We start from the raw sequence: 56,614 nt of genomic DNA on the forward strand, positions 1-56,614 counted from the left end.
GGACTATGCGCACCTGGCGCCCATCAAGCGCCAGTCGGCCTCGCTGTTCGTCGGACAGCCGGTGTCCCTGCAGTAAGCCCGAGCCTCCCCGGGGCGCGATCGACGCGCTCCGGAATTCTTCAATCCCTTTGCAAGCGGGATAGCCGATGAGCCCGAGCCCCCTGAACAGCACAGCGGTGAATCTGAGCGAAGTGGTGCTGCTGGCCGGAGCGATGAAGGCCGAGGGCTATGCTCCGGCGGACTTCGAGGTCATCGAAGATCGCGAGCCGGACCTCAGCGTGCTGCTGGGTTTGCCCGACCACCTGCTGACCCTGCGCCGCAAGTCCACCGGTCATGAGCGGCTGTACACCATCCGGCCGGGCGCACCCTGGCTGTTCAAGGCCTTTGCCGATCTCAGCGCGCGGCGTTTCGGGCCGCCCGTATCGCCCATCTTGCCCTGAGCGCCTGCCACCACCCGCGTGGCCGCGCCTGGCTCGCCGCCGTCATGACCGGAAGCGCGGCTCGCCTGCCGGAGCCGCAGCGGTCGATGCCCGCTCGATGATGCGAAAGCCGACGTCGATGATGCGCTGATCGACGGTCTCGCCGCGACAGCGGGCGATGATCAGTTCGGCCGCATGCTGGCCGATGGCCGCGCCGTCGATATGCACGGTGCTCAGTGAAGGCTCCAGATGGGCCGAGAACTCGGCACCGCCAAAACCGAACACGGCCAGGTCCTCCGGCACCCGTATCCCGCGCGAGTGCGCCTCGGTGAGCACGCCCTCGGCCAGGCCGTCCGAGCTACAGAAGACGGCCCGCAGCCCCGGGTCGAGCCGCAGCAGTTCGCTCAGGGCGCGCCGCCCATGCGGCACGCCGGTGGGCGGCTTGACGGTGGCGGTCGGCACGTCGCGCCCCAGGGTCGAGACGAAGCCCTCGCGCCGCAGGCCGGCGCGCTGGTCGTCGGCCGTGGCCAGGCCGACGCGCTGCCAGCCCTTGCTGAGGAAATAGCCGGCCACGGCGCTGCCGACCTTCATATGCGAGAAGCCGACCACCGAGTCGAGCGGCCGCTCGGTCATGTCCCAGGTCTCGACCACCGGGATGCCCAGGCGGCTCAGGCGCCGCGCCGCCTCGCCATGCTGCAGCAGGCCGGCCACCACGATGCCGTCGACGCGGCGGCCGATCATGGTGTTGAGCAGAGCCGCCTCGCGCCCATGGTCGTAGCCGGTCTGGCCGAGGATCAGCTGGTAGCCGGCCCGATCCAGGGCCTCGGTCAGGGTCTGGATGGTCGGCAGGAACTGCGGTACCGAGATCACCGGCACCAGGGCCGCCACGGTCATGCTGCGCTTGGACTTGAGTCCGCCGGCCAGCAGATTGGGGATGTAGCCGGTGCTCTCGATCGCCTGCATCACCTTGGCCAGCGTGGCCTCGGAGACCCGCTCGGGGCTGCTCAGCGCTCGCGAGGCCGTCATCGGGGAGACACCGGCGCTGCGGGCCACATCGTGGAGGGTGACGGACTTGGGGTGAGCGCTGGACATGGAGGAGGGCGAGGGTGGCAGTCGGGGAGCGGGGCGGCGCCAAGGTGCGGATGCCCCGGTGGCGATTGTCGGGCTTTACAAACACGGGTTTGACGACTCCGATTTGTTAACGTTAACATTTGCCAAACAAGGCCCGAGACAAGCACGCAACCAGGCATAGGTGATAACACCGATCTTGGTGGTGTCACAATGGTAGCGTTCACATGACCCAAGCCCACAGCTCCGGTGGCGATCGCATCGCCTGGATCCGCCTGTCTTCCTGCTACCTGCCGCTCGCCACGCCGATCAGCGACGCCAAGGTGCTGACCGGCCGGCAGAAGCCGATGACCGAGATCGCGATGCTGTTCGCCGAGATCCGCACGGCGGACGGGCATGAAGGCCTGGGCTTCAGCTATGCCAAGCGCGCCGGCGGGCCCGCTCAGTTTGCGCATGCCAGGGAGCTGGCACCGTCCCTGATCGGGGAAGACCCGAGCGACATCGCCAAGCTCTGGAACAAGCTGTGCTGGGCGGGCGCGTCGGTGGGCCGCAGCGGCCTGTCGACCCAGGCCATCGGGGCCTTCGACGTCGCGCTCTATGACCTGAAGGCCAAGCGGGCCGGGCTGTCGCTGGCCAAGCTGCTGGGCGCGCACCGCGACTCGGTGGCCTGCTACAACACCTCCGGCGGCTTTCTCCACACGCCGCTGGAGCAACTGCTGGTCAATGCCGCGGCCTCCGTCGAACGCGGCATCGGCGGCATCAAGCTGAAGGTGGGCCAGCCCGATGGCGCGCTCGACATCCGGCGCGTCGAGGCGGTGCGGCGCCATCTGGGCGACGGCGTGCCGCTGATGGTGGATGCCAACCAGCAATGGAGCCGCGCCTCGGCGCAGCGCATGTGCCGCGTGTTCGAGCAGTTCCAGCTGGTCTGGATCGAGGAGCCGCTCGACGCCTACGACCACGAGGGTCATGCCGCGCTGGCCGCCCAGTTCGACACGCCCATCGCCACCGGCGAGATGCTGACCAGCGCGCTGGAGCATGGCGAGCTGATCCGCCACCGCGCCGCGGATTACCTGATGCCGGACGCGCCGCGCGTCGGCGGCATCACGCCCTTCCTGAAGATCGCCGCGCAGGCCGAGCATGCGGGCCTGATGCTGGCACCGCACTTCGCGATGGAGCTGCATGTGCATCTGGGCGCCTGCTACCCGACCGAACCCTGGGTCGAGCATTTCGATTGGCTCGAACCCCTGTTCAACGAGCGCCTCGAGATCCGGGACGGCCGCATGCTGGTGCCGACGCGGCCCGGCCTGGGCGTCTCCTTGAGCGAGCAGGCTCGCACCTGGGTCCGCGAGCGGTGCGAGGTCGGCAAGCAGCCCTGACCCCGCCTCGAATCCGTCCACCCGCCCACCCGCCGTACAACAACACCCGGAGACAAGACATGCATCGAATCATCGCCACCCTGACCCTCGGACTCGCCACCGCGGCCGGCGCCTTCGCGCAGACCTGGCCCACCAAGCCCGTCACCCTGCTGGTGCCCTTCCCGCCGGGCGGCTCCACCGACATGATCGCCCGCACCCTGGGGCCGAAGCTGCAGGAGAAGCTCGGCGGCAGCTTCATCGTCGACAACAAGGCCGGCGCCGGCGGCACGGTCGGCGCCGCCACGGCCAAGCGCGCGGCGCCGGACGGCTACACGGTCTTCGTCTCGTCGCTCGGCCCCTTCGTGATCGGCCCGCACCTGATCAAGAACGCCGGCTACGACGCGCTGAAGGACTTCGACTACCTGACGGTGGCCGTGCAGGCCCCCAATGTGCTGGCGGTGCCGGCCAGCTCGCCCCACAAGACCTTCGCCGAACTGCTGGCCTTCATCAAGGCCAACCCGGACAAGATGACCTTCGCCTCGGCCGGCAACGGCACCTCCGACCATCTGACCGCCGAGCTGTTCTGGCAGGAGACCGGCACCCGCGCCACCCATATTCCCTACAAGGGCGGCGCGCCGGCCATGTCCGACCTGCTGGGCGGGCAGGTGGACGCCACCTTCATGAACATCAACACCGGGCTGCCCAATATCAGAGCCGGCAAGCTGCGCGCGCTGGCCATCACCAGCGCCAAGCGCTCGCCGCTGCTGCCCGAGGTACCGACGATGGAGGAACTCGGCCACAAGGGCGTGACGGTCTATTCCTGGCAGGCCTTCGCCGCGCCCAAGGGCCTGCCGGCCGATATCAAGACCAAGCTGCACGGCGCCCTGGTCGCCGGCCTGAACGACCCGCAGGTCAAGCCCAAGCTGCTGGAGCTGGGTTTCGAGATCGTCGGCAACACGCCCGAGCAGTTCACCGCCTTCCAGGCCGCCGAGTTCGCGCGCTGGAAGAAGGTGATCGAGGTGGGCAAGATCACCGCCGACTGAAAAGACCACCCCCTACGGCCTTCGGCCGCCCCCTCAAGGAGGCACGCCCGTAGGACCGGCGGAGCCGGATCCGCGGGCGTCGCTTGGGAATACAGCTGTTGAGAACACATCATGACTGCTAGTACGCCGCTCTATATCAAGATGCACGAGGCCGACAATGTCGCCATCGTCGCCAACGAGGGTGGGCTGGATGCCGGCAGCCGTTTCCCGGATGGGCTGACCCTGGTCGACCGCGTGCCGCAGGGCCACAAGGTCGCGCTGACGGACCTGGCCGCGGGCGCCGCGGTGCGGCGCTACAACGTCGTGATCGGCCGCGTGATCAAGCCCGTGCCGGCCGGCAGCTGGATCCACGAGCGCCTCTTGGAGATGCCCGAGGCGCGCGCACTGGACGGGCTGCCGATCGCCACGGTCCGGCGCGCGCCGCTCGAAGCCCTGGAGGGCTATACCTTCGAGGGCTACCGCAATGCCGATGGCACGGTGGGCACGCGCAACATCCTGGCGATCACGCAGACCGTGCAATGCGTGGCCGGCGTCGTGGACTTCGCGGTCCGGCGCATCAAGGCCGAGCTGCTGCCGAACTATCCGAACGTCGACGACGTGGTCGGGCTGGAGCATGGCTATGGTTGCGGGGTCGCGATCGACGCACCGGACGCGGTCATTCCGATCCGCACCTTGCGCAACATCACGCTGAACCCCAACTTCGGCAACGAGGTGATGGTGGTCAGCCTGGGCTGCGAGAAGCTGCAGCCCGAGCGCCTGCTGCCGCCGGGCAGCTTCGCGATCGCGCCGGACCAGGGCGAAGAGCCACAAGGGATCGGTGCCGACGTGGTGTGCCTGCAGGACGGCGCGCATGTCGGCTTCATGTCGATGATCGAATCGATCATGCGCACCGCCGAGCAGCACCTGCAGCGCCTGAATGCGCGCCGCCGCGAGACCGTGCCGGCCAGCGCGCTGGTGGTGGGCGTGCAATGCGGCGGCAGCGATGCCTTCAGCGGCGTGACCGCCAACCCGGCCGTGGGCTTCTGCACCGACCTGCTGGTGCGCGCCGGCGCCACCGTGATGTTCTCCGAGGTCACCGAGGTGCGCGACGGCATCGACCAGCTGACCGCGCGCGCCGCCAGCCCCGAGATCGCCGAGGCGATGATCCGCGAGATGGCCTGGTACGACGCCTACCTGAAGCGCGGCAGCGCCGACCGCAGCGCCAACACCACGCCCGGCAACAAGAAGGGCGGCCTGTCCAATATCGTCGAGAAGGCCATGGGCTCGATCGTCAAGAGCGGCAGCGCGCCGATCGGCGGCGTGCTCTCGCCCGGCGAGAAGCTCAGCGACCGCGGCATCCGCAGCGGCCTGGTCTACACCGCCACGCCGGCCAGCGACTTCATCTGCGGCACCCTGCAGCTGGCCGCCGGCATGAATCTGCATGTGTTCACCACCGGCCGCGGCACGCCCTATGGCCTGGCCGAGGTGCCGGTCATCAAGGTGGCGACCCGCAGCGAGCTGGCGCGCCGCTGGCATGACCTGATGGACATCAACGCCGGCCGCATCGCCGACGGCGAGGCCTCGATCGAGGAGCTCGGCTGGGAGATGTTCCGCTTGATGCTGGACGTGGCGAGCGGCCGCAGGAAGACCTGGGCCGAGCGGTGGCAGCTGCACAACGCCCTGGTGCTGTTCAATCCCGCGCCGATTACCTGAGCGCCGGTGCGCCTGCCCGGGCCGCCCGCGGCGGCCCGTTCTTCGCCAGCACCACAAGACCCGCATGACGAAGAGAATCCCGATCGCGGCCCGCCGCGGCTTCCTGAAGACGGCGGCCGGCAGCAGCCTGGCCGGCCTGCCGCCCGGCGCCTGGGCCCAGGCCTTCGATTTCAAGCCCAACCAGCGCCACCCCGACCCGGCGGTCCTGATCCTGGACCCGAGCTTCGCGAAGTACCGCATCTACACGGCGTGATGGTGTTCGGCCCGCAGGGCAAGCCGCTCGCCTTCATCCGCCTGCCGGAGCGCTGCGCGAACCTCTGCTTCGGTGGCCCGAAGAACAACCGGGTCTATATGGCCAGCTGCCATTCGCTGTACGCCATGTACTTCGAGACGCATGGCGCGGACAGAACCGGCCCGGGCCCACTTGCCGGCAGGCCCCTCATTCGGCCCTAACATGGCGGCATGAAGACCATCTATATCTTTGGCGCCATCCTGGCCTGCAGCGTCGTCGGCGCCCTGATCGGCAGCCGTTCCATGAAGACCGTGCTGCTGGTGGGCTCCGGCGGCCTCTCCCTCTACGGACTGTTGCGCCTGCTGGGCTGAACCGGCGGCCGCCACGGGCGACGCGCTTTTCTATACTGGAGCGACCGACCCAGCCTTCCAGAGGAACCGCCTTCCCATGCTTGCGCGCCTCCGCCGTGCCCTCCTCAGCCTGCCCGCCCGGATTGTTGCAGGGCTTTACCTGCTCTATCTGCTGCTGGGCTGGTTCGCCTTCGATCCGCTGCTGCGCTGGGGGCTGCCCAAGCTGGTGGGCGAGCGCAGCGGCTACCGCTTGACGATCGAGCGAGCGCGCTTCAATCCTTTCGGCCTGACGGTCGAGCTGCAGGGCGTGGCGCTGCAGGAGCCGCAGGGCAAGCCGCTGCTGGCGCTGCAGCGCCTGTTCGCCGACTTCGAACTGGCGAGCCTGCCGCGCCGCGCCTATGTCTTCGACCAGCTGCAACTCGAGCGCCCGGCGGTGCAACTGGAGCTGCTGGCCGACGGCAGGCTCAACTGGCTGAATTTTCTTGCGGCGCTGGCCGGCCCGTCTACCGAGCCGCCGCCGGCGGCCGAGCAAGACCTGACCCGCCTGGTGGTGCGCCATTTCGCGCTGGCGCAGGGTCGCGTCGACTTCGCCGACCGCCAGGTGGCCGGCGGCTTCGAGACCCGCCTCGATCCGCTCGACTTCGAACTGCACGAGCTGTCCACCCTGCCCGAGGACAAGGGCCAGCACACGCTGGCCGCCCGCCTGGGCGCGGACGCCGTGCTGCGCTGGAAGGGCGAGCTGGCACTGAACCCGTTGCGCGCCAACGGCGAGTTCGTGCTGAACAATCTGGGGCTGGAGCGCTTGTGGCCCTATCTGCGCGACCATCTGAACATGGCGCCGCCGCAGGGCAAGGCCTCGCTGAGCTTCGGCTACCGGGCCAGCTATGCGAACGAGCGCCTGGACCTGCAGCTGGATCGGCTGGAAGCGGGGCTGCAGGGCCTGGCGCTGCGTGGCAAGGACGATGCCGAGCCGGCCCTGCGCCTCGATGCGCTGACAATTGCCGGCGGCCAGCTGGATCTGGAGCAGCGCCGCCTGAGCTTGCAGAGCATTGCGCTGCGCGGCGGCCGCATCGCCGCGGCGCGTGGTGTCGATGGGCGCATCGACCTGCAGGACTGGTTGCGGCCGTCCGCGCCGGCCGCCGCCGCGCCACCCGCCCAGCCGGCGGCCGCGCGGCCCTGGGCCTTGGCCGTGCAGCAGGCCAGCGTCGACGGCCTGGCCCTGCGCTATCTGGACCGCGGCTTCAAGCAGCCGCTGACGGCCGAGGTCGGCGCGTTCAAGCTGGGGCTCAAGGTCGAGGGGCTGGTCGGCGGCCGCGAGGCGCCGGACCTGCGGCTGCAGGACCTGCGCGCCGAGGCCAGCGCGCTCAAACTGCGTTCCGGCAGCACGGCCCAGCCCTGGCTGGAACTCGGCTCGGCGCTGCTGGAGGAGGGCCAGCTGAAGCTGGCCGCGCGCGAGGCCAGCCTGGGCCGCGTGCTGCTGAGCGGCGGCACCCTGAACGCGCTGCGTGATGCGAGCGGCCAGCTGTCGCTGCCGGCGGCGCTGCAGGCGCAGGGCGCTGTCGGGGTTCCCGAGCCCGATAGTGCCAAGAATGCCAAGGAGCAGGCCTGGCGCTACCGTCTCGGCAAGTTCGAACTCAGCCAATGGCGGGTCGGGCTGCGCGACGAGAGCAGCCAGCCCGCCGCCACGCTGAACCTGCAGAACATCCAGGCCAGCGCCGAAGGGCTGAGCGAGGATGCCAAGGCCGCCGTGCCGCTGCGGCTGAGCCTGGACGTGCAGGAGGGCGGGCGGCTCGAGCTGAGCGGCAAGGCCGTGCCGGCCGCCCCATCGGCCGACCTGCGCCTGAAGCTGCAGGGCCTGGCGCTGGCGCCGGCCGGCCCGCAACTGGCGGCGGTCTCCGATCTCAAGCTGGCGCGCGGCCAGGCCGATCTGGACGGGCGCCTGCTCTATGCCAAGGGCGAGCCCAGCTTCGAGGGCAGCTTCGCGCTGCGCGATCTGCTGATCACCCAGAACCAGGAGCGTTTCCTGGCCTGGAAGCGCCTGTCCAGCCGCCGGCTGTCGGTCGACCTGCATGGTCTGAAGGCCGGCGTCGTGGAGCTGGACGGCCTGGGCGCCAAGCTGATCATCGCCAAGGACCGCACGCTCAATGTGGTCAAGGCCTTCCATCCGCGCGCGGGCGCGAGCGCCCCGGCGGCCAAGACCCCCGCGTCGGCCGGTGCGCCCCCCTACCGCGTCGACGTGGCGCGCGTGCGCTTCGACGGCGGCGAGATGGACTTTGCCGACCTCTCGCTGGCCTTGCCCTTCGGCACGCATATCCATCAGCTGAAGGGCTATATCGTCGGCCTGTCCACCCAGCCCGGCAACCAGGCCCGGGTGGAGCTGGGCGGACAGGTGGACGAGTACGGCCTGGCCAGCGCCGCCGGCACCCTGAACCCGGCCGATCCCACCGACGCGATGGACCTGAAGGTGCAGTTCAAGAATGTCGAGATGACCTCGCTGACGCCCTATTCGGCCACCTTCGCCGGGCGCCGCATCGACTCGGGCAAGCTCTCGCTGAATCTCGACTACAAGCTGCAGTCGCGCCAGCTCAAGGGCGAGAACCAGATCATCATGGACAAGCTCAAGCTGGGCGAGCGCGTGCCCGGCTCCGATGCGCCCAGCCTGCCGCTGGACCTGGCGGTGTCGCTGCTGGAGGACTCCGACGGCCGCATCGACCTGGGCCTGCCGGTGTCCGGCAGCCTGGACGATCCGCAGTTCAGCATCGGCGGCGTCGTCTGGAAGGCCTTCACCGGCCTGCTGACGAAGATCGTCACCGCGCCCTTCCGCGCCATCGGCGCCCTGCTGGGCGGTGGCGGCGACACGGACAAGCTGGCCGACATCCAGTTCGCCGCCGGCGACGAAGGCCTGCAGCCGCCCGAGCGCGAGAAGCTCGACCAGCTGGCCAAGGCCCTGGGCCAGCGGCCCGGTTTGGCCCTGGAGGTGGCGGGGGCCTACGACCCGGCGGCCGACAAGGCGGCGCTGCAGGACCTGAGCCTGCGGCGTGCCTATGCCAAGCAGCGTGGCCGCGAGGTCGGCGCGGAGCGCGACCCCGGTCCGGTCGGCACGCGCCAGCCCGAGGCACAGAAGGCGCTGGAAGCCCTGTTCGTGCAGCGTTTCGGCGCGGCGGCGCTGGAGCAGCTGCGCGTCCGCTACCGCCAGGCCAATCCCGATGTGAACAAGCCCGGTGTGGCCGCGGCGGCGCTGGACAAGGTCAAGACCCTGTTCAAGGCCGCTCCGCCACCGCTCAGCGAGGAAGAGGCGGCGCGCCTGCGTGGCGCCGATCTGCATGATCTGATCAAGCAGCGCCTGCAGGACAGCGAACCGGTCGCCGAGGCCCAGCTGCAGAGCCTGGCCCAGCAGCGCGCCCAGGGCATCCGGCAGCAGATGCTGACGCGCGGCGTGGCGACGGAGCGCGTGCGCATGCTGACGCCGGAGTCGCGTGCGGCCGAGGGGGCCGCGGTGCATGTCAGGCTCAAGCTGGGAGCGGCCGCCGCGATGCCGGCGGCGGCCGGCAAGCCCTGACCCCGGCGCTCAGTTCAGCAGCGCGTCGCCGCGGCGGTCGAGATACAGGCGCTGCACCCAGCGCGCCGATTGGGCCTGCGCCTCGTCATGGGGGCGGACCTCGTGGCGCAGACCGATCGCCACCCGGCCGGTCCACCAGACCAGCCGGCCCGAGCCGGCCAGCCAGTAGGGGCCGACATGGCCCGGCGGGATCTCCAGGCAGGCGTCCTGGGCATTGTGCTGGAGCCTGCGCGACAGGCCTTCCGCATGAGGGCTGTTCAACCGATTCACCATCATCAGCTCCCGGAGTTGCGTAACAACTGTGCCGCAAGCGCCGGTGCGAATGCTGTCCCCGACTTGGGGGAGCGGGATATTGGCCGGCCGGGCCGATTTCTGAGTCATGATGCGATGAGTCGCCCGCAACGCCCGACATGGCGCTGCCGGGCAAGGACAAAGGCCCGCCGGCAATCTGCCGGCGGGCCTTTCTTTTTGCTCGGGAGAGCGGGCTTGCTCAGCGGGTGCCGGCCAGCAGCTCGTTCGCCGACTGGTTCTGCTTCAGCACAGCCAGCTGGGGATAGTCGGAGTGGTCGCCGTTGCGCAATTGCAGCTCGCCGTTGGCGCGGGCCTGTTGCAGTTCCGCAAACACCTCGGCGCGGCTCTTGGTCGACGTGAAGGCGAGGCTGGGGCCGTAGCTTTCGCTGTCGACGCGCTCCAGTTCACCATTGGCGCGGGCCTGCTTCAGATCGGCCAGCACGGCGCTGCGGCTGGTCTGCGAGCCGCCGGCAGCGATGCCGCGGCCGAAGGCTTCGGGGTTCTCGCTCTGCCACTGGCTCAGCTCGCCGGTGCTGCGGGCACGCTGCAGCTCGGCCACGACCTGCTGGCGGCTCAGGCCATCGGCCATGACGGCACCGGCGGCGATCAGGGACAGGGCAATGACGGTCAGCTTCTTCATGATGATTTCCTTTGGGTTGCGTTGCCGGACCTCGCTTGGGGCTTGCTTGTTGCGCCTTGCGCTGCGTCCATGGGCTCTACTTTGGGCGCTGACCGAGCAAAGAAAAATGCGCTGGGGATCAATGCATCGTTGTGGATTTCGGCATGATCCGGCCCCCCATTCGGACCCTGACCGGACCTGATCCAGGCGCCGGTGACGGCGGGATCGGTGTTCATCGGCGGGTGCGGTCAGGGGCAACAAAGGATGTGGGCGCGAACCATCCAAACTTTCATTTGCTCACCGATGTTCCGGGGCGATACGGGGGCTTCATGGAGCTTTGCCGAGCTTCACCGCCCGGCGGTCGTCGGCGCGTCGGCGGCTGCCGTTGAACGGGGGCGGGGTGGCCGATGCGGCCGGCCGCCAACGGCCACCACAAGGAGTTGCAGCCATGAAGATCGACAGCTACAAGCGTTTCCTGCTCGCCGGGCTTGGCCTGGCGGGCGCCCTGTGCGCCGGCGCCGCCAGCGCCCGCGGCGGCGATGAGGACATCCGCTGGTCCGTCACCATCGGCAGCGACATGCCGGTCTACGGCCACCAGGCGCCGGTCTATCCCCGCTATGCGGCGCCGTATCCGCAGTACCAGCAGCCCACGCGCTGGGACCGCGACGGCGATGGCATCCCGAACCGGCGCGACCGCCTCTACAACCCGGTCTGGGACCGCGATGGCGACGGCGTGCCCAATCGCCATGACCGCTACGACCGCTACGACCGCTACGGCCGCCAGTACGGCCACCACCCCTACGACCACGAAGGCTGGCGCCGCTGATCGCCGCCTCCAGGCGGGGAGGCGCGCAGGTAGGGGTCGGGCCTAAACGAAGCAGCTGCAGCCCAGGGCGCCCCAGAAGGCGCCCGTCTCGGGCCCGCGGCTCTGCGCCGCGCTGGCAACCGCCAGATGGTCATGCCCATGCAGGCCACAGGCGCTGGCGCAGGCGCACATGGCCGCATAGTGGTAGCGCCGCTCCCGCTCGCTGGCGCCGACGGCCGCGCTCTTGCGCGCCTGGTAGCCGCCGTAGCGGCGTACCGGCGACCAGTCCGGTGCGGCCGGTGGCAGCGCCGGGGCCAGGGTCTCGTAGGCGCCGCTGCCATGCACCGGCTTGCCGGCGACGACGGTCAGCACCGATGTGATGTCCTGGATCTGGTCCTCGGCCACCGTCAGATAGTCGCGGTCCAGCACCGCCAGATCGCCGAAGGAGCCGGGCTTGAGCACGCCCTTCTTGCCGCTCTCGCGCGAGAACCAGGCGCCGTCGGCCGTCATCAGCTTCAGCGCGGCGATGCGGTCCAGGCGGCGCTCCTCCGGGTACAGCACCGCGCCACCGATGGTGCGGCCCGACACCAGCCAATAAAGCGCCTGCCAGGGGTTGTAGCTGTTGACGCGCGTCGCGTCGGTGCCCAGGGTCACGGGCAGGCCCATCTCCAGCATGCGCTTTACCGGCGGGGTCTCGGCCGTGGCCTTCAGGCCATAGCGGCGGATGAAGTACTCACCCTGCATCGACATGCGGTTCTGGATCGCGATGCCGCCGCCCAGCTTTTTGATGCGCTCAAGATTGGCCGGGCTGACCGTCTCGCAATGGTCGAAGAACCAGCCCAGCTTGTCGATCGGCAGCTCGCGATGCACCTTCTCGAACACGTCCAGCGCGCGCGACACGGTCTGGTCGTAGGTCGCATGCATGCGCCAGGGCCAGCCGTTGCCGGCCAGGAAGCGCACCACGCCCTCCAGATCGTTCTCCATCGCGGCCGGCATCTCGGGCCGGGGCATCAGGAAGTCCTCGAAGTCGGCGGCCGAGAAGGCCAGCATCTCGCCGGCGCCGTTGAGCTTGTAGAAGTCCGTGCCGTCGCCGGGCCGGCCCATCTTGGCCCAGCGCTGGAAATCGGCCAGCTCCTGCTTGGCCTTCTGCGGGAACAGGTTGTAGGCGATGCGCACCGTCAGCCGGCCTTCCTTGGCCAGCTTGTCGATGATGCCGTAGTCCTCGGGGTAGTTCTGGAAGCCGCCACCGGCATCTCCCACCGAGGTCACGCCCAGGCGGTTCTCCTCGCGCATGAAATGCAGGGTCGAGTTCAGCTGCTGCTCGGGATCCAGCTTGGGGCCGAAGTTCAGCGTGTTGTAGAGCACGAAGGCGTTCGGCTCGGCCAGCAGCAGGCCGGTCGGTTCGCCGGTCTTGGCGTCGCGCTCGATGATGGCCCCGGGCGGCTGCGGCGTGTCCTTGGTATAGCCCACCGCGCGCAGCGCCGCGCGGTTCAGGAAGGCCATGTTGTAGAGGTTCAGCACGAACACCGGCGTGTCAGGCGCGGCCGCGTTCAGCTCGGCCAGGGTGGGCATGCGGCGCTCCTCGAACTGGAACTCGTTCCAGCCGCCGACCACCCGCACCCATTGCGGAGACGGTGTGCGCCGGGCCTGCTCGCGCAGCATCTCCAGTGCCGCGCCGAGGCTGCGCACGCCGTCCCAGCGCAGCTCCAGGTTGTAGTTCAGGCCGCCGCGGATGATGTGCATGTGCGAGTCGGTCAGGCCCGGGATCACGCGGCGGCGGGCCAGGTCGACGATGCGCGTGCCGCCGCCGGCCAGCTTGGAGATCTCGGCGTCGCTGCCCACGGCCATCACCACGCCGGCCTTCAGAGCGATCGCCATGGCCTCGGGCCTGCCCGGGTCGAGCGTCGTGATGCGGCCGTTGCGCAGGATCAGCTCGGGCGCACCGCTGCCGGCGGTCTGGGCCAAGGCCGGACCGGCCAGCACCGTCAGGCCGAGGGCCGCGGCGGCTTCGAGGAAGTCACGACGCGGGGGGGTGTCGGGACCTTGGGTGAGCAATGGCTTGAGCATGATGGAGAACCTCGGCGGGCCGGGATGGCCGTTCACGGTTGATCTTGCCGCAGGGCCCCCAGCGCGCCCTACCGTGATCGGTGCAGAGGCGTCTCTCCCGATTGGGGGAGCTGGTGCAAGCCCGCGGGCCCTGGGTCGACACCGACCGCCCTGCGTATCGCCCCGGATGAGAGATTTGTCAATATGGCGTTCCACCGGATACAGGAAGGAGGGGCCTTCGCTGCATGCTCCACCTCAGGGCTCTGCCAAAGAAGGACGCACGGCTCGACCGTGGGGACGGCGCAGGGTTTCGCAGTTTCGCCAACAATGATCAGCGGATCAACGCCGCTGCGCTTATCGTGAAAACGCGTCTTAGCTCTCCTCGATGCCTGGTCTTGGCCCTGCTGCTCGTTGCGGCCCTCCCGGGCCGTGCAGAGGAGCCGGCGCCCTGGCGGCCGCAGACGGTGTTCGCGCAGCTGGGTGTGGCCGAGAGGGCGCAGAGCGTCACCGCCGGCCTGGTCTGGGACTGGGGCTGGCAGCGCGAGCTGGGCTGGGGCCATGTCAGCGGGCATTGGGAGTTGTCGCTGGGGCGTTGGCATAGCGAGGGTGCCCATGGCGGCAGCGCGTGGCTGTTTGACCTCGGGGTGACACCGGCGTTGCGCCTGCGTTCGCCCGGCGGGGCGCCCGGCTGGTTTGTCGAGGCCGGGATCGGCGCTCATCTTCACAGCAACTACTACCGCAACCGCGACAAGCAATTCAGCACCCGCTTCAACTTTGGCGACCACCTGGCCGTGGGCCATGAATGGGGGGCGGGCCGGCAGCAGGAGCTGGCGCTGCGCCTGCAGCATTTCTCCAATGCCGGCATCAGGCGGCCCAACCCGGGCGAGAACTTCCTGCAGCTGCGCTACTCGCGGCGGATCTGAGTCGGCGTGGCGGCCGCGCGCCAAGCTGGGGGCTGGAATCATCACGGGAGACGCCGATGCGCGATGTCCTCGACCTGCCCCTGTCGGGCGGCAATGCTGCGGCGCTCGCCGCGCTGGAGCAAGGCCTGCACGAGTTCCGCTGCTTTCGCGGCGATCCGGTCGCCAGCGTCGAGGCCGCGCTGGCCGCCGCGCCCGACTTGGTGATGGCCCATGTGCTGAAGGCCTGGCTGCTGCTGCTGAGCACCGAGGCGCCGGCGCTGGCGCCGGTGCGCGAGGCGCTGGCCCGGGCGCGCGCGCTGCCGCACAACGGGCGCGAGGCCGCGCATCTGGCGGCGCTCGAGGCGCTCGCCGCGGGGCGCTGGCAGCTCGCCGGCCTGCTGCTGGAGGACCTGAGCATTGCCTGGCCGCTGGACGTGCTGGCGCTGCAGGCCGGTCAGCAGATCGATTTCTTCACCGGCGATGCGCGCATGCTGCGCGACCGCATCGCGCGGGCGCTGCCGGCCTGGTCGGCCGGCATGCCAGGGCGTCATGCGGTGCTGGCCATGCAGGCCTTCGGGCTGGAGGAATGCGGCGACTATGCGCGCGCCGAGCGGCTCGGCCGCGAGGCGGTGGCGCTGGAGCCGCACGACGGCTGGGCCCAGCATGCGGTGGCCCATGTGCTGGAGATGCAGGGCCGGCGCGCCGAGGGCATTGCCTGGATGCGCGGCAACCCGGGCTGGCAGCAGGACAGTTTCCTGGCGGTGCACAACTGGTGGCATCTGGCGCTCTACCACCTGGCCGAGGGCGATGTCGACGCGGTGCTGGCGCTCTACGACGGCCCGATCAAGGGCGGCCGCTCCGAGCTGGTGCTGGAGCTGCTGGACGCCAGCGCCCTGCTGTGGCGCCTGCGGCTGCGTGGCGTGGAGGTCGGGGCGGCGCGCTGGACCGCGCTGGCCGAGCGTTGGGCGCCGCATGCCGGCAGCGCCAACTACGCCTTCAACGACATGCATGCGGCGATGGCCTTTGCCGGCGCCGGCCGTGCCGATCTGGTGCGCGAGCTGCGCGCCGCCCAGCAGCGCGGCCTGCGCGAGGACGGCGACAACGCGGCCTTTCTGCGCGAGGTCGGCCGGCCGGCCACCGAGGCGATGCTGGCCTATGCCGAGGGCCGCTACCGCGAGGCCGTGCAGCTGCTGCGGCCGATACGCAGCCATGCGCACCGCTTCGGCGGCAGCCATGCCCAGCGCGACCTGCTGGAGCAGACCCTGATCGCGGCCGCCGAGCGCGGTGGCGAGGCGGGCCTGGCGCAGGCCCTGCGGACGGAGCGGCGCCTGCTGGCCGAGCAGCGCGGACGGCCGCACTAGCGGCCGCGCCGGTGCCGTGTCAGCGCGGCAGGCCGATCACCGTGCCCTCGCGGCGGGCGTCGGCGGCGCCGTACTGCTTGCCGGTCTGGCGGTCGACGATCACCGCCTGCACCGAGCCGATCTCGGTGACGCCCACGGTGTAGCCCAAGCCGCGCAGGCCGTCGAGCGTGGCCTGCGGGAAGCCCGGCTCCACCGAGACCGCGCTGCCGGCCGCGGTGACCGAGAGGCGCGGCGCATCGATCGCGTCCTGGATGCTCATCTTGTGGTCGATCAGGTTCAGCGCGACATTGAACACCGAGTTGATGATGGTCGCCCCGCCGGGCGAGCCGAAGGCGATCAGCGGCCGGCCCTCGGGCGTGAAGATCATCGCCGGCGTCATGCTGCTGCGCGGGCGCTTGCCGGGCTGCACATCGTTGAAGCCGGGTGCGCCGGTGTAGGGGTTGGTGCTCGGCACGGTGTTGAAGTCGGTCAGCTCGTTGTTGAGCAGGAAGCCCAGGCTGCGGAAGCTGCCGTCGGCGCGGCGGTAGCCGGCGAACACGCCGATGCCATGCGAGGACTCGATCGTGTTGGTGTAGCTGACCATATTGCCCCACTTGTCCACCACCGAGAAATGGGTGGTGGTCTCGCCGGGGCCGGTGACCGGCTCGGCCACGGCCATCAGCCGGCCGGGCTCGGTGCCGGCCAGCTCGAAGGGCCGCGGGTCGCCGGGCGCCGGGTTGGGCGTGATGCGGTAGTTGGGCAGGATGGCTGCGCCGCGCTGGCCCACGTAGACGGGATGCAGCAGGCCCTTGGCCGGCACCGGCGCGAAGTCGGAGTCGCCCATCCAGACCGAGCGATCGGCGAAGGCCAGGCGCATCGCCTCGGCCATCACATTGGTGGTCTTCAGCGCGCCGAAGCCGTAGCCCTGGGCAGCGTCGCCGATCGGGAAGCGCTCCAGCATCTTCAGCATCTGGATCAGGGTCAGACCGCCGGAGGAGGGCGGCGACATGGCCTTGATCCGGTAGCCGCGGTACAGGCCCTCGATCGGCGCGCGCAGGGCCGGCTGGTAGGCGGCCAGGTCCGCGTAGTCCATGCTGCCGCCCTTGCCGCCGGGGGCCTGCGGGCGGTTGAACTGCTGGCCCTCGACGATGCCCTTGGCGATGTCGCAGCCCTTGTCGGGCATGTAGAGATAGAAGCAGTCCGGGCCGTGGCTGGCGATCAGGCGGAAGGTCTCGGCCAGCGGCTTGTTCTGCACCAGCGCGCCGACCGTCGGCGGCACGCCGCCGGGGCAGAAATAGTCGGCCGCCTCGGGCGAGTTGGTCGAGCGCGCATTGCAGCTCACGCTGGCATAGCGCGGCGTGGCGGCAAAGCCCTCGTCGGCCAGCCGGATGGCCGGCTGCAGCACCTGGCCCAAGGGCAGCTTGCCATACTGCTGCAGGGCCAGCGCGGTGCCGCGCACCATGCCGGGCACGCCGACGGCCACGCCCTGCAGCGAGGCATTGGGCACGCCGACGAACATGTCCGGCGTGGCGCCGGCCGGCGCCTTCTCGCGGGTGTCGATCGCGAAGGTCTGGCCGGTCCCGGCCAGGTGGATCAGCATGAAGCCGCCGCCGCCGACCCCGGCCGACTGCGGCTCGACCACATTGAGCGCATAGGCGATCGCCACGGCCGCATCGATGGCGTTGCCGCCGCGCTCCAGCATCTGCGCGCCGGCCTCTGCGCCATAGGGGTTGGCCACCGAGACCACGCCCTGGCGGAAGGCCTTGCCGGCCCAGCTGGGCGGCTTGCCCTGGGCCTGGGCGGGCAGCTTGACGCTGCTGGTGACGCCCAGCGTGGCGTCGCCCTCGTCGGCCTGGGCCCAGCCGCTCAGGCCGCAGGCCAGCAGCAGGGCCAGCCGCCGGCGCGATGCCGGTCCCAACGCAAAGCTTGACTTGGACATGCTCGGTCTCCTTGTGATGATGGCCGTCGCCATGGTTGCGCGGCGCGGCTATCGTCACCCGCAGGGCGGGCCGGCGCAAGGCGGGCGGGGCGAGCCGCGTCCGTGGACCTTAGGGATGTCCGCCCCTTGGGATTTGCGCTAATCGGCCAGCTTGACTAGCGGCACATAGGCCGCCTCGATCCGGGCCAGCACGCCCTGGGCGCGGATGCGCGCCAGGCCGGCATCGAACTCGTCGCGCAGGGCCGCGTCACGGAAGCCGACGCGGTAAGGGATCTTGTCGAACAGCGGGAACAGCTCGACCGCGAAGGGCTGTTCGCGGAAGCGGCGGCTGGCGCGCAGCTGGGCCAGCTGGTGCTCGTAGATATGGCGCTCGGCCACGATCGCGTCGGCCTGGCCGCCGAACAGCATGCGCAGCTGCGACAGCTGATCGGCCTCTTCCTTGTAGCGCGGGTTGGCGCGCGCCATCTTCGCGAAATCCGGCCCCAGATAGTCGACCGCCCGCTGGAATGCCACCAGGCGCAGCCGGCCCAGATCGGCGATCGCGGGCGCCTGCGCGAAGCGGCCCTTGGGGGCGATCAGGAAGTCCTGGTAATGGATGTAGACCTCGGAATAGGCGGCGGCGACGCCGGAGTCGGGCGTGATCGTCGCCGCGCCGTCGCACAGCCCGGCCTGCAGCGTCACCGGCACGCGCGCCTGGGGCACGAAGCTGATGCGCAGGCTGTGGCCGGCGGCCTGCAGTGCGGCGCGGATGATGTCGATCTCGATGCCGCGGCCGGTCTTCTCGTCGGCGAAGGGGGCCAGCGACTGGCCGAACACGATGTGCACCTCGGCCGCCCGCGCGCCGCCGCCGGCGGCCAGGAGGAGGACGCAGAAGAGCAGGCGGCACAGCCGGCGGGCATTCATGCCGGTGATTTTGCCTGGATGCCTGCCGCCCGTGGCGGCGCCTCGGCGCGCCGCAGCCAGGCGCCGGCCTCGGCCGGCAGCAGCGGCCTGGCGAACAGATAGCCCTGCAGCGACCGGCAGCCGGCCGCACGCGCGGCCTCGGCCTGGGCCTCGGTCTCGATGCCCTCGGCCACCACCTCCAGCCGCAGCGCCGCCGCGAGCTGGCAGATCGCCCGCACGACCGCGCTGGCGGCCTGCTGCGGCATCGGCTCGATCAGGCTGCGATCGATCTTGACCGCGTCCAGCGGCAGGCTGCGCAGCAGGTTCAGCGACGAGAAGCCGGTGCCGAAATCGTCCAGCGCCACCTTGATGCCCAGGGCCTTGAGCCGCGCCAGGCGCTCGCGCGCCTGCTCGGCGTCGCGCACCGCCGCGGTCTCGGTGATCTCCAGGGTCAGCAGCATCGGCGGCAGCGCGAAGCGCTCCAAGGTGCGCAGCACGAAGGTCGGGAAGCCCGGATCCTGCAGCTGCAGCGGCGAGACATTGACGGCCACCGGCAGCGCCCGGCCGCCCTGATCGCGCCATTCGGCCAGTTGCCGGCAGGCCTGCTCCAGCAGCAGGGCGCCCAGCGGCAGGATCAGGCCGGTGCGCTCGGCCGCCGGCACGAAGTCCGCCGGGCTGACGATGCCATGGCCGGGGCGGTGCCAGCGCACCAGGGCCTCGAAGCTCTGCAGCGCGCCGTCGGCGGCGGCCACCTTGGGCTGGTAGAGCAGCCGGAATTCCTCGTTGTTTAGGCCGGCGCGCATCGCCTGCTCGGCCAGCATGCTGGCGCTGATGCGATGGGCGCCGCTGGCCTGGGCCCAGCGTTCCGAGATGCCCGGATCCTGCTTGGCCTCATGCATAGCGGCGCTGGCCTCGCGCATCAGGCCATCGGCGTCGCGGGCCGCCGAGGGAAAGCGGGCCACGCCCATCGAGACGTCCACATAGATGGCGTGCCCGTCGACGGCCACCGGCCGCGTCAGGCGTCGGCGCAGGCGCTCGGTCAGGGCCTCCGGCGGCTCGGCCGTGCTGCCGTCGACGGCCAGCAGCACGAACTCGTCCTCGCCCAGATGCATGGCCTCGGCCCGCAGCGGCTCGAACTCCTCGCGCAGCAAGCCGGCCATCGCGCGCAGCAGCGCATCGCCGGTGGCATGGCCGTAGGCATCGTTGAGCAGGGTGAAGCGGTCCAGGTCCAGCCAGATCAGGCCGAAGGGCCGGTCGGCCGCGCACAGTTCGCGCAGCCGCCGCTGCAGCGCGCTGCGGTTGGGCAGACCGGTCAGCGGGTCGTGCGTGGCCTGGTGCAGCAGGGCCTGGGCGGCCTGGAAACGGTCGGTGTCGTCGCTGACGACGATGTGCTCGGCGGCACGGCCGCGCCAGCTGACCCGCCAGGACGAGAACACCAGGCGCATCATGCCGCCGTCGCTGCGCTGGCGCTCGCCCTCCCATCGGGCCTGCGGCAGGAGCCCGCCCAGCACCGCGCGGTGGCGCGCCGCGGTGCTACGCAGCAGTTCATCGGGCTGCTGCCGGAGCAGGAGCTCCAGGGCGCTGAGGTCCGGCACGCCATACAGGCGCAACAAGGCAGCATTGACATACAGCATGCGCTTGCCGCGCTTGATCGCGACGCCCTGGTGCGAGTTCTCGGTGAGGAAATGCAGCTGTTCGCGCAGCTGGCGCGATTCGACATTGGCGTGCCGCAGCGCCGCCAGCATCAGGCTGATGCCCAGCATCAGGCGCAGCGCGGCGCCGACGCTGGCCTGCAGCGGCAGCCATTCGGGGCCGCCCAGCGAATAGGGGAACTGGCTCAGGCCCAGCAGCAGCAGCAGCAGGCCGGCGCTGCGCTCGGCCCGGCCCTGGCTCCACAGCCAGCGCAGCGCCACCAGGCCCAGCCAGGTCTGCAGCCCGGCGCCGGCGGCCTGCGCGACCTCGATGCCCTGGGCGATCAGGGCCGCGAACAGGCCCAGCAGCGCCAGGCTCAGCCACAGGGTTTCGCGCCGCGCCAGCGGCCGGCCGATCAGCTCGCGCAGGCCCAGTACCAGCAGGGTCATCGCGGCCGCGCCCGCCGCGGCCATGCCGGCGCCGCCCAGCAGATGCGGCAGCGGCGCGGGTTTCAGCCATAGCAGATAGGCCGGCGTGGCCAGCACATGGACCAGGAAGCTGGCGCCCAGCAGGCGCGCAAAACCCTGATCGCGTTCGCGCACCCACACCAGCCAGAGCGCGAGGCCGATGACCAGGTTGACCAGCAGATTGAACGCGAGTGCGTAGATCAAGTGAGATGTCGAGAAGGGGCGAGGCGGACCTTGCGGGCCCGGGGATCTTAGGACCTGTAACAAGAGGCCCCGAGCGCCAACTGCGCATTACTGCCGCTTTGGCCTTGCGCGAGGGGGCCGGAGGGGGGCGAGCGCGAGCGCCAACGAAAAAAGGCGCCGGGCTTGCGCCGGCGCCCTTGCAGGGCTGGTGCCGCAGCGGCCCTCAGCCGGCCTGGATGCGCTGGGCCAGATGGGCCAGCGCTTCCTCCACCTGGTCGACCAGCACCAGGCACAGGTCACCCGGGGCCAGCCGTGCCAGCGCGCGGTCGATCGCGACGAACTCGCCGCGGATCTCTTCCACATGCGCGGTGCGGGTCGCACCCTCCAGGCCCTGGCGCAACAGGGCCAGCACCTCGCCGTCCTCGCGGCCGCGCTGGCAGGCGTCCTGGAACAGGATCACCTCGTCGAAGGCCTGGCCCAGGATCTGGGTCTGGGCGCGGATGTCCTCGTCGCGGCGGTCGCCGGCGCCGGAGATCACCACCGAGCGCTTCTGGGCCGGCAGGGCCTGGACGGCCGCCACCAGGGCGCGCATCGCGTCGGCGTTGTGGCCATAGTCGGCCACCACGGTGGCGCCGCGGTAGTCCATCACATTGAAGCGGCCCGGCACATTGTCGGCATCGTTGCTGAAGCTGGCCAGGCCGCGGCGGATCGTGTCCCAGTCGAGGCCGACGCCCCAGCCGGCCGCCACCGAGGCCATCGCGTTCTCGACCTGGAAGGGGATCGCCCCGCCGCGCGTGAAGGGGATGTCGCGCAGCGGGATGGTCTCGCGCCAGCTGCCCTGGGCGGCCACCAGCTGGTCGCCGTCGATATAGACGCAGCGCTTGCCCTGCGAGCGGTGCGCGGCCATCAGCGCATGGTGGCGGTCGGCGGCGAAGAAGATGATCTGGCCGGGGCAGACCGCGGCCATGCCCGCCACCACCGGGTCGGCGGCGTTCAGCACCGCATAGCCGGTGGGCGCCACGTTCTGCACGATCACGCGCTTGACCAGGGCCAGCTCCTCGACGGTGTTGAGGAAGTTCATGCCCAGGTGGTCGCCCTCGCCGAGATTCGTGACCACCGCGACCTGGCAGCGGTCGAAGCCCAGGCCCTCGCGCAGCACGCCGCCGCGCGCGGTCTCGAACACGGCCGCCTCGACGTCCGGGTGCATCAGCACATTGCGCGCGCTCTTCGGGCCGGAGCAGTCGCCGCTGTCGATCTGGCGGCCGTCGACATAGACGCCGTCGGTGTTGGTCATGCCGACCTTCAGGCCGCAGGTGGCGAACAGATGGGCGATCAGGCGCGTGGTCGTGGTCTTGCCATTGGTACCGGTGACGGCGACCACTGGAATGCGACCGTCCTCGCTCTTCTGGCCGGCGCCGTAGAGATGCGAGATGATGGCCTCGCCGACATTGCGGCCCTTGCCGTAGCTGGGGCTCAGGTGCATGCGCAGGCCCGGCGCGGCGTTGACCTCGACGACGCCGCCGCTCTGTTCCTCCAGCGAGCGCAGCACGCTCTCGGCCACCACGTCGACGCCGCAGACATGCAGGCCCACGACCTGGGCCGCGGCGATCGCGCGGGCCGCCACGTCGGGATGCACATCGTCGGTCACGTCGGTGGCCGTGCCGCCGGTGGAGAGGTTGGCGTTGTTGCGCAGGATCACGCGGCGGCCCTTCTCGGGCACCGACTCCGGCGTCAGGTCCTGCAGGGCCAGGCGCGCCACCGCGATCTCGTCGAAGCGGATCTTGGTCAGCGAGGTGGCATGGCCGTCGCCGCGCTTGGGGTCGGCATTGACCTTGTCGACCAGCTGCTTGACGGTCAGTTGGCCGTCGCCGATCACATGCGGCGGATCGCGGCGCGCGGCGGCCACCAGCTTGTCGCCCACCACCAGCAGGCGGTAGTCGCTGCCGGGCAGGAACTTCTCGACCATCACCTGGCCGATCTCGTCGGCGGCCTTGTAGGCGATCTCCATATGCTCGCGCGAGGCCACGTTGACCGTCACGCCCTTGCCCTGGTTGCCGTCCTGCGGTTTGACCACCACCGGCAGGCCGACCTCGAGCGCGGCGGCCCAGGCGTCGTCGATGCCGTCGACCGGGCGGCCGATCGGCACCGGCACGCCGGCCGATTGCAGCAGGCGCTTGGAGAGGTCCTTGTCCTGGGCGATCGATTCGGAGACCGCGCTGGTGGCATCCACCTCGGCGGCCCAGATGCGGCGCTGCTTGGCGCCCCAGCCGAACTGCACCAGGCTGCCCTGGGTCAGGCGGCGGTAGGGCACGCCGCGGGCTTGTGCCGCGTCGACGATGGAGCCGGTCGAGGGGCCGAGGCGCACGTCCTCGTCGAGCTCGCGCAAGCGGGCCAGCGTGGCGTCGATGTCGAAGCTGCCGCCGCGCTCCCCATTCTGCGCGGCCTGCAGCAGTTCCACCGCGGCATCGAAGGCCAGGCGGCCGACGTCTTCCTCGCTGTACTCCACGACCACCTGGTAGGTGCCGGCCTCGCCGGTCACATGGGTGTGGCTGAAGGTCACCGGGCAGCCGGCCTGGGCCTGCAGGGCCAGCGCGGCCTGCTCCAGCACATGGGCCAGCGAGATCGGCGTCTTCTGGCTGCTGGCCGGGCGCAGCGCACCGATGCTGGGGAAGAGGGCGCGCAGGCGGGCTTCGAAACCGGCCATGTCGGCGATCGACCGCTCGGCCTCGCTGCAGCTGACCACGGCTTCGATGGCCGTGTGGCGGCTCCACATATTGGGGCCGCGCAGGGCTCGGATGCGAGAGACTTCCATGGGCTTTTTGCTTTGTCTGTAGAGGCGGCTCAGATGGCGTCGGGCACGAAGGTGTCCAGGCCGGCGGAGATCAGTTCGGGCGGGATATTGAGGGCCCAGGCGGTGGCGACGGCCGCCAGCACGCTGGCGGGCGCGACCTTGCGGCCCGCCGCGGCGTAGCGCGCCAGCAGGGCCTCGACATTGGCGCCGGGCGTTTCCGAGGGGCCTTGCGCCAGCATCGCGGCGCCGCCCTGCAGGAAGACGGCACGCCCCCCCTGGGCGCGGTGCTCGGCCACATGGGCCGCGTCCGGCGCGTAGAGCAGCACCTCGCCGTCGGACAGCTCGGCCATCTCGAGCAGCTTGGGCTCGGCGGCGTTCAGCACGGCCACGCCGTCGGACAGCACCACGTCGACCTGGGTGCGCAGCACCTTGTAGAGCTGTTCCTCGGTCTTGATGTCCTGTTCGTCCAGCTGTCCCAGGCCGCCCATGTCCATCACCACGCCGACCTGACAGCGGTCATAGGCCAGGCCGTCGGCCAGGACGGAGGCGGCGCCGTTCTCGGCCACCACGGCGTCGACGCCGCGGTTCATCAGCAGGCGGTGCGCCGCATCCCAGCGCGCGCTGGGCTTGCTTTCGACCCGGCGGTTGCCCAGGAACAGGCCCTCGCCGCAGGCCAGGCCGACCTGTCGGCCGTTCAGGTGCAGCAGCCAGGCCACCAGGCGGGCCACCTGCTGGCTGCCGTCGGCGCCGGCGATGCCGACGATGGGAATGCGGCCGTTCTCGTCGGCGGCGAACAGATGGTCGATGACGGCCTGGCCCACCGGCTGGGGCATGCCCTCGGCCGGCTTCAGGTGCATCAAGAGGCCCGGGCCGGCATTCACCTCGACGATGGCGCCGCCGGTCTCGGCGAGCGGCTTGCCGATGTCCTCGGTCACCAGGTCGACGCCGGCGATGTCCAGGCCGATGGTGCGCGCGGCCAGGCTCACCGCATGGGCCACGTCGGGGTGGACCTGGGCCGTGCAGTCGATCGCCACATTGCCGTTGCGCTGGATCAGTACCTGGCGGCCGGCGGCCGGCACGGCGTCGGGGTCGAGGCCCTGGCGCTGCAGGTCCAGCAGCACCACCGCGTCTTCGCCCAGCGTGATGCGGTTGAGCGGGAATTCCTCGGTCAGGCCGCGGCGCGGGTCGGTGTTGATCTGGCTGTCGACCAGCTGGGTGACGCTCTGCGCGCCGTCGCCGGTGACCCAGGCCGCCTCGCCGCGCGCGGCCGCCACCACCTGGCCGCCGACCACCAGCACGCGGTGCTCGTTGCCGCGGATATAGCGCTCGACCAGCACCTCGGAGCCTTCCTCGTCGGCCAGCTTGAAGGCGGCCTCGACATCGGCCTGCTCGCGCAGGTCCAGCGTGACGCCGCGGCCATGATTGCCGTCCGAGGGCTTGATCACCACCGGCAGGCCGAGGTCCTGCGCGGCCTCCCAGGCGGCCTCGGCGCTCTTGACCGCCTGGCCCTCGGGCACCGGCACGCCCACGGCCTTCAGCAGGGTCTTGGTCAGGTCCTTGTCGCCGGCGATGCCTTCGGCGATCGCGCTGGTCATGTCGGTCTCGGCCGTCCAGATGCGGCGCTGGCGCGCGCCGTAGCCCAGCTGCACCAGATTGCCGTCATTCAGGCGGATATGCGGGATGCGGCGGTCGGTGGCGGCGGCCACGATGGCGGCGGTGGAGGGGCCGAGGTAGCAGTCGTCCACCTTGTCGCGCACGCGCGTCACGGCGGCGGCGACGTCGAACTCGTCCCCATTGATCGTGGCCATCAGCAGCGCGTGGCCCTCGGCCAGCGCGGTGCGGGCCACCTGCTCGTCGCGGGCGCGGAACACCATGCGGTAGACGCCCTGCCGGCTGGTCGAGCGGGTCTGGCCGAAACCGGTGGGCATGCCCGAGAGGTTCAGCAGCTCGATGACGATGTGCTCCAGCACATGGCCCATCCAGGTGCCCTCGGTCAGGCGCTGCAGGAAGCCGCCGCGCTCGCCGACGCCGCAATGGTGTTCGATCAGGGCCGGCAGGCGCGCGGTCAGGCGTTCGGTGAAGCCCGGCAGCAGATTGGAGGGGAAATCCTCCAGCTGGCCCAGGTCCAGCCAGGTTTCCAGCACGGGACGGTAGGTCCACATATTGGGACCGCGCAGGTAGTTGATGCGCAACAGCTTGATGTCTTCGTGTCTGCTCATGAGCTTGGAAAGAGGCGGGAATTTCGGCAACAAGGCGCCATTGTGCGCGTTCTGGAGACCGGCTTGTTAGTGCACGCTCCGCGCGTGCGGGGCCCGTATCGGCGAAAATCCCCGCCCAACAAGGCGCCTCGCGGGCGTAAAAGGCCGATCCAGGCCCTCATGACAGAACATCAAACAATGCAGCATCTCGATCCCGTAGTGGCGCCGGACCAGCATCCGGAAATGGCGTCGGCCCTGGCGCGCCTGGCGAAAGACGAGAACGTGCTGGGCAGCCTGGAGGTTGACCTGGACGCCGACCTGCGCTTCGCCCAGGGTCTGCTGGTGCTGACCAGCCGGCGCCTGCTGGCCTGGGAGCCGTCGACCGGGGCCTGGACCGAATGGGCGCTGCGGCCGGGCCTGCGTCTGAAGATCTCCGACCATGCCGGGGTCGGCAGCCTGGAGCTGGTGGACGAGGCCCGGCGCCTGGCGCTGTGGCGTTTCACCTTGCAGATCAATCTGCAGGCCCAGCGCTTCCAGGAACTGTTTGAAAAACGCGACGAACCGGCGCGCGCCGACGCCGAGGAGCTGGCCTTCTGCCCCAGCTGCAAGGCGCCGCTGCCACCGGACAGCGAGGAATGCCCGACCTGCGCGCGCGAACTGCACACGCCCCCCTCGACCTGGGTGCTGCTGCGCCTGTGGCGCTTCGCCCGGCCCTACCAGGGGCAGCTGCTGCTGGGTTTTCTGCTGATGCTGGGGGCCACCGGCGCCACCCTGGTGCCGCCCTACCTGACCCTGCCGCTGATGGACAAGGTGCTGATCCCGTTCCAGAACGGCCAGCGCATCGATCCCTGGCTGGTGGGCTTCTACCTGAGCGGCCTGCTGGGCGCGGCGCTGATGTCCTGGATCCTGGGCTGGGCCAAGACCTACATCCTGGCCCTGGTGTCGGAGCGCATCGCGGCCGACCTGCGCACCGCCACCTTCGAGCATCTGCTGAGCCTGTCGCTGGAATATTTCGGCAGCAAGCGCACCGGCGACCTGATGGCGCGCATCGGCAGCGAAACCGACCGCATCAGCGTGTTCCTGTCCCTGCATGCGCTGGACTTCATCACCGACGTGCTGATGCTGATGATGACCGCCATCATCCTGTTCTCGATCAACCCCTGGCTGGCACTGGCGACCCTGGTGCCCTTGCCCTTCATCGCCTGGATGATCCATCTGGTGCGCGACCGCCTGCGCACCGGCTTCGAGAAGATCGACCGGGTCTGGGGCGAGGTCACCAGCGTGCTGGCCGACACCATTCCCGGCATCCGCGTGGTCAAGGCCTTCGCGCAGGAGAAGCGCGAGGCCCAGCGTTTTCGCGAGGCGAATGCCCACAACCTGGCGGTCAACGACAAGCTGAACAAGACCTGGAGCCTGTTCACGCCGACCGTGGCGCTGCTGACCGAGATCGGCCTGCTCGTGGTCTGGGCCTTCGGCATCTATCTGGTGGCGGGGGGCGCGATCACGGTGGGCGTGTTGACCGCCTTCATCGCCTATATCGGCCGTTTCTACGGCCGCATGGACTCGATGAGCCGCATCGTCTCGGTGACCCAGAAGGCCGCGGCCGGCGCCAAGCGCATCTTCGACATCCTGGACCACCAGAGCAACGTGCCGGAACCCAGCAATCCGGTGCAGTTGGCGGGTGTGCGGGGCGGCATCCAGATCCAGGACATCGGCTTCCGCTACGGCAACCGTGCGGTGATCCGCGGCCTCTCGCTGGACATCAGGCCCGGCGAGATGATCGGCCTGGTGGGCCACAGCGGTTCGGGCAAGAGCACGCTGGTGAACCTGATCTGCCGCTTCTACGACGTCACCGAAGGCTCGATCCGCATCGACGGCACCGATCTGCGCCGCATCGGCGTGGCCGACTACCGCCGCCATATCGGCCTGGTGCTGCAGGAGCCCTTCCTGTTCTTCGGCACCATCGCCGAGAACATCGCCTACGGCAAGCCCGAGGCGACGCGCGAGGAGATCGTCGCGGCGGCGCGCGCCGCCCATGCGCACGAGTTCATCCTGCGCCTGCCGCATGGCTACGACTCGCTGGTGGGCGAGCGCGGCCAGGGCCTGTCGGGCGGCGAGCGCCAGCGCATCTCGATCGCGCGCGCGCTGCTGATCAACCCGCGCCTGCTGATCCTCGACGAGGCCACCTCGGCGGTGGACACCGAGACCGAGAAGGAGATCCAGAAGGCGCTGGACAATCTGGTCAAGGGCCGCACGACGATCGCGATCGCGCACCGCCTGTCCACCTTGCGCAAGGCGGATCGCCTGGTCGTGATGGACCGCGGCGAGGTCGTCGAAGTGGGCCCGCACGACGAGTTGATGGACAAGAAGGGCGCCTACTGGCGGCTCTACGAGGCGCAGGCGCGCCGCGTCGATGCCGAGGAGCAGATGGCGACCCTGCCGCCCAATCTGAACGCCCACACGGCGGTGAGCGCATGACGACGATGATGAACAGCAAGCCCTACCAAGAACTGTCGCGCAATGCCTTCGGCCGCCTGGTACTGGTCGATCTGCAGGGCCAGGCCCATGTGGGCATCACGCCGGTGCGCGCCCATCCGATCTCGGCGCCGGACGAGGGCGTATCCCTGGTCGGCGGCGACGGCCACGAACTGGCCTGGATCGAGCGCCTGTCGGCCCTGGGCGACGCGGACCGCGCGCTGCTGGAGGCCGAGTTCGCCGCGCGCGAATTCATGCCGACGATACTGGCGATCCGCGAGGTCTCGACCTTCTCGACCCCCAGCCAGTGGACCGTCGACACCGAGCGCGGCGCCACCCGCTTCATCCTGAAGACCGAGGAGGACATCCGCCGCCTCGGCGAGGGCCGGCTGATGGTCACCAGCAGCCACGGCCTGCAGTTCCTGGTGCCGGACCGCTTCGCGCTGGACCGGCCCTCGAAGCGGATCCTCGAGCGCTTTCTCTGAATTCCCGAGCGCGCGGCGGTAGCCGGCGCGAGACATCGCGCGGAGCCCGTGGATCCGGCTCTGCCGGGCCATCGGCTCGCCCCCTTGAGGGGGCGCGCGAAGCGCGTAGGGGGTGGGCCTTCAGACCGCCGAGGCCGGCAGGCCGAAGACGCGGTCGAAGGCCAGGTTGAAGGCGAAGGTGTAGACCAGGAAGAAGGCGATCAGGCCGAAGTCCAGCAGCAGCGCCCGCCACAGCGACACCTCCAGCCACCAGGCGAACAGCGGCACCAGCATTACGACCAGGCCGGCCTCGAAGCCGATGGCGTGGCCGATGCGGCGCAGCAGGCCGCGGCCGCGCGTTTGCTGGCGGGCCTCCCAGGCCTCGAACAAGGTGTTGTAGGCCAGGTTCCAGGCCAGCGCGATGGCCGACGAGGCCACGGCGGCCACGCCGGCATGGCCCAGCTCGCTGCCGGCCATCAGGGCCAGGCCGGCGCTGGTCAGGCCGACCGCGATCAGTTCGTAGAGGGAGACGTAGACCAGCTTGCGCTTGATGCCTTGCATGGCTGAAAAGTTCCGTGCTTGAGTGGTGATGCCGGCATGATGAATCTATGTTTCTGAAAACCAAAGTCGACAGTTTTCAGTTTTATTGACAAGATCGCGCATGGCTCTCAACAGCGACAACGTCCAGGTCTTCCTCGCCGTGCTCGACCATGGCTCCTTCTCCGCCGCCGCCCGGGCGCTGGGGCGGGTGCCCTCGGCCGTCAGCATGACCATTGCGCAGCTGGAGGCCGAGCTCGATCTGCAGCTGTTCGAGCGCAGCACCCGCGACGTCCGGCCCACCGAGGTGGCACGCGCGCTGGAGCCGGAGGCGCGCCAGCTGGCGGCCGGGCTGAGCCGGCTGCAGACCCACGCGCTGACCCTGCACCAGGGCCTGGAGCGGCGCCTGACCCTGGCGATCGCGCCGGAACTGCTGTCGGCGCCCTGGAGCGAGCCCCTGGCCCGGCTGGCGGACGAGTTTCCCGCGCTGGAGGTCGATGTGCTGTCGGCGCCGCAGGCCGCGGTGCTGGGCATGCTGCACGAGCGCGAAATCGACCTGGCGCTGATGTTCGAGCGGGTCGGCTGCGACGAGCGCGAGGCCTTTCAGGAGTTCGCCAGCGAGGTGCTGGTGGCGGTGCTGGCGCCGCAGCATCCGGTGGCGACGGCCGGGCGGGCCAGGCTGCGGCTGGACGAGCTGGGCGGGCTGCGCCAGATTGCCGTGGCCCGCCGCGACGCGCAGGGCGACGATCCGCGCGTGCTGCTGTCGCGCAAGCTGTGGCGCACCGACAGCCATCTGGCGACGCTGAGCCTGGTGCGGTCGGGCCTGGGCTGGGCCTTCCTGCCGCAGCGCATGGTGGCGCCGCTGCTGGCGGCCGGCAGCCTGCTGCAGATCGAATTCGAGAACGCCAGCAACCAGGTGCGGCTATGGGTGGACCTGGTCTGGCTGAAGGACCGGCCGCTGGGTCTGGGCGCGCGGCGTTTTATCGCGCTGATGCGCGAGAGCCGGCGGCCCGAGCCTGGCTGAGAACGCGCCGAGCCATGTCTCTGGAACTCTCCGGGGCGCGATTGATTGATTAAGCAATTTCACCGAATGTCGGGCAGGGGCGGCTTGCCCCTAGAATTGACGTTTACGTAAACGTAAATCAAATCCGACTCACCCGGTCGTACCATCGAGTGGCCTCGGCCCAGAACATTGGAGACACGCATGAACCTGCCCGGCCTGAATTTCCAACTCGGCGAGGACATCGACGCGCTGCGCGACGCGGTGCGCGCCTTTGCGGACGCTGAAGTAGCCCCGCGCGCTGCCGAGATCGACCGCAGCGACCAGTTCCCGATGGACCTGTGGCGCAAGATGGGCGAGCTGGGCATCCTGGGCGTGACCGTGCCGGAGGAATACGGCGGCGCGAACATGGGCTATCTGGCCCATATGGTCGCGATGGAGGAGATCAGCCGCGGCTCGGCCTCGGTGGGCCTGTCCTACGGCGCGCACAGCAATCTCTGCGTCAACCAGATCAACCGCAACGGCAATGCCGCGCAGAAGGCCAAGTACCTGCCCAAGCTGATCAGCGGCGAGCATGTCGGCGCGCTGGCGATGAGCGAGCCGGGTGCTGGCTCCGACGTGATCTCGATGAAGCTGAAGGCCGAAGACAAGGGCGGCTACTACCTGCTCAACGGCAACAAGATGTGGATCACCAACGGCCCCGACGCCGACACCCTGGTGGTCTATGCCAAGACCGAGCCCGAGCTGGGCGCGCGCGGCGTCACCGCCTTCCTGATCGAGAAGGGCATGAAGGGCTTCAGCATCGCGCAGAAGCTCGACAAGCTGGGCATGCGCGGCTCGCACACCGGCGAGCTGGTGTTCCAGAACGTCGAGGTACCGGCCGAGAACGTGCTGGGCGCGCTCAACAGCGGCGCCAAGGTGCTGATGTCGGGCCTGGACTACGAGCGCGCGGTGCTGACCGGCGGGCCGCTGGGCATCATGCAGAGCGTGATGGACCAGGTCGTGCCCTATATCCACGACCGCAAGCAGTTCGGCCAGAGCATCGGCGAGTTCCAGCTGATCCAGGGCAAGGTGGCCGATATGTACACCGTGCTGCAGGCCGCGCGCAGCTTCGCCTACACGGTGGCCAAGAATCTGGACATGCTGGGCAGCGAGCATGTGCGCCAGGTGCGCAAGGACTGCGCCTCGGTGATCCTGTGGACCGCCGAGAAGGCCACCTGGATGGCCGGCGAGGGCGTGCAGATCTTCGGCGGCAACGGCTATATCAACGAATACCCGCTGGGCCGCCTGTGGCGCGACGCCAAGCTCTACGAAATCGGGGCGGGCACCAGCGAGATCCGCCGCATGCTGATCGGTCGCGAGCTGTTCGCGGAAACCATGTAATTGCCAATGATGAAGCCGCTGCACCTCGACACCCCGCTGCTGCGCGCCGCGCCCGGCCAGTTCTCGCATCCCGAGGTCTGGCTGAAGATGGACGCGCTGCAGCCCAGCGGCAGCTTCAAGCTGCGCGGCGTGGGGCGGCTGGTGCGGCAGGCGGCGCGGGACGGCGCGAAGGAGATCGTCTGCGCCTCCGGCGGCAATGCCGGCTTCGCGGCCGCCTATGCCGGCCAGGCCCTGGGCCTGACGGTCACGATCGTGCTGCCCAAGACCAGCAGCGCCGCGGTGCAGACCCTGATCGAGGCGCGCGGTGCCACGGTGCTGCGCCATGGCGATGTCTGGGACGAAAGCCATGAGTTCGCCCAGGCGCTGGCGGCCGAGCGCGGCGCCGCCTATGTCCATCCCTTCGATCACCCGCTGCTGTGGGAGGGCCATGCCAGCCTGATCGACGAGGTGCTGGAGCAGGGGCTGCATTTCGACGCGGTGGTGACCGCCGTGGGCGGCGGCGGCCTGTTCGCCGGCATCGTCCAGGGCCTGCGCCGCCATGGCCTGAACGAGATCCCGGTCATCGCGGTCGAGACCGAGGGCGCGGCCAGTCTGCACGCCGTCCTGCAGGCCGGCCGGGCGGTGACCCTGCCGGCCATCCGTTCGGTCGCAACCTCGCTGGGCGCGCGCCGCGTGGCCGACGAAGCGCTGCGCCTGGCGCAGCTGCACCCGACGCACAGCGTGCTGGTCAGCGACGGCCAGGCCTGCAAGGCCGCGGTGCGCATGGCGGAGCAGATGCGCGTGATGGTCGAGCCGGCCTGCGGCGCGGCGCTGGCGGCGGTCGACGCCCATCCGGAGCTGTTCCGGCGCTTCAGGCGGCCGCTGGTCGAGGTCTGCGGCGGCGTGGGCGTGTCGCTCGCCCTGTTGCAGCAATGGGCGGCGGCATGAGGCGCTGCGGCGCCGGGTTTGACCGAGTGGTAGGGACTGCCTATGGCCTCGGGTCCGGCAGGTGTCAGTCCGGGCAGGGAGAATGAGGGCATGAGCAACACCGCCAACGAACTGCAAGACCTGCTGGACAACAACAAGCGCTGGGCCAGCGAGACCGAGGCCCGCGAGCCCGGCTTCTTCTCGAGCCTGCTGAAGCAGCAGACGCCGCAATACCTGTGGATCGGCTGCGCCGACAGCCGCGTGCCGGCCAACGAGCTGGTGGACCTGCTGCCGGGCGAGCTGTTCGTGCACCGCAACGTGGCCAATGTGGTCGTGCACTCCGACCTGAACTGCCTGTCGGTGATGCAGTTCGCGGTGGACCAGCTGAAGGTCAAGCACATCATCATCGTCGGCCACAGCAACTGCGGCGGCGTCAAGGCCGCGCTGCTGGACGCGCGCACCGGTCTGGCCGACAACTGGATCCGCCATGTGCAGGACGTGCGCAACGACCACCTCGACTGGATCGCGAGCCTGGACGAGACCCAGCGCGTCAATGCCCTGTGCGAGCTGAACGTGCTGGAGCAGGCACGCAATGCCTGCCGGACCACGGTCGTGCAGGACGCCTGGGCGCGCGAGCAGGAGGTGGTGGTGCATGGCTGGGTCTACGGCCTGCACAACGGCCTGCTGGAGGATCTGCGCATCACCGCCGGTTCGGCCGAGGAGGTCGAACCCGCCTTCAAGCGCGCGCTGCAGCGGGTCAAGCAGCGCTACGAGCGCGGCTGAGCGGCGGCAGCAAAACGGGCCGGTAGGAGCGTAGCGCGATGTTTCCCCAGAAGCTGACGGACGCGCGTGCCTTCGAGATCGCCGAGGCCCTGCTCGGCGGCTTCAACCGTCACTACCAGCTGTTTCGCGCCACCTCGGCCTCGGCCAAGAAGCGCTTCGAGCGGGCCGACTGGCATGGCCAGCAGCGCGCGCAGCGCGAGCGCATCGAGTTCTACGACAAGCGGGTCGACGAGGCGGTGCAGCTGCTGGAGGAGCGCTTCCAGGCCGGCGGCCTGCCGATGGAGGTCTGGCAGCAGGTCAAGCTGCACTACATCGGCCTGCTGACCAACCATCTGCAGCCGGAGCTGGCCGAGACCTTCTTCAACTCGGTCTGCACCCGCATCCTGCACCACAGCTATTTCCACAACGACTTCATCTTCGTGCGCCCGGCCGTCTCGACCGAGTACATCGAGAACGAGGAACCCGCCGCCAAGCCGACCTACCGCGCCTACTACCCCAGCCGCGAGACCCTGCGTGAGACGCTGATGCGGGTGGTGTGGAACTTCCAGCTGGATCTGGAGTTCGAGGACCTCGGTCGCGACGTGGACTGCGTGCTGAACGCGGTGCAGCAGGAGCTGGGCCTGTTCCGCTGGCGGACGAATTTCCAGATCCAGGTGCTGAGTTCCCTGTTCTATCGCAACAAGGGCGCCTATGTGGTGGGCAAGATCATCAACGGCTTCGCCGAGACGCCGTTCGCCCTGCCCATCCTGCACAAGGAGGAGGGCAGCGGACTGCTGTATATCGACGCGGCCCTGTTCGGTGAGGACGAGCTGCTGATGCTGTTCAGCTTCGCGCGCGCCTACTTCATGGTGGACATGGACGTGCCCAGCGCCTTCGTCGCCTTCCTGCGCTCGATGATGCCGCGCAAGCCGCGCTCCGAGATTTATTCGGCCCTGGGCCTGCAGAAGCAGGGCAAGAACCTGTTCTATCGCGACTTCCTCTACCACCTGCGCCATTCCTCGGACAGGTTCCGCATCGCCCCCGGCATCAAGGGCATGGTGATGCTGGTGTTCGACCTGCCGTCCTTCCCCTTCGTGTTCAAGGTCATCAAGGACTTCTACCCGCCGCAGAAGGAGAACACGACGCGCGAGCTGATCCAGAGCAAGTACCTGCTGGTGAAGCAGCATGATCGCGTCGGCCGTATGGCCGACACCTTGGAGTACACGATGGTGGCCTTCCCGCGCCAGCGCTTCGAGGAGGAGCTGATCGCCGAGCTGAAGCATTTCTGCCCCAGCCTGCTGGAGGAGAACGGCGACGACCTGGTGATCCGCCATCTCTATATCGAGCGCCGCATGGTGCCGCTGAACATCTATCTGCAGGAAGCCACGCCGGCGCAGCTGGAGCATGCGGTCGTCGAGTACGGCAATGCGATCAAGGACCTGGTGGCCGCCAATATCTTCCCGGGCGACATGCTGTGGAAGAACTTCGGCGTCACCCGCCATGGCAAGGTCGTGTTCTACGACTACGACGAGATCGAGTACCTGAGCGACTGCAACTTCCGCCAGGTGCCCCGCGCCCGCAACGAGGAGGAAGAGCTGTCCGGCGAGGTCTGGTACCGGGTCGGCCCGCGCGACGTGTTCCCCGAGACCTTCGGGCCCTTTCTGCTGGGCCATCCGGGCGTGCGCGAGGTCTTCATGCGCCACCATGCCGACCTGCTGCGGGCCGAGTTCTGGCAGGCCCACAAGGCCCGCATCCTGGCCGGCCATGTGCACGATGTCTTTCCCTACGAGGCGCACAAACGCTTCTACGCCAAGGCCGGCGCGCCGGTGCTGCGGGCGCCCGAGCCCGAGCACCGCGAGCTGCCTATCCAATAGCTTTCACTGAAGGAGAAAACCATGTCCGACTCCATCGTCATCGTCTCCGCCGCGCGCACGCCGATCGGCGGCCTGCTGGGCGACTTCGCCGGCCTCGCCGCCTGGGAACTGGGCGCCGTGGCCATCAAGGCCGCGGTCGAGCGCGCCGGCATCCCCGGCGATTCCATCCAGGAAGCCTTCATCGGCAACTGCCTGATGGCCGGCCAGGGCCAGGCCCCGGCGCGTCAGGCGGTGCTGAAGGCCGGCCTGCCGCAGTCGGTGGGCGCCGTGACCCTCTCGAAGATGTGCGGCGCCGGCATGCGCGCCACCATGTTCGCCCACGACACCCTGAAGGCCGAGAGCGCCGACATCCTGATCGCCGGCGGCATGGAGAGCATGACCAATGCGCCGCATCTGATGTTCGCGCGCAAGGGCGTCAAGTACGGCGTCGCGCAGATGTATGACCACATGGCGCTGGACGGTCTGGAAGACGCTTACGAGCGCGGCAAGGCCATGGGCGTGTTCGCCGAGCAATGCGTGAGCAAGTACAGCTTCACGCGCGAGGCCCAGGACGCCTTCGCGATCGCCTCGACCGAGCGCAGCAAGCGCGCCAACACCGATGGCAGCTTCGCCTGGGAGATCGCCCCGGTGACCATCGCCGGCAAGGCCGGCGACACCGTGATCGACAAGGACGAGCAGCCCTTCAAGGCCAAGCTGGACAAGATTCCCGGCCTGAAGCCCGCCTTCAAGAAGGACGGCACGATCACCGCCGCCACCTCCAGCTCGATCAGCGACGGCGCCGCCGCGCTGGTGCTGATGCGCGAAAGCCATGCCGCCAAGCTGGGCCTCAAGCCGGTCGCCCGCATCGTCGGCACCGCGGTGCATGCCAATGCGCCCGAGTGGTTCACCACCGCGCCGGTCGGCGCCATCAACAAGCTGCTGGCAAAGAACGGCTGGGACGCCAAGAGCGTCGATCTGTGGGAGGTCAACGAGGCCTTCGCCGCCGTCACGATGGCCGCGATGGCCGAGTTCAAGCTGCCGCACGAGATCGTCAACGTCAATGGCGGCGCCTGCGCGCTGGGCCACCCGATCGGCGCCTCCGGCGCGCGCATCATCGTGACCCTCTTGGGCGCGCTGAAGCATCGCGGCGGCAAGCGCGGCGTCGCGGCGCTGTGCATCGGCGGCGGCGAAGCGACGGCTGTGGGCGTGGAGCTCCTGTGAAGCTCCACGTAGGCAGTCGAGCCGTCGGCGTCGAGCTGATTTAAGGAGCACCATGACGCAAGTCCTGATCATCGGCGCGTCGCGGGGCATCGGCCTCGAGTTCGTGCGCCAGTACCGTGCCGCCGGCGATCGGGTCGTCGCCACCGCGCGCAGCGAGGAGGCCCTGGCCGCGCTGCGCGCTTTAGGCGCCACCGCGCTGAAGCTCGACGTAGCCCTGGATATCAATGAGGGGGCCAGTGCCTCGGGCCTGGCCTGGCAGATCGACGGCCACCAGTTCGACGTGGTGGTGATCAATGCCGGTGTCTATGGCCCACGCCACACGGCGCTGGAAACGCCCACCGAGGCCGAGTTCGACCAGGTGATGCGCACCAATGTGCTGGGACCAATGCGCCTGCTGCCGCAGCTGGCCGATGTGCTGGCGCCCGGGGCGCGCATCGGCATCCTGTCCTCGCGCATGGGCTCGCTGGGCCTGCGCGGCAGCCCGGTCGGCTGGCTCTACCGCGCCTCCAAGGCGGCGGTGAACTCGGTGATGAAGGATGCGTCCCTGGTGCTGGCCGGCAAGGCGGTGCTGTGCAGCTTTCATCCCGGCTGGGTGCGCACCGAGATGGGTGGCGCGGACGCCGACATCGATGCCAGCACCAGCGTGGCCGGCATGCGCACCGTGCTGGCCACCCTGAAGCCGGAACATAGCGGCAGCTTCTTCAATTACGACGGCCAGCCCCTGGCCTGGTGACGACGAGACAAACATGATCCTCAGTGACGACCACCGCGCGGTGCAGGATGCCGTGCGCGCCTTTGTGCAAGACCAGATCGCGCCCAAGGCGGCCGAATGGGACAAGAGCCACCATTTCCCGGCCGAGGAACTGAAGGGCCTGGCCGCCCTGGGCTGCTACGGCGTCGCGGTGCCCACCGAGTACGACGGGGCGGGCCTGGACTATCTGGCCCTGTCCATCATCCTGGAGGAGATCGGCGCCGGCGACGGTGCCACCTCCACCGTGGTGAGCGTCAACAACTGTCCCTGCTGCTCGATCCTGATGACCTTCGGCAACGCGGAGCAGAAGGAGCGCTTCCTGAAGCCGCTGGCGCGCGGCGACATGCTGGGCGCCTTCTGCCTGACCGAGCCCCATGTGGGCTCGGAGGCCGGCGGCTTGAAGACCACGGCCACGCGGGATGGCGACGCCTATGTGCTGAACGGCGTCAAGCAGTTCATCACCAGCGGCAAGAACGGCGACCTGGCGATCGTGATGGCCGTCACCGACAAGGCCGCCGGCAAGAAGGGCATCAGCGCCTTCCTGGTGCCGACCAACACCCCCGGCTACCAGGTCGCACGCATCGAGGACAAGATGGGCCAGCATGCCAGCGACACGGCCCAGATCCTGTTCGAGAACTGCCGCGTGCCGGCCGCCAACCGGCTGGGCGAGGAGGGCCAGGGCCTGAAGATCGCGCTGTCGGGCCTGGAAGGCGGGCGCATCGGCATCGCCTCGCAGGCGGTGGGCATGGCGCGCGCGGCCTTCGAGGCCGCGCTGAGGTACAGCAAGGAGCGCAGCTCCTTCGGCCAGCCCATCTTCAACCACCAGGCGATCCAGTTCAAGCTGTCCGACATGGCCACCCGGATCGAGGCGGCGCGCCAGCTGATCTGGCATGCCGCCAGCCTGAAGGACGCCGGCCAGCCCTGCCTGAAGGAAGCGGCGATGGCCAAGCTGTTCGCCACCGAGATGGCCGAGCGCGTCTGCTCCGACGCGATCCAGGTGCATGGCGGCTACGGCTATGTGTCCGACTTTCCGGTCGAGCGCATCTACCGCGATGTGCGCGTCTGCCAGATCTACGAAGGCACCTCCGAGGTGCAGAAGATCCTGATCGGGCGCGCGCTGGGCTGAGACGGGGCCGCGGCCTCTCAGTCCTCGCTGGCGTGCAGGCCGGCCTGCCACAGCGGCTGGGCGGCCGCGAAGATGGTCGAGCCGGCAGCGTCGTCCCGCAGCGCCGCCGGCTCCGCCGCCAGCCTCAGCCAGGCCAGGGTGTCGTGATGCGAGCCGGGCAGCAGTTCGCGCTCGCGCTCGGCCAGCAGCCAGGCATGCAGCCGGTGGTATTGCTGCGGCCGCTGCCGCGCCACCCAGGCCAGGCCCACCAGGTCGCCATAGGCCTCTTCGCGGCGCGTCGAGCGCATATGCCGGTAGGCCTGCCGCAGCTCGGGGCTCAGGCCCTCCGGTTCGGCGGCGGGAGTGAAGCCGGCCGGCAGGCCGTGCCAGGCGCCGTCCAGATAGCGCCGGCAATGGCCCAGCTCGTGCGCGGCCATCAGTTCCAGGGCGCCGTCGCGCAGTTCGGGCGCGCTGCGCTCCAGCGTGGTCTCGGCCTCGGGGTTGCCGCGCATCGTCAGCACCAGCTTGCAGCGGCCCTGGACGAAGCCCAGCGCCAGCGGCGCCTGGCCGTCGGCGGGCTGGGGCTGCACGATGATGTCCAGCGGCAGCTGCATCTGCCGCGCATGGGCCAGCACCGGCGCCATGCCCTGCAGCCAGCGGGTCTCGAGGGCCGTCAGCGGGTCCGCACCGAGCGCCGGCAGCGTGGCCGCCGCCAGCCACGACACCGACAACACCGACATCAACGACTTCTTGATGGCCATGGCTAGCTTTCCTGCTGATGCCGCCATCTTCGGCCCTGACGGGCTTGCGCCGCGGCTGTTACAGCGGCCGGAACGTGAAGGTCTGCGCGTTTGAGGGGGGGCTGTGCGGCGCCGGCGCATCTGTCGATACAGTTGGGGCATCGGCAACCCCCGTCTGTATCCATCCCGCATGCACACCGAGCTTGAAGCGGAAAACCGCGCGCTGCGCCAGCAACTGGAGTCCCTGCTGCGCGAGGCGCGTGCCAATGAGGACAAGATGCACCGCTTCGAGCAGCTGGAACACCGGCTGATCGGCGCGCAGTCGCTGCAGGAGGTGCTGCGGCTGCTGCTGGGCGAGTACAAGCTCGCCTTCGGCATCGAATTCGTCACCCTGGCCCTGGTGGACCGCGAGGAGGAACTGGCGCGCATCCTCGGCGATCTGCTGCGCGAGGATCCGACGCTGCGGAACCTGTGCCTGCTGCCGGCCGCCGCCCCGCTGCAGGCGCGCTATGGCGGCACGCCCCAGCCCTGGCTGGGCGCCTACCAGGCCGGGCCGCATGGCGAGCTGTTTTCCGATGTGCCGGCCTCGGTGGCCCTGCTGCCCCTGTACCGCCATGGCGAGCTGATCGGCGGCCTGCATTTCGGCAGCCTCGACCCCGAGCGCTACACCGCCGACGCCGGCACCCAGCTGCTGCAGCGTCTGACCGGCATTGTCGGCGTCTGCCTGGAAAGCGCGCTGAACCAGGAGCGCCTCAAGCTGGCCGGCCTGACCGACATGCTGACCGGGGTGCACAACCGGCGCTATTTCGAGCACCGCTGCCTGATCGAGATCGCGCAGGCACGGCGCTACCGCCACCCGCTGGCCTGCATGTTCCTGGACATCGACCGCTTCAAGCAGATCAACGACAACCACGGCCATCCGCGCGGCGACACCGTGTTGCAGCAGGTCGGTCGCTCCATCCAGGCGCAGCTGCGTGCCGGCGACACCATCGCACGCTACGGCGGCGAGGAGTTCGTCGTGCTGCTGCCCCAGACCCCAGCCCAGCATGCGCGCGAGATCGCCGAGCGCATCCGGGCCCGCATCGCGGCCGAGGCCGTGCCGGCCGCGGCCGGCGAGCCGGCGCTGCAGGTCACGCTCTCGATCGGCCTGGCCATGCTGCCGGCCGAGCTGGGCGGCCGCGACACCAAGGGCCTGGCCGAGAGCCTGGTGGCCGCGGCCGACAAGGCGCTCTATGCCGCCAAGCATGGTGGCCGCAACCGGGTGCTCATGGACGGCGACTGAGCCGGGCTCGGGTCCGCCCCCGGCGATGGGGCTGTCAGGCAGGGATCTCGACGCGCATTCAGGGGGGGCGGGCTCGCCCATGCCGTCAAAGGCCTGCCGCCGGCCGCTGCGGCGCGTAGACTCGGCCGAGCCCGCCCGATCCCCGGCGGTGCCGTGGAGGCAGCGATGACACAGCCGACCCGCCGATTCCGGCTTGCCATGACGCGGGGCCTCGCGGCCCTGGCCGTTCTCTGCCCCCTGCTGCTGCATGCGCCCCTGGCGCAGGCGGCCGGCGGGGGCGGCAAGGGCGGCGCGACGCCGACCTACAGCTCCAAGGCCTACGACTACTACCTCAGCGGCAATGCCGCCGATGTCGCGCCCGCCGCGCCGTCCGGCCAGTTGCTGGTGCTGATGGGCGGTGGCACCGATGTCGATGCGGCCTTTGCGGCCATGCTGGCCCGTGCCCAGGGGGCGGGCAAGTCCCGCATCGATGTGGTGGTGGTCCGTGCCTCGGGGGCCGATGGCTACAACGACTATCTGATGGCCCTGGACCCGGCGGTCGATTCGGTGGAATCCCTGGTCATCAAGACCCGCGAAGGCGCCAACGATGCCGAGGTGAATCGCATCGTGGCCGGCGCCGACGTGCTGTTCATCGCCGGCGGCGACCAGTGGAACTACATCAATCTCTGGAAGGGGACGGCGCTGGATGCCACCCTGAAGGGCCTGGTCGCGCGCAAGGTGCCGTTTGGCGGCACCAGCGCCGGCCTGGCCGTGCTGGGGCAGTTCGACTTCTCGGCCGAGAACGACACCATCAGCTCGGCCCAGGCGCAGAGCAACCCCTATGACCGCCGGCTGCGCCTGGATCGCGAGTTCATCCACGAGCTGCCCTGGCTGGCCGGTGTCATCGCCGACGCCCACCTGGTGACGCGCGACCGCATGGGCCGCTTGATGGCCTTCCTGGCCCGCATCATCAAGGACGGCTGGGTGGCCGGCGCCGACCTGGCGCGCGCCATCGGGGTGGACGAGGAAACCGCCGTCGTCATCGATGGCGGCATCGGCAGCGTGATGGGCAAGGGCGCCGCCTACTTTCTGCGTCCCACGATTGCCGCCAGCACCATCGAGCCCAAGACCCCCTTGACCTTCCGTTCCGTGGGCGTGCGCCGTCTGCGTGCCGGAGAGGGCCCGTTCAATCTCGCGAACTGGCCCGCCGGCGTCGACTACCACCTGTCGATCGAGACCGGCGTGCTGACCTCCTCGGCCGGCAGCCCCTACTGAGCCGATCCGCCCGCCCGCTGCCGCTTGCGCGGGGGGGCCTGGGTTCGGCGCCGGATAACGGTCGGCGCGGTCGGCGCGGCCGGCGCCTGCTCAGAGGCCGCCGCGGGTGAGCTTCTCCGGATCCAGCAGGGTCAGCAGCTCGGCGCGCGTCAGGCCGCTGTCCTCCTCGGCCACATCGAGCACGGGGCGGCCCTCGGCATAGGCGCGCTTGGCGATCGCTGCGGCCTTCAGGTAGCCGATCACCGGGTTCAAGGCGGTGACGAGGATGGGATTGCGGGCCAGCGCCTGGTTCAGCGAGGCCTCGTTGACCTTGAAGGTGGCGATCGCGCGTTCGCCCAGCAGGGTGCTGGTCCTGGCCAGCAGCACCAGGCTGTCGAGCAGGTTGTGCGCCACCAGCGGCAGCATCACATTGAGCTCGAAGTTGCCGCTCTGGCCGGCGATGGTGATCGCCGCGTCATGGCCGATCACCTGGGCCGCGGCCATCGCCACCGCCTCCGGGATCACCGGGTTGACCTTGCCGGGCATGATGGACGAGCCGGGCTGCAGCGCCTCCAGTTCGATCTCGGCCAGGCCGGCCAGCGGGCCGGAGTTCATCCAGCGCAGGTCGTTGGCGATCTTCATCAGGCTGACGGCCAGGCCCTTGAGCGCGCCCGACAGCGCCACGGCCGCGTCCTGCGAGCCCATCGCGGCAAAGAAGTCCGGCGCGGTGCCGAAGGGCAGGCCGGTCAGGCTGGACAGCTCCCGGGCGAAGCGCGCGGCAAATTCGGGGTGGGCATTGATGCCCGTGCCCACCGCGGTGCCGCCCTGGGCCAGGGCCTGTATGCGGGGCTGCAGGCCCTCCAGCTGGGCGATCTGCGCCTCGATCTGGGCCGCCCAGCCGTCCAGCACCTGGGACAGGCGCACCGGCATCGCGTCCATCAGATGGGTGCGGCCGGTCTTGACGAAATGGCCGTCGCTGCGGCTCTTGGCGCGGATCGCGCTCGCCAGGCCGTGCAGCGCCGGCAGCAGCTCCTCGTGCAGGGCCAGCGCGGCCGAGATATGCAGCGCCGAGGGGATGGCATCGTTGCTGCTCTGGCCCATGTTGACATGGTCGTTGGCGCTGACAGCTTTGCCGGTCAGGCGCGCGGCCAAGGTGGCGAGCACCTCGTTGGCGTTCATATTGCTGCTGGTGCCGGAGCCGGTCTGGAACACATCGACCGGGAAATGGCGGATGAAGTCGCCCTCGGCCAGCAGCGCGGTGCCGGCCTGCTCGATCGCCACGCCGGTCTCGCTGGGCAGCAGACCCAGGGCGACGTTGGCGCGCGCGGCGGCCAGCTTGACCTTCAGCAGCGCGGCGATGAAGCGCGCGGGCATCGGCCCGCTGATCTGGAAGTTCTGCACGGCGCGCTGGGTCTGGGCGCCGTAGAGCGCGTCGGCGGGCACTTCCATTTCGCCCATGCTGTCGCGTTCGATGCGGGTCTGCTGCTTCATGCGGTGCTCGCTCCATATGACGATCTGCGGCCAGCATAGCCTCGCACAAATCCCCGGTGCGCGCCCGACCCTTTTGGCCTATCGTCGGCCCATGCTTGAGACGACCTTTCCGGAGCGCGCGCTGCAGGCCGTGCCGCGCGTACCGATCCAGTTCTATTTCGACTTCTGCTCGCCCTATTCCTATATCGCCTCGGAATGGGTGGACGCGGTGGCGGCGCGCCATGGCCGGCGCGTGCAATGGCATGCGATCCTGCTGGACGTGACCTTCCAGGCCGCGGAGCTGAGGCCGCTGGCGGCGCATCCGATCAAGCGCGACTATGCGCTGCGCGACTACGCCCGCTCGGCCGCCTATGCCGGCGTGCCCTTCCGCCAGCCCGAGGCCTTTCCGCTGCCGACGCAGAACGCCGCCCGGGTGTTCTGGTGGCTGAACGCGCAGGACCCGGCGCGCGCGGTGGCCTGGGCGCGCGCCGGCCTGCGCGCCTACTTCACGCGCGGGGTGGCGCTCGACGACGCGGCGCAGCTGAAGGCGCTGGCGGCCGAGAGCGGCATCGACGCCGAGGCGGCCGAGGCCGCCTGGAGCGATCCGTACTGGAAGGAGCAATTGCGCGCGGCCAATGACGCGGCGATCGCCGCCGGCGTGTTCGGCGCCCCCTTCTTCATCATTGACGGCGAGCCCTTCTGGGGCCATGACCGCCAGGGCCAGATCGAGCGCTGGCTGGCCTCGGGGCCGTTCAAGGGACTGCTCTGAAATGCATCTGCTCGACCTGCTGCTGACCCAGGCGCGCGCCAACCGCCTTGCGAACCGGCGCCTCGCCGAGGCGCTGGCGCGGCTCGGCGAGGGCGAGTTCGTGGCGCCGCGTGTGGGCTTCTTTCCCAGCCTGGCCGCGACCCTGAACCATGTGCTGGCGGTCGACATCTACTACATCGCCGGCCTGTACGGCGAGCCCGACATGGAGGCCCAGTACCGAGCCTTCAAGCCCTGCGCCACGGTGGCCGAGCTGGCCGCGCGCCAGGCCGCCTGCGACGAGCGCCTGATCCGCCTGGTGGCGGGCCTGGCACCCGGCGACGAGCTGCGCGACATCCTGCTGGACCGTGGCGAGGAGCGCCAGCATGCGCCGCTGGCCCATGTGCTACAGCATCTGTTCATGCACCAGACCCACCACCGCGGCCAGGCCCACGCGATGCTCAGCGGCACCGCGCTGAAGCCGCCGCAGCTGGACGAGTTCCTGCTGCCCAGCGACGCGGCCCTGCATGCGGACGATCTGGCCGCGCTGGGCTGGCGACGCGAGCAGCTGTTTCCGGGGCTCTGAGCGCCCGGGCACGCTGACTACAATGCGCTGGCATTCGCAACCAGAGGGGAAGCGTTCATGACGACTCCGTTTGTTGGCGAGGACGAGGGCATCGCGCTGCGCCTGGTGGGCATCGTCGTGCTGCTGGTGCTGGGCCTGGCCGTCGGCATCGGCGTCCACAAGGCGCGCATGCCCAAGCCGGCCGCCACGCCGGCGGCCCAGGTGATGCTCGACGAGGTCGCGGTCGTCGTGGTCGAGAACGGCAAGGTGAAGTTCTTCTTCGCCACGGCCAGCGCCGAACTGGCCGACGGCGCCAACGAGGCGCTGGGCGGCCTGGTCAAGGCCATGGGCGAGGGCGGCAAGCCCCTGGTGATCAGCGGCTATCACGACGCCACCGGCGACGCGGCGCTGAACGCGGAACTGGCCAAGCGCCGCGCCCAGGCCGTGCGCGAGGCCTTGCTGCGGCTGGGGGTGGCCGAGGCCGGCATCGAGCTGCAGAAGCCCGTGCTGAGCGTCGGCAGCGGCACCCTGCGCGAGGCGCGCCGCGTCGAGGTGCTGCTGCGCTGAGCGCGCCTTGCTCGGGCGCGCAGGACGGCGTGACAGCACCGGCTTGTCGTCACACAATCCGCCGATGTGGCAACTCCAGCTCCTAGGCCCCTGCCGGCTTGCAAGCGATGCCGGGATGGCCACGCCCTCGCCCAAGGCGCAGGCATTGCTGGGCCTGTTGGGCAGCGCCGGCCCCGCCGGCCTCGCGCGCGAATATCTGGTCGGTCTGTTGTGGGAGGACGCGCCCCGGGCGCGGGCGCGGCAGAGCCTGCGCCAGTTGCTGAGCGAACTGCGGCGAGACTGCCCCGTGTTGCAGCTCGGCGGCGGCGAACAGGTGATGCTGGACCCATGCTGCGTCGGCGTCGACCTGTGGCGGTTCGAGCCCGCGGCGCGATCCCTGGATCCCGAGCAGCTGCAGCTGGCCTCCTCGCTCTACACCGGTCCGCTGCTGCTGGGCAGTGCCGCCGTGGGCGAGGGATTCGATGCCTGGCTGACGGGCGAGCGGGCGCGCGTCGAGCGCCTGGCGCGGTCGGCGCTCGAACGACTGGCGCGCTCCCTGCTGGTGGCAGCGCGCCACGAGGCTGCCGTGCCCTGCCTGCAGCGCTGGCTGGACCTGGACCCTGGCAACGAACTGGCGCATCGACTCCTGATGCAGGCATGGGCGGACCTCGGCCGACGCAGCGAGGCGCTGGCCCAGTACGACCGCTGCGCGACGCTGCTGCGGCGCGAATATGGCGCCGCGCCGCAGGCCGAAACCAGCGCGTTGCGCGCGGCCTTGCGGGCCGCGTCGAGCGCCCCGGACGATGGCCGCGGGGCCGGCGGCGGCGTTCTGGCCCTGGCCGTCCTGCCGCTGGCCGTGCCGCCGCAGGATGGCGCGCTGGACGGCCTGGCCGCCGTGGTGGCCGAGGATCTGAGCGCCGCGCTGGCGCGCCATTCGGAACTGGCCGTCACGGCCCCGGTCGCGGTGAAGGCGGTGGCGGCCCGGACGCAGGGCGATCTGGTGCGCACGGCCGAATTGCTGAAGGCCCGCTTCCTGGTCGGCGGTGGCTTGCGTCGCACGCCGGAAGGGCCGGTGCGGCTGACGCTGCACCTGATCGCGGGCGAGGATGCGCTGTACCTGTGGAGCTTGCAGGAAAACCTGGATGCCATGCCGGCGTCGGGGGTGCTGGACGAGCGTATCGCGGCCTGGGCCGCCGAGATCGACCTGCAGGTCAGCGTGGCCTGGGCGCGCCGGCAGCGCAGTGGCGAAGGGGGGGCGGGCGACGCTGCCCGCGACCTGGTGCGCGATGCCAACAGCACCTTGTTCGCGCGCGGCTGGGCCGAGGACTCCGTCCGCGCCGCGCTCGACTTCTACCGCCACGCCATCGCCGCCGATCCCCGGCACGCGCTGGCGCGAGCGCAGAAGGCCATCGTGATGGCCCTGGCCGGCAATATGGGCCTGCTCCCGGGCGAGGCCGTGCGCGCCGAGGCACTCGCCGAGGCCGAACGCGCGCTGGATCTGGAGCCGCGCAACTCCGAGGTGCTCGGCTATGCCGGCTGCGCGCTGGCCGATCTGGGCGATCCGCGCCGTGCCCTGCCCTTCATCCAGCGCGCCGTGGACACCAACCCCGGCAATCCCCAGGCCTGGGCGGCGCTGGGCGCCGCGCAATTGATACTGGGCGAGACCGAACGGGGCATCGAGCAATTGCGGCGCGGCCTGCGCCTGAGCCCGGACGACTACCGCCGACCCGTCTGGTACACCCTGCTGACAGGGGCACTGCAGCGGCTGGAACGCCTGGACGAAGCCGCTGCCGCGGCCGAAGCGGCCTGCCGCGCGGACCCGCGCTTCTGGCCCGCGCGCATCGTCCGCGCGGGAGTCGAGCTGGAACGCGGCCACCGTGCCGAGGCCATGGGGGCGCTGCGCGAGGCCTGGCGCATCCGCCCGCGCCTGAGCCCGGCAGAGCTGCGCGTCTGGGTGCGCAAGCGGCGTTTCGATGCGCTCCTTGCCCTGTGGCGGGAAGCGGTGCCTCCGAGCGAAGCGCTCCCATTGACGCGGCCTTGACGCGGGCTTGACGCCCGCCACGCATCATTGCCGAACAGGGCCGCCAAGCCACCAATCGGCCCGAGGAGAGCCAAGCATGAGCATCAGCAGCAGCACCACCGCAACGATCCGCGCCGCCTGGGACCGCATGCAAGCCGCGTTCGAGCGCAAGCCCGCGCTGGCGCTGGATCATGGGGTGATGCGGGCGCGCGTGACGGACGGCCTGCGTTGCCAGCTGCAGGAGGGCGATTGGACGCTGGCCGTCGACATGCCCGTCGAGGCCGGCGGCGGCGGCCAGCATCCCACGCCGGGCGTGCTCGGGCGCGGCGCCCTGGCCGGCTGCCTGGCCATCGGCTATGCGGCCTGGCTGGCGCGCGCGGGCCTCTCCTGGCGCAGCCTGGAGGTCGAGGTCCGGGCGGACTTCGACAACCGCGGCATGGTCGGCATTGCCGGCGTCAACCCGGCCTACCTGCGGGTGCGCCACACCCTCTACATCGACAGCGATGCCCCGCAGGATGCGCTGCGCCGCGCGATCGACCAGGCGCAGAGCGCCAGCCCCTATCTGCATGTGTTCGCCGACCCGCAGCCGCTGACCGGCGAGGTGGTGTTCGGGCCGCGTGGCGCCTGAGCCGTCGCCATGGAAGCCGCCCTGCAGCTGCGCGTGCAGCGCTATGGCTGGGATCGCGCCGCCGCCCATTACGACCAGGGCTGGCGGCAGGCGCTGGCGCCGGCCAGCGAAGCGCTGCTGGCGCAGGCCGCCATCCGGCCGGGCGAGCGTGTGCTCGACGTGGCCTGCGGCACCGGCGTGCTGACGCTGGCGGCCCAGCGTGCCGTCGGCGCCGGCGGCCTGGTGGTGGCCAGCGATCTGTCGCAGCAGATGCTGGCCGTGGCGGCCCAGCGCCTGGCGGACGAGGGACTGCCGCCGCCGCGCTTCCTGCGGGCGGACGCGCAGGCGCTGGACGAGGTGCTGTCCGAGCGCGGCTTCGACGTGGTGCTGTGCGGCCTGGGCCTGATGTACATGCCGGATCCGGAGCGCGCGCTGGCCGCGATGGGGCGCTGCCTGCGGCCCGGCGGACGCCTGCTGGTGTCGGTCTGGGGCGAGCGGCGCGACTGCGCCTGGGCCGAGATCTTTCCCATCGTCGACCGGCGGGTCCGCTCCGAGGTGTGCCCGCTGTTCTTCCGCCTGGGTAGCGGCGCGGCCCTGGAGGGCGCCCTGCAGCAGGCCGGCTTCGCCGCGGTGGCCAGCCGCCGCGTGGATGCCCTGCTCACGTACGCCGGGGCCCGCTCGGCCTGCGAGGCCGCCCTGGTGGGCGGTCCGGTGGCGCTGGCCTACTCCCGCTTCGATCGCCGCACGCGCGAAGCCGTGCAGGCGGAATACCTGGGTTCGATCGCCCGCTGGTGCGATGGCACGCGCTATCGCCTGCCGGGCAGCTTCGTGATCGCAAGCGGCGTGCGGGCCGTTTCCCGCACCTCTGACACTGGGAGTGCAACACCATGAGCATCGACAACACCGTGGCCCCCGAGATGCAGGCCTTGAAGCAAAAGCTCAAGACGACCTGGATGGCCGGCGACTACGGGCATTTCGCCAAGTTCCTCGAGCCGGATGCGCTGGCATTCCTGGCCCGCCTGGACCTCAAGCCGGGCCAGCGCCTGCTGGATGTGGCCTGCGGCGCCGGGCAGATCGTCATCCCGGCGGCACGCTTGGGGCTGGATGCCACCGGCGTCGACATCGCCACCAATTCGATCCTGCGGGCCCGCGAGCGGGCGACCGAAGAGGGGCTGACGACGGCGCGCTTCGACGAGGGCGATGCCGAGGCGCTGCCCTACGAGGACGCGGCCTTCGATGTGGTGGCCAGCCTGTTCGGGGCGATGTTCGCGCCGCGGCCCGACCTGGTTGCCGCCGAGCTGCTGCGCGTGTGCCGCCCGGGCGGGCGCATCGTGATGGGCAACTGGACCCCGCAAGGCCATGTCGGCCAGATGTTCAAGGTGATCGGCAGGCATGTGCCGCCCTCGCCGCTGATGGCGTCCCCGCTCGCCTGGGGCGACGAGGCGACGGTGCGCGACCGGCTGAACCGGGGCGCGGCGCGCCTGGTCAGCACCCGGCGGCTCTATGCGATGCGCTACCCCTTCGGGCCGGCCGAGGTGGTGGAGTTCTTCATCACCTACTACGGCCCGACCAACCGCGCGCATGCCGCGCTGGACGCCGCCGGCCAGACCGCATTGCGCGCCGACCTGGAGCAGCTCTGGGCCACGAACAACCGGGCCGGCGACGGGTCCACGCAGGTCGAGTCGGAGTTCCTGGAGGTCGAGGTCTGGCGGAACTGAAGGACGCGCTCGAGGTGCATCCGGGCGGCCATGGCCAGGGCGCCGCCGGGGGCAGGGCATCGATCCGTCGGGCGTGCCGCTGCCTCCTGCCGCGCTCACCGCCTCGCGTGCCGGCGCGCCCATGGAGATTCCGCGCGAGCTGCCGCGATCTCGCGGTGAGTCATGCAATCTCCCTTGCCCCCGCGGACGGCCAGCCTGCCGCTCCGCGGGGCACTCCCATCCAACTCCACGCCCTGCCATGGCATCGGGCCCTCGATGTGCCGCCTGGACTGTCTGGATGGCGGCCCGCCTGCCCGCGGCCGCTGTCATACGCATGTCACCCGATTGCGTTTGATCAATAAATATCGCTATGATCGCGCCGATTGAAAATTTGTGATCAATCGGATCACGCATCCTGATCCCACCACGCGGTAACACTGGCAGGCAGATGGCGACCTTTCCCGGCAACCCCTCGATGGCCCAGCGCATTGCGCGGGCCATGCCGTCGCTGACGCAATCGCACCGCCAGGTGGCCGACTATGTGCTGGCCCATCCGCTGAAGGTGGCCACGATGCCGATCGACGAGCTGGCCGCCGCGGTGGGCGTCTCGGTGGCCACCGCGAACCGCTTCGCGCGCGCCCTGGCCTTCGAGGGCTATCCGCAGTTCCGCGCGGCCCTGGTGCTGGGCTTCGAGACGACGCTGGCGCCGGTGGCGAAGCTGCGCAGCAAGCTGGAGCGTTCGGCCCCGGTGGCCGATGTGTTCGCCGCCGTGCTGGCCGACACCGCGCGCAATCTGGAGGGCATGCGCCAATCGCTGGACGGCCGCGCCTGCGTGCAGGCGGTGGAGGCCATCCTGAAGGCGCAGCGCATCTACATCATGGGCTACGGCGCCAGCAGCTGGCTGGGCGGCCTGCTGATGCGCAGCCTGGACCGCTACTGCGAGAACGTGCAGCTGCTCTCCAGCATCGAAAGCTCGTCCTATGGCGCGCGCATGCTGGGCCGCCTGAAGCCGCGCGACCTGGTGATCGCGATCGCCTTTCCGCGCTATTTCTCCGACACCGTGCTGCTGGCCAGGCGCGTGCACGAGGCCGGCGTGCCCCTGCTGGCGCTGACCGACGGCCCGGGCTCGCCGCTGGCACCGCTGGCCACGCTGGCGCTCTATGCCAAGACCGAGAGCCAGTATTTCGCCAATTCCGAGGCCAGCGCGCTGGCCCTGATCGAGGCGCTGTGCAGCGCCGTCGCGCATTCGGCCAAGGGCTCGCTGCTGGCGGCCGAGCAGCTGACCGAGTCGGTGCTGCCCTGGCTGGACGGCGGCCACGCCGAACGGCTGCGCCCGTTCAATGGCTCCGCTCCCGCCAACAAATCCACCAAGGCCCGCAAGTGACACCACCGATTCCCGTGATCGCCATCCATGGCGGCGCCGGCACGCTGAGCCGTTCCAATATCAGCCCCGAGCAGGAGGCCGTCTACCACGCGGCCCTGGCCGAGATCCTGCGCGCCGGCCAGCAGCTGCTGGCCGCGGGCGGCACGGCGCTGGATGCGGTGAGCCTGGCGGTGGACCTGCTGGAGGACTGCCCGCTGTTCAACGCCGGCCATGGCGCGGTGTTCACCAGCGCCGAGACCCACGAGCTGGATGCCGCGGTGATGGATGGCGCCACCCTGGCCGCCGGCGCGGTGGCCTGTGTCGGCCGCATCAGGCGACCGCTGCGCGCCGCGCGCGCGGTGATGGAGCACAGCGAGCATGTGCTGCTGGTGGCCGAGGGCGCCGAGGCCTTTGCCGCCGCGCAGGGCCTGGAGCTGGTTGACCCGAGCTACTTCTCCACCGAGTTCCGCCGCGCGCAGCTGAAGCGCGCACAGGCGGCCTCGGTGACGGTGCTGGACCATGACGGCGGCAACGACGCCGACGGCAATGGCCGCCCGCTCGACGAGGGCCGCAAGTTCGGCACCGTCGGCGCCGTCGCGCTGGACGCCCGGGGCAATCTGGCCGCCGCCACCTCGACCGGCGGCATGACCAACAAGCGCCCGGGCCGGGTCGGCGATTCGCCGCTGATCGGCGCCGGCACCTATGCCGACAACCGCACCGCCGCCGTGTCCTGTACCGGCAGCGGCGAGATGTTCATCCGCGCCAGCGCGGCCTTCGATGTCTGCGCGCGCATGGCCTATGGCGGCCAGTCGCTGGCGCAGGCGGCCGAAGGCGTGGTGATGCAGGCGCTGCCGGCGATCGACGGCCGCGGCGGCCTGATCGCCGTCGATGCCCAGGGCAACGTCAGCCTGCCCTTCAATACCGAAGGCATGTACCGCGGCCAGATGCGCGTCGGCGATGCCGAGCCGCAGACGGCGATCTTCCGCTGATCTTCCCTTTCGAGTAGTTCCTTCCTATGTCCTCCACCGTGCTCGAAGCTCCTTCCAAGAACAGCGCCCTGATCCTGCCGGAGCGGCGCGTGCTGGCCGTCAACGACCTGTCGGTGCGTTTCGCCACCTCCGAGCGCCAGGTCGATGCGGTCAAGAACCTCAGCTTCCATGTGGACCGCGGCGAGACCCTGGCCATCGTCGGCGAATCGGGTTCGGGCAAGTCGGTCACCTCGCTGGCGCTGATGCGCCTGGTCGAGCATGGCGGCGGCCGCATCATCAATGGCTCGATGGCCTTCCGCCGCCGCGGTTCGGACGGTCAGGTGCTGGACCTCGCGAAGGCCAAGGATTCGACGATGCGCGAAGTGCGCGGCGCCGACATCGCGATGATCTTCCAGGAGCCGATGACCTCGCTGAACCCGGTGTTCACCGCCGGCGACCAGATCGCCGAATCGATCCGCGTGCACCAGGGCAAGAGCGCCAGCGCGGCGCGCGCCGAGGCCCTGCGCATGCTGGAGCTGGTGCGCATCCCGGAGGCGAAGAACGTGCTGGACCGCTACCCGCACCAGCTCTCCGGCGGCATGCGCCAGCGCGTGATGATCGCGATGGCCCTGTCCTGCAAGCCCTCGCTCTTGATCGCCGACGAGCCGACCACGGCGCTGGACGTGACCATCCAGGCGCAGATCCTGCAGCTGATCCGCGCGCTGCAGGACGAAATGCAGATGGGCGTGGTCTTCATCACCCACGACATGGGCGTGGTGGCCGAGGTGGCCGACCGCGTACTGGTGATGTACCGCGGCGACAAGGTCGAGGAGGGCGCCTCCGAGGCCATCTTCGCCGCGCCCCAGCACCGCTACACCAAGGCCCTGCTGTCGGCCGTGCCGCGCCTGGGCGCGATGCAGGGCCTGGACCATCCGCTGAAGTTCGAGCTGCTGCGCACCGAGGAGACGACGGCCGAGCCCGAGCCGGCCCGGCCGCAGGACACGGTGCGGCCCGATGCCGCACCGATCCTGAAGGTCAAGGACCTGGTGACCCGCTTCGACATACGCAGCGGTTTGCTGAACAAGGTGACGCGGCGCGTCCATGCGGTCGAGCAGATCAGCTTCGAGCTGCGCCCCGGCGAGACCCTGGCCCTGGTGGGCGAGTCGGGCTGCGGCAAGTCCACCACCGGGCGTTCGCTCTTGCGCCTGGTCGACAGCCAGAGCGGCCTGATCGAGTTCGGCGGCCAGAACATCCGCGAGCTGCCCACCCACACGCTGCAGGGCCTGCGCCGCAATATCCAGTTCATCTTCCAGGATCCCTTCGCCTCGCTGGACCCGCGGGTCACGGTCGGCTTCTCGATCATGGAGCCGCTGCTGGTGCACAGAATAGCCTCCGGCGCCGAGGCCCAGGCAAGGGTCGACTGGCTGTTGCAGAAGGTCGGCCTGACGCCCGAGCATGCGCAGCGCTACCCGCACGAGTTCTCGGGCGGCCAGCGCCAGCGCATCGCGATCGCGCGCGCGCTGGCCCTGAACCCCAAGGTGGTGATCGCCGACGAGGCGGTCTCGGCGCTGGACGTGTCGATCCAGGCGCAGATCGTCAACCTGATGCTGGACCTGCAGCGCGAGCTGGGCATCGCCTTCCTCTTCATCTCGCACGACATGGCGGTGGTGGAGCGGGTCAGCCACCGGGTCGCGGTGATGTACCTGGGCCAGATCGTCGAGATCGGCCCGCGCCGCGCGATCTTCGAGAACCCCCAGCATGCCTACACCAAGAAGCTGATGGCCGCCGTGCCGGTGGCCGATCCGGCGCGGCGCAAGCGCCAGCGCGAGCTGATGTCCGACGAGATCCCGAGCCCGGTGCGCGCCCTGGGCGACGAGCCGAGCGTGGCGCCGCTGGTGCAGGTCGGCCCCGACCATTTCGTGGCGCGGCACCGCGTCAGCGGCGCCTACTGAGCTGCTGCTCTTTCTTCTTCTTCGCTTCCTTCCACCACTCCATTACCCCTCAGGAGTTCTCTTCATGACCGTACGCATGACCCCGCTGCGACGCAGCCTGTTCGCCGCCGGCCTGCTGGCCCTGGCCGCTTCTGGCTCGGCGCTGGCCGCCAAGGACGTGGTGCTGGCCATCAGCGGCCAGCCCGAGACCCTGGACCCCTACAACACCAACACGACCTTGACCACCGCGGTCACCAAGTCCTTCTACCAGGGCCTGTACGAGTTCGACAAGGACCTGAAGGTGCGCCCGGTGCTGGCCGAGAGCCACCAGGTTTCGAAGGACGGCCTGGTCTACACCTTCAAGCTGCGTGCCGGCGTCAAGTTCCACGACGGCACCGACTTCAACGCCGAGGCGGTCAAGACCACCCTGGACCGCGTGCTGGACCCCGAGAACAAGCTGGCGCGCTTCAACCAGTTCAACCGCGTGGACAAGGTCGAGGTGGCCGGTCCGCTGTCGGTGCGCATCACGCTGAAGGAGCCCTTCGGCCCCTTCATCAACTCGCTGGCCCATGCCTCGGCCGCGATGATCTCGCCCACCGCGCTGAAGAAGTACGGCAACAAGGACATCGCCTTCAACCCGGTCGGCACCGGCCCCTTCACCTTCGTCGAGTGGAAGCAGACCGACTTCGTCAAGGGCAAGAAGTTCGACGGCTACTGGCAGAAGGGCTATCCCAAGGTGGACAGCGTGACCTGGAAGCCGGTGCCCGAGAACAACACCCGCGCCGCGATGCTGCAGACCGGCGAGACCGACTTCGCCTTCCCGCTGCCCTACGAGCAGGCCGAGGCGCTGCAGAAGAACGCCAAGCTGAAGGTGACGACCAGCCCGTCGATCATCACCCGCTACGTCAGCTTCAATCAGATGCAGAAGCCCTTCGACAATCTGAAGGTGCGCCAGGCCATCAACTACGCGATCAACAAGCAGGCGCTGGCCAAGGTGGCCTTCAACGGCTTCGCGGTGCCGGCCGAGGGCTATGTGCCGCAGGGCGTGCTCTACGCCCACAAGATGGCGCCCTGGCCCTATGACCCGAAGAAGGCGCGCGAGCTGCTGAAGGAGGCCGGCTATCCGAACGGCTTCGAGTCGGTGCTGTGGAGCGCCTACACGACCACCACCGCGCAGAAGACCATCCAGTTCCTGCAGCAGCAGCTGGCCCAGGTCGGCATCAAGGTGACGGTGCAGGCGCTGGAGCCGGGCCAGCGCGTCGAGTGGGTGCAGCAGGCCCCGGACGCCAAGGCCGCCAAGGTGCGCATGTACTACGCCGGCTGGTCCTCGTCGACCGGCGAGGCCGACTGGGCCCTGCGTCCGCTGCTGGCCACCGAGGCCTGGCCGCCCAAGCTGAACAACACCGCCTACTACAGCAACGAGGTGGTGGACGGCGCGATCGCCAAGGCCCTGAAGTCCACGGACGACAAGGAGAAGGCCGATCTGTACCGCCAGGCCCAGGAACAGCTGATGAAGGACGCGCCCTGGGCGCCGCTGGTGACCGAGAAGAACCTCTATGCCACCAGCAAGCGTCTGTCCGGCGTGTTCGTGATGCCCGACGGCAATATCAACTCGACCGAGATCGCGGTCTCCGAGTAATCACCGTGCCCGCCCGCGTCCCGCCGGGGCGCGGGCCTTTCCCTTCCCTGGCCTGAAGCCATGCTGAACTATTTTCTGAAACGGCTGCTGGGACTGATTCCCACCCTGCTGATCGTCGCCGTGCTGGTGTTCCTGTTCGTGCATATGCTGCCCGGCGACCCGGCGCGCCTGGCCGCGGGCCAGGACGCGGACGAGCAGACCATCGAACTGGTGCGCCAGGAGCTGGGCCTGGACAAGCCGCTGCACGAGCAGTTCGTCGGCTACTTCGGCCATATGGTGCAGGGTGAGTTCGGCAAATCGATGCGCACGCGCCGGCCGGTCTCGACCGAGATCGCCGAGCGCTTCATGCCGACCCTGCTGCTGACCCTGGCCAGCATGAGCTGGGCCGTCCTGTTCGGCATGGCGATCGGCATCACCTCCGCGGTGTTCCGCAACCAATGGCCGGATCGCCTGGGCATGACGATCGCGGTTTCCGGCATCTCCTTCCCGGCCTTCGCGCTGGGGATGCTCTTGATGCAGATCTTCTCGGTCCAGCTGGGCTGGCTGCCGACGGTCGGTGCCGACAGCTGGAAGCATTACATCCTGCCCTCGCTGACCCTCGGGGCCGCGGTGGCCGCGGTGATGGCGCGCTTCACGCGCGCCTCCTTCGTCGAGGTGATCCAGGAGGATTTCGTGCGCACCGCGCGGGCCAAGGGCCTGAACGAGCGCGTCGTGATCGCCAAGCACACCTTGCGCAATGCGCTGATCCCGGTGGTCACGATGATGGGCCTGCAGTTCGGCTTCCTGCTGGGCGGCTCGATCGTGGTCGAGGCGGTCTTCAACTGGCCGGGCCTGGGGCGCCTGCTGGTCGACGCGGTGACGCAGCGCGACTACCCGGTGATCCAGACCCTGGTGCTGCTGTTCTCGCTGGAATTCATCCTGATCAATCTGGTCGTGGACCTGCTCTATGGCTTCATCAATCCGACCATCCGCTACAAGTGATATGAGCAGTACCTCGACCATCACCACGCCGGGCGCGACGCCCAAGCCCGAGGGCGTGCGCACGCCCTGGAGCGAGTTCTGGCGCAAGTTCCGCAAGCAGCATGTGGCGCTGGCGGCCCTGGTCTTCGTGGTTCTGCTGGTGCTGGTGGCGCTGTTCGCGCCCTGGGTCGCACCCTTCGACGCCGAGAACTACTTCGACTACGAACGGCTCAACGAGGGTCCGTCGGCGGTCCACTGGCTGGGCGTCGACCCGCTGGGCCGCGACATCTTCAGCCGCATCCTGCTGGGCGCGCGCATCTCGCTGGCCACCGGCTTCCTGTCGGTCGCGATCGGCGGCCTGATCGGCACGGCCCTGGGCCTCTTGGCCGGCTATTACGAGGGCTGGTGGGATCGCATCGTGATGCGCATCTCCGACGTGCTGTTCGCCTTCCCCGGCATCCTCTTGGCACTGGGCGTGGTGGCGATCCTGGGCAGCAGCATGATCAATGTGGTGGTCGCGGTCTCGGTGTTCAGCGTGCCGGCCTTCGCCCGCCTGGTGCGCGGCAATACCCTGGTGC

47 protein-coding genes and 1 pseudogene (1 of these 48 cut by a window edge) are annotated in these 56,614 nt (G+C 69.9%); 36 read left to right on the forward strand and 12 right to left on the reverse strand.

Going from position 1 to position 56,614, the window contains the following annotated elements:
- Positions 1–146 precede the first annotated feature (146 nt).
- Positions 147–440 (forward strand): hypothetical protein, encoded by a 294-nt coding sequence (locus AC07OQ_RS03330; RefSeq protein ID WP_495051671.1) that lies wholly within the window; start codon positions 147–149, stop codon positions 438–440.
- A 42-nt stretch (positions 441–482) separates the two neighbouring features.
- On the opposite strand, the gene AC07OQ_RS03335 is transcribed toward AC07OQ_RS03330, so the two are convergent.
- A complete protein-coding gene (locus AC07OQ_RS03335) occupies positions 483–1,511 on the reverse strand; it encodes a LacI family DNA-binding transcriptional regulator (protein ID WP_495051672.1) in 1,029 nt (342 codons plus the stop codon).
- A 203-nt stretch (positions 1,512–1,714) separates the two neighbouring features.
- On the opposite strand from AC07OQ_RS03335, the gene AC07OQ_RS03340 reads away from it, so the two are divergent.
- The 7 genes and pseudogenes from AC07OQ_RS03340 (at position 1,715) to AC07OQ_RS03370 (ending at position 9,718) form a co-directional block, all read left to right on the forward strand.
- Positions 1,715–2,863, forward strand: coding sequence for an L-talarate/galactarate dehydratase (locus AC07OQ_RS03340; RefSeq protein WP_495051673.1), 1,149 nt, complete (start codon positions 1,715–1,717; stop codon positions 2,861–2,863).
- A 59-nt stretch (positions 2,864–2,922) separates the two neighbouring features.
- Positions 2,923–3,885 (forward strand): Bug family tripartite tricarboxylate transporter substrate binding protein, encoded by a 963-nt coding sequence (locus tag AC07OQ_RS03345; protein WP_495051674.1) that lies wholly within the window; start codon positions 2,923–2,925, stop codon positions 3,883–3,885.
- A gap of 111 nt (positions 3,886–3,996) precedes the next feature.
- Positions 3,997–5,577 (forward strand): galactarate dehydratase, encoded by a 1,581-nt coding sequence (garD, locus tag AC07OQ_RS03350; protein WP_495051675.1) that lies wholly within the window; start codon positions 3,997–3,999, stop codon positions 5,575–5,577.
- Positions 5,578–5,641: 64 nt separating this feature from the next.
- Positions 5,642–5,830 carry a hypothetical protein gene (locus tag AC07OQ_RS03355; protein ID WP_495051938.1) on the forward strand — a complete coding sequence of 63 codons (189 nt, stop codon included), beginning with the start codon at positions 5,642–5,644 and terminating at the stop codon, positions 5,828–5,830.
- Positions 5,818–6,030: pseudogene (locus tag AC07OQ_RS03360) on the forward strand (SMP-30/gluconolactonase/LRE family protein); the annotation flags it as partial. The gene AC07OQ_RS03355 and the pseudogene AC07OQ_RS03360, both read left to right, overlap by 13 nt.
- A gap of 9 nt (positions 6,031–6,039) precedes the next feature.
- Positions 6,040–6,180 carry a hypothetical protein gene (locus tag AC07OQ_RS03365; protein ID WP_495051676.1) on the forward strand — a complete coding sequence of 47 codons (141 nt, stop codon included), beginning with the start codon at positions 6,040–6,042 and terminating at the stop codon, positions 6,178–6,180.
- A gap of 76 nt (positions 6,181–6,256) precedes the next feature.
- On the forward strand, positions 6,257–9,718 hold the full coding sequence (locus AC07OQ_RS03370; RefSeq protein ID WP_495051677.1) for a DUF748 domain-containing protein: 3,462 nt from the start codon (positions 6,257–6,259) through the stop codon (positions 9,716–9,718).
- Positions 9,719–9,727: 9 nt separating this feature from the next.
- On the opposite strand, the gene AC07OQ_RS03375 is transcribed toward AC07OQ_RS03370, so the two are convergent.
- Positions 9,728–9,979, reverse strand: a complete 252-nt coding sequence (locus tag AC07OQ_RS03375) for a hypothetical protein (protein ID WP_495051678.1) — start codon at positions 9,977–9,979, stop codon at positions 9,728–9,730.
- A gap of 229 nt (positions 9,980–10,208) precedes the next feature.
- A complete protein-coding gene (locus tag AC07OQ_RS03380) occupies positions 10,209–10,649 on the reverse strand; it encodes a DUF4148 domain-containing protein (RefSeq protein WP_495051679.1) in 441 nt (146 codons plus the stop codon).
- 427 nt (positions 10,650–11,076) lie between these two features.
- Between AC07OQ_RS03380 and AC07OQ_RS03385 the strand changes: the two genes are divergently transcribed.
- Positions 11,077–11,454 carry a hypothetical protein gene (locus tag AC07OQ_RS03385; protein ID WP_495051680.1) on the forward strand — a complete coding sequence of 126 codons (378 nt, stop codon included), beginning with the start codon at positions 11,077–11,079 and terminating at the stop codon, positions 11,452–11,454.
- Positions 11,455–11,496: 42 nt separating this feature from the next.
- On the opposite strand, the gene AC07OQ_RS03390 is transcribed toward AC07OQ_RS03385, so the two are convergent.
- Positions 11,497–13,500 carry an amidohydrolase gene (locus tag AC07OQ_RS03390; RefSeq protein WP_495051681.1) on the reverse strand — a complete coding sequence of 668 codons (2,004 nt, stop codon included), beginning with the start codon at positions 13,498–13,500 and terminating at the stop codon, positions 11,497–11,499.
- A gap of 374 nt (positions 13,501–13,874) precedes the next feature.
- Here AC07OQ_RS03390 and AC07OQ_RS03395 point away from each other — a divergent pair, with 374 nt between their 5' ends.
- The gene (locus tag AC07OQ_RS03395) at positions 13,875–14,402 is read left to right on the forward strand and encodes an acyloxyacyl hydrolase (RefSeq protein WP_495051682.1); all 528 of its coding nucleotides are present in this window, start codon (positions 13,875–13,877) and stop codon (positions 14,400–14,402) included.
- Between the two features lie 56 nt (positions 14,403–14,458).
- The gene (locus tag AC07OQ_RS03400; RefSeq protein WP_495051683.1) at positions 14,459–15,742 is read left to right on the forward strand and encodes a tetratricopeptide repeat protein; all 1,284 of its coding nucleotides are present in this window, start codon (positions 14,459–14,461) and stop codon (positions 15,740–15,742) included.
- Between the two features lie 19 nt (positions 15,743–15,761).
- On the opposite strand, the gene ggt is transcribed toward AC07OQ_RS03400, so the two are convergent.
- From ggt to AC07OQ_RS03425, 5 genes are all read right to left on the reverse strand, one after another.
- Entirely contained in the window at positions 15,762–17,660 is a 1,899-nt protein-coding gene (gene ggt, locus AC07OQ_RS03405; protein WP_495051684.1) for a gamma-glutamyltransferase, read from the reverse strand.
- Positions 17,661–17,798: 138 nt separating this feature from the next.
- Positions 17,799–18,563 carry a substrate-binding periplasmic protein gene (locus AC07OQ_RS03410; RefSeq protein WP_495051685.1) on the reverse strand — a complete coding sequence of 255 codons (765 nt, stop codon included), beginning with the start codon at positions 18,561–18,563 and terminating at the stop codon, positions 17,799–17,801.
- Positions 18,560–20,845, reverse strand: a complete 2,286-nt coding sequence (locus tag AC07OQ_RS03415) for a putative bifunctional diguanylate cyclase/phosphodiesterase (protein ID WP_495051686.1) — start codon at positions 20,843–20,845, stop codon at positions 18,560–18,562. The genes AC07OQ_RS03410 and AC07OQ_RS03415 overlap by 4 nt, the downstream gene beginning before the upstream one ends.
- Before the next feature lie 202 nt (positions 20,846–21,047).
- A complete protein-coding gene (gene cphA / locus AC07OQ_RS03420; protein ID WP_495051687.1) occupies positions 21,048–23,636 on the reverse strand; it encodes a cyanophycin synthetase in 2,589 nt (862 codons plus the stop codon).
- Positions 23,637–23,665: 29 nt separating this feature from the next.
- Positions 23,666–25,834 (reverse strand): cyanophycin synthetase, encoded by a 2,169-nt coding sequence (locus tag AC07OQ_RS03425; protein ID WP_495051688.1) that lies wholly within the window; start codon positions 25,832–25,834, stop codon positions 23,666–23,668.
- Between the two features lie 177 nt (positions 25,835–26,011).
- Here AC07OQ_RS03425 and AC07OQ_RS03430 point away from each other — a divergent pair, with 177 nt between their 5' ends.
- Together AC07OQ_RS03430 and AC07OQ_RS03435 are read left to right on the forward strand one after the other, a co-directional pair.
- Positions 26,012–28,291, forward strand: a complete 2,280-nt coding sequence (locus AC07OQ_RS03430) for a cyanophycin metabolism-associated ABC transporter (RefSeq protein WP_495051689.1) — start codon at positions 26,012–26,014, stop codon at positions 28,289–28,291.
- Complete coding sequence (locus tag AC07OQ_RS03435; RefSeq protein ID WP_495051690.1) at positions 28,288–28,773, forward strand: cyanophycin metabolism-associated DUF1854 family protein; 486 nt, start codon at positions 28,288–28,290, stop codon at positions 28,771–28,773. Before AC07OQ_RS03430 ends, AC07OQ_RS03435 begins: the two co-directional genes overlap by 4 nt.
- Positions 28,774–28,893: 120 nt before the next feature.
- Here AC07OQ_RS03435 and AC07OQ_RS03440 read toward each other — a convergent pair whose 3' ends face one another.
- Positions 28,894–29,313 (reverse strand): PACE efflux transporter, encoded by a 420-nt coding sequence (locus AC07OQ_RS03440; protein ID WP_495051691.1) that lies wholly within the window; start codon positions 29,311–29,313, stop codon positions 28,894–28,896.
- A 100-nt stretch (positions 29,314–29,413) separates the two neighbouring features.
- Between AC07OQ_RS03440 and AC07OQ_RS03445 the strand changes: the two genes are divergently transcribed.
- The 8 genes from AC07OQ_RS03445 (at position 29,414) to AC07OQ_RS03480 (ending at position 38,291) form a co-directional block, all read left to right on the forward strand.
- On the forward strand, positions 29,414–30,313 hold the full coding sequence (locus AC07OQ_RS03445; protein ID WP_495051692.1) for a LysR family transcriptional regulator: 900 nt from the start codon (positions 29,414–29,416) through the stop codon (positions 30,311–30,313).
- A 180-nt stretch (positions 30,314–30,493) separates the two neighbouring features.
- The gene (locus AC07OQ_RS03450; RefSeq protein ID WP_495051693.1) at positions 30,494–31,672 is read left to right on the forward strand and encodes an isovaleryl-CoA dehydrogenase; all 1,179 of its coding nucleotides are present in this window, start codon (positions 30,494–30,496) and stop codon (positions 31,670–31,672) included.
- 6 nt (positions 31,673–31,678) lie between these two features.
- A complete protein-coding gene (locus AC07OQ_RS03455) occupies positions 31,679–32,599 on the forward strand; it encodes a pyridoxal-phosphate dependent enzyme (protein ID WP_495051694.1) in 921 nt (306 codons plus the stop codon).
- 90 nt (positions 32,600–32,689) lie between these two features.
- Positions 32,690–33,361: a carbonate dehydratase gene (can, locus tag AC07OQ_RS03460; protein WP_495051695.1), complete on the forward strand. Its 672-nt coding sequence runs from the start codon at positions 32,690–32,692 to the stop codon at positions 33,359–33,361.
- A gap of 38 nt (positions 33,362–33,399) precedes the next feature.
- The gene (gene aceK / locus AC07OQ_RS03465; protein WP_495051696.1) at positions 33,400–35,214 is read left to right on the forward strand and encodes a bifunctional isocitrate dehydrogenase kinase/phosphatase; all 1,815 of its coding nucleotides are present in this window, start codon (positions 33,400–33,402) and stop codon (positions 35,212–35,214) included.
- 21 nt (positions 35,215–35,235) lie between these two features.
- Positions 35,236–36,414, forward strand: coding sequence for an acetyl-CoA C-acyltransferase (locus tag AC07OQ_RS03470; protein WP_495051697.1), 1,179 nt, complete (start codon positions 35,236–35,238; stop codon positions 36,412–36,414).
- Between the two features lie 52 nt (positions 36,415–36,466).
- On the forward strand, positions 36,467–37,147 hold the full coding sequence (locus AC07OQ_RS03475) for an SDR family oxidoreductase (RefSeq protein ID WP_495051698.1): 681 nt from the start codon (positions 36,467–36,469) through the stop codon (positions 37,145–37,147).
- Positions 37,148–37,160: 13 nt separating this feature from the next.
- Complete coding sequence (locus tag AC07OQ_RS03480; RefSeq protein ID WP_495051699.1) at positions 37,161–38,291, forward strand: acyl-CoA dehydrogenase family protein; 1,131 nt, start codon at positions 37,161–37,163, stop codon at positions 38,289–38,291.
- Positions 38,292–38,308: 17 nt separating this feature from the next.
- Here the strand turns inward: AC07OQ_RS03480 and AC07OQ_RS03485 are convergent, their stop codons facing one another.
- On the reverse strand, positions 38,309–39,031 hold the full coding sequence (locus AC07OQ_RS03485; RefSeq protein WP_495051700.1) for a hypothetical protein: 723 nt from the start codon (positions 39,029–39,031) through the stop codon (positions 38,309–38,311).
- Positions 39,032–39,200: 169 nt separating this feature from the next.
- Here AC07OQ_RS03485 and AC07OQ_RS03490 point away from each other — a divergent pair, with 169 nt between their 5' ends.
- Positions 39,201–40,292 (forward strand): GGDEF domain-containing protein, encoded by a 1,092-nt coding sequence (locus AC07OQ_RS03490; protein ID WP_495051701.1) that lies wholly within the window; start codon positions 39,201–39,203, stop codon positions 40,290–40,292.
- A 198-nt stretch (positions 40,293–40,490) separates the two neighbouring features.
- The gene (locus AC07OQ_RS03495) at positions 40,491–41,546 is read left to right on the forward strand and encodes a cyanophycinase (RefSeq protein ID WP_495051702.1); all 1,056 of its coding nucleotides are present in this window, start codon (positions 40,491–40,493) and stop codon (positions 41,544–41,546) included.
- A 90-nt stretch (positions 41,547–41,636) separates the two neighbouring features.
- Here AC07OQ_RS03495 and AC07OQ_RS03500 read toward each other — a convergent pair whose 3' ends face one another.
- Positions 41,637–43,016: a class II fumarate hydratase gene (locus tag AC07OQ_RS03500; protein WP_495051703.1), complete on the reverse strand. Its 1,380-nt coding sequence runs from the start codon at positions 43,014–43,016 to the stop codon at positions 41,637–41,639.
- A 91-nt stretch (positions 43,017–43,107) separates the two neighbouring features.
- On the opposite strand from AC07OQ_RS03500, the gene AC07OQ_RS03505 reads away from it, so the two are divergent.
- The 13 genes from AC07OQ_RS03505 to gsiD all read left to right on the forward strand — a co-directional run.
- Positions 43,108–43,764: a 2-hydroxychromene-2-carboxylate isomerase gene (locus AC07OQ_RS03505; RefSeq protein ID WP_495051704.1), complete on the forward strand. Its 657-nt coding sequence runs from the start codon at positions 43,108–43,110 to the stop codon at positions 43,762–43,764.
- A gap of 1 nt (position 43,765) precedes the next feature.
- Positions 43,766–44,326, forward strand: a complete 561-nt coding sequence (locus tag AC07OQ_RS03510) for a DinB family protein (RefSeq protein ID WP_495051705.1) — start codon at positions 43,766–43,768, stop codon at positions 44,324–44,326.
- Between the two features lie 57 nt (positions 44,327–44,383).
- Positions 44,384–44,872 (forward strand): OmpA family protein, encoded by a 489-nt coding sequence (locus AC07OQ_RS03515; RefSeq protein WP_495051706.1) that lies wholly within the window; start codon positions 44,384–44,386, stop codon positions 44,870–44,872.
- Between the two features lie 115 nt (positions 44,873–44,987).
- Positions 44,988–46,892, forward strand: coding sequence for an AfsR/SARP family transcriptional regulator (locus tag AC07OQ_RS03520; RefSeq protein WP_495051707.1), 1,905 nt, complete (start codon positions 44,988–44,990; stop codon positions 46,890–46,892).
- Between the two features lie 76 nt (positions 46,893–46,968).
- Entirely contained in the window at positions 46,969–47,499 is a 531-nt protein-coding gene (locus tag AC07OQ_RS03525; RefSeq protein WP_495051708.1) for an OsmC family protein, read from the forward strand.
- A 9-nt stretch (positions 47,500–47,508) separates the two neighbouring features.
- A complete protein-coding gene (locus AC07OQ_RS03530) occupies positions 47,509–48,369 on the forward strand; it encodes a class I SAM-dependent methyltransferase (protein WP_495051709.1) in 861 nt (286 codons plus the stop codon).
- On the forward strand, positions 48,366–49,196 hold the full coding sequence (locus tag AC07OQ_RS03535) for a class I SAM-dependent methyltransferase (RefSeq protein WP_495051710.1): 831 nt from the start codon (positions 48,366–48,368) through the stop codon (positions 49,194–49,196). The genes AC07OQ_RS03530 and AC07OQ_RS03535 overlap by 4 nt, the downstream gene beginning before the upstream one ends.
- A 427-nt stretch (positions 49,197–49,623) precedes the next feature.
- Positions 49,624–50,559, forward strand: a complete 936-nt coding sequence (locus tag AC07OQ_RS03540) for a MurR/RpiR family transcriptional regulator (RefSeq protein ID WP_495051711.1) — start codon at positions 49,624–49,626, stop codon at positions 50,557–50,559.
- Positions 50,556–51,527, forward strand: a complete 972-nt coding sequence (locus tag AC07OQ_RS03545) for an isoaspartyl peptidase/L-asparaginase family protein (RefSeq protein WP_495051712.1) — start codon at positions 50,556–50,558, stop codon at positions 51,525–51,527. The genes AC07OQ_RS03540 and AC07OQ_RS03545 overlap by 4 nt, the downstream gene beginning before the upstream one ends.
- Positions 51,528–51,553: 26 nt before the next feature.
- On the forward strand, positions 51,554–53,458 hold the full coding sequence (locus tag AC07OQ_RS03550) for a dipeptide ABC transporter ATP-binding protein (RefSeq protein WP_495051713.1): 1,905 nt from the start codon (positions 51,554–51,556) through the stop codon (positions 53,456–53,458).
- A gap of 64 nt (positions 53,459–53,522) precedes the next feature.
- Positions 53,523–55,076, forward strand: coding sequence for a glutathione ABC transporter substrate-binding protein GsiB (gene gsiB / locus AC07OQ_RS03555; RefSeq protein WP_495051714.1), 1,554 nt, complete (start codon positions 53,523–53,525; stop codon positions 55,074–55,076).
- Between the two features lie 60 nt (positions 55,077–55,136).
- Positions 55,137–56,057, forward strand: a complete 921-nt coding sequence (gsiC, locus tag AC07OQ_RS03560) for a glutathione ABC transporter permease GsiC (protein WP_495051715.1) — start codon at positions 55,137–55,139, stop codon at positions 56,055–56,057.
- A gap of 1 nt (position 56,058) precedes the next feature.
- A protein-coding gene (gsiD, locus tag AC07OQ_RS03565) for a glutathione ABC transporter permease GsiD (RefSeq protein WP_495051716.1) crosses the window boundary here: on the forward strand, positions 56,059–56,614 show its 5' portion. 347 nt of this gene lie beyond the right edge of the window; only the first 556 of its 903 coding nucleotides appear in the window; it begins with the start codon at positions 56,059–56,061; the stop codon falls past the right edge of the window.

Source organism: Roseateles sp. GW821-FHT09B06, from assembly GCF_059418245.1.

Coding starts and splice junctions, on each gene's coding strand:
- AC07OQ_RS03330 (WP_495051671.1), top strand. CDS start 147: ATGAGCCCGAGCCCCCTGAACAGCACAGCGGTGAATCTGAGCGAAGTG.
- AC07OQ_RS03335 (WP_495051672.1), bottom strand. CDS start 1,511: ATGTCCAGCGCTCACCCCAAGTCCGTCACCCTCCACGATGTGGCCCGC.
- AC07OQ_RS03340 (WP_495051673.1), top strand. CDS start 1,715: ATGACCCAAGCCCACAGCTCCGGTGGCGATCGCATCGCCTGGATCCGC.
- AC07OQ_RS03345 (WP_495051674.1), top strand. CDS start 2,923: ATGCATCGAATCATCGCCACCCTGACCCTCGGACTCGCCACCGCGGCC.
- garD (WP_495051675.1), top strand. CDS start 3,997: ATGACTGCTAGTACGCCGCTCTATATCAAGATGCACGAGGCCGACAAT.
- AC07OQ_RS03355 (WP_495051938.1), top strand. CDS start 5,642: ATGACGAAGAGAATCCCGATCGCGGCCCGCCGCGGCTTCCTGAAGACG.
- AC07OQ_RS03365 (WP_495051676.1), top strand. CDS start 6,040: ATGAAGACCATCTATATCTTTGGCGCCATCCTGGCCTGCAGCGTCGTC.
- AC07OQ_RS03370 (WP_495051677.1), top strand. CDS start 6,257: ATGCTTGCGCGCCTCCGCCGTGCCCTCCTCAGCCTGCCCGCCCGGATT.
- AC07OQ_RS03380 (WP_495051679.1), bottom strand. CDS start 10,649: ATGAAGAAGCTGACCGTCATTGCCCTGTCCCTGATCGCCGCCGGTGCC.
- AC07OQ_RS03385 (WP_495051680.1), top strand. CDS start 11,077: ATGAAGATCGACAGCTACAAGCGTTTCCTGCTCGCCGGGCTTGGCCTG.
- AC07OQ_RS03390 (WP_495051681.1), bottom strand. CDS start 13,500: ATGCTCAAGCCATTGCTCACCCAAGGTCCCGACACCCCCCCGCGTCGT.
- AC07OQ_RS03400 (WP_495051683.1), top strand. CDS start 14,459: ATGCGCGATGTCCTCGACCTGCCCCTGTCGGGCGGCAATGCTGCGGCG.
- ggt (WP_495051684.1), bottom strand. CDS start 17,660: ATGTCCAAGTCAAGCTTTGCGTTGGGACCGGCATCGCGCCGGCGGCTG.
- AC07OQ_RS03410 (WP_495051685.1), bottom strand. CDS start 18,563: ATGAATGCCCGCCGGCTGTGCCGCCTGCTCTTCTGCGTCCTCCTCCTG.
- cphA (WP_495051687.1), bottom strand. CDS start 23,636: ATGGAAGTCTCTCGCATCCGAGCCCTGCGCGGCCCCAATATGTGGAGC.
- AC07OQ_RS03425 (WP_495051688.1), bottom strand. CDS start 25,834: ATGAGCAGACACGAAGACATCAAGCTGTTGCGCATCAACTACCTGCGC.
- AC07OQ_RS03430 (WP_495051689.1), top strand. CDS start 26,012: ATGCAGCATCTCGATCCCGTAGTGGCGCCGGACCAGCATCCGGAAATG.
- AC07OQ_RS03435 (WP_495051690.1), top strand. CDS start 28,288: ATGACGACGATGATGAACAGCAAGCCCTACCAAGAACTGTCGCGCAAT.
- AC07OQ_RS03440 (WP_495051691.1), bottom strand. CDS start 29,313: ATGCAAGGCATCAAGCGCAAGCTGGTCTACGTCTCCCTCTACGAACTG.
- AC07OQ_RS03445 (WP_495051692.1), top strand. CDS start 29,414: ATGGCTCTCAACAGCGACAACGTCCAGGTCTTCCTCGCCGTGCTCGAC.
- AC07OQ_RS03450 (WP_495051693.1), top strand. CDS start 30,494: ATGAACCTGCCCGGCCTGAATTTCCAACTCGGCGAGGACATCGACGCG.
- AC07OQ_RS03455 (WP_495051694.1), top strand. CDS start 31,679: ATGATGAAGCCGCTGCACCTCGACACCCCGCTGCTGCGCGCCGCGCCC.
- can (WP_495051695.1), top strand. CDS start 32,690: ATGAGCAACACCGCCAACGAACTGCAAGACCTGCTGGACAACAACAAG.
- aceK (WP_495051696.1), top strand. CDS start 33,400: ATGTTTCCCCAGAAGCTGACGGACGCGCGTGCCTTCGAGATCGCCGAG.
- AC07OQ_RS03470 (WP_495051697.1), top strand. CDS start 35,236: ATGTCCGACTCCATCGTCATCGTCTCCGCCGCGCGCACGCCGATCGGC.
- AC07OQ_RS03475 (WP_495051698.1), top strand. CDS start 36,467: ATGACGCAAGTCCTGATCATCGGCGCGTCGCGGGGCATCGGCCTCGAG.
- AC07OQ_RS03480 (WP_495051699.1), top strand. CDS start 37,161: ATGATCCTCAGTGACGACCACCGCGCGGTGCAGGATGCCGTGCGCGCC.
- AC07OQ_RS03485 (WP_495051700.1), bottom strand. CDS start 39,031: ATGGCCATCAAGAAGTCGTTGATGTCGGTGTTGTCGGTGTCGTGGCTG.
- AC07OQ_RS03490 (WP_495051701.1), top strand. CDS start 39,201: ATGCACACCGAGCTTGAAGCGGAAAACCGCGCGCTGCGCCAGCAACTG.
- AC07OQ_RS03495 (WP_495051702.1), top strand. CDS start 40,491: ATGACGCGGGGCCTCGCGGCCCTGGCCGTTCTCTGCCCCCTGCTGCTG.
- AC07OQ_RS03500 (WP_495051703.1), bottom strand. CDS start 43,016: ATGAAGCAGCAGACCCGCATCGAACGCGACAGCATGGGCGAAATGGAA.
- AC07OQ_RS03505 (WP_495051704.1), top strand. CDS start 43,108: ATGCTTGAGACGACCTTTCCGGAGCGCGCGCTGCAGGCCGTGCCGCGC.
- AC07OQ_RS03510 (WP_495051705.1), top strand. CDS start 43,766: ATGCATCTGCTCGACCTGCTGCTGACCCAGGCGCGCGCCAACCGCCTT.
- AC07OQ_RS03515 (WP_495051706.1), top strand. CDS start 44,384: ATGACGACTCCGTTTGTTGGCGAGGACGAGGGCATCGCGCTGCGCCTG.
- AC07OQ_RS03520 (WP_495051707.1), top strand. CDS start 44,988: ATGGCCACGCCCTCGCCCAAGGCGCAGGCATTGCTGGGCCTGTTGGGC.
- AC07OQ_RS03525 (WP_495051708.1), top strand. CDS start 46,969: ATGAGCATCAGCAGCAGCACCACCGCAACGATCCGCGCCGCCTGGGAC.
- AC07OQ_RS03530 (WP_495051709.1), top strand. CDS start 47,509: ATGGAAGCCGCCCTGCAGCTGCGCGTGCAGCGCTATGGCTGGGATCGC.
- AC07OQ_RS03535 (WP_495051710.1), top strand. CDS start 48,366: ATGAGCATCGACAACACCGTGGCCCCCGAGATGCAGGCCTTGAAGCAA.
- AC07OQ_RS03540 (WP_495051711.1), top strand. CDS start 49,624: ATGGCGACCTTTCCCGGCAACCCCTCGATGGCCCAGCGCATTGCGCGG.
- AC07OQ_RS03550 (WP_495051713.1), top strand. CDS start 51,554: ATGTCCTCCACCGTGCTCGAAGCTCCTTCCAAGAACAGCGCCCTGATC.
- gsiB (WP_495051714.1), top strand. CDS start 53,523: ATGACCGTACGCATGACCCCGCTGCGACGCAGCCTGTTCGCCGCCGGC.
- gsiC (WP_495051715.1), top strand. CDS start 55,137: ATGCTGAACTATTTTCTGAAACGGCTGCTGGGACTGATTCCCACCCTG.